At 65.3% G+C, this 57,671-nt stretch carries 47 protein-coding genes and 1 tRNA gene (2 of these 48 running past the window's edge); 13 read left to right on the top strand and 35 right to left on the bottom strand.

Annotated elements, in window-relative coordinates; translation table 11 throughout:
* The 3 genes from JOF46_RS19495 to mca all read right to left on the bottom strand — a co-directional run.
* Positions 1-259, bottom strand: partial view of a plasmid pRiA4b ORF-3 family protein gene (locus tag JOF46_RS19495; protein WP_209910346.1) — the 5' end (the start) only. It extends 1,496 nt beyond the left edge of the window; 259 of the gene's 1,755 nt are visible here — the first part of the coding sequence; it begins with the start codon at positions 257-259; its stop codon lies beyond the left edge, outside the window.
* 316 nt (positions 260-575) lie between these two features.
* The gene (locus JOF46_RS19500) at positions 576-848 is read right to left on the bottom strand and encodes a hypothetical protein (protein WP_209910349.1); all 273 of its coding nucleotides are present in this window, start codon (positions 846-848) and stop codon (positions 576-578) included.
* A 51-nt stretch (positions 849-899) separates the two neighbouring features.
* On the bottom strand, positions 900-1,817 hold the full coding sequence (gene mca / locus JOF46_RS19505; RefSeq protein WP_342592515.1) for a mycothiol conjugate amidase Mca: 918 nt from the start codon (positions 1,815-1,817) through the stop codon (positions 900-902).
* Positions 1,818-1,926: 109 nt separating this feature from the next.
* Here mca and JOF46_RS19510 point away from each other — a divergent pair, with 109 nt between their 5' ends.
* The 4 genes from JOF46_RS19510 to JOF46_RS19525 all read left to right on the top strand — a co-directional run bounded on the left by JOF46_RS19510 (position 1,927) and on the right by JOF46_RS19525 (position 5,147).
* The gene (locus JOF46_RS19510) at positions 1,927-2,328 is read left to right on the top strand and encodes a DUF4307 domain-containing protein (protein WP_209910352.1); all 402 of its coding nucleotides are present in this window, start codon (positions 1,927-1,929) and stop codon (positions 2,326-2,328) included.
* A gap of 274 nt (positions 2,329-2,602) precedes the next feature.
* Positions 2,603-3,097 (top strand): transcription elongation factor GreA, encoded by a 495-nt coding sequence (gene greA / locus JOF46_RS19515; RefSeq protein ID WP_209910355.1) that lies wholly within the window; start codon positions 2,603-2,605, stop codon positions 3,095-3,097.
* A gap of 474 nt (positions 3,098-3,571) precedes the next feature.
* Complete coding sequence (locus JOF46_RS19520) at positions 3,572-3,817, top strand: helix-turn-helix domain-containing protein (protein WP_209910358.1); 246 nt, start codon at positions 3,572-3,574, stop codon at positions 3,815-3,817.
* On the top strand, positions 3,810-5,147 hold the full coding sequence (locus JOF46_RS19525; RefSeq protein WP_209910360.1) for a type II toxin-antitoxin system HipA family toxin: 1,338 nt from the start codon (positions 3,810-3,812) through the stop codon (positions 5,145-5,147). Before JOF46_RS19520 ends, JOF46_RS19525 begins: the two co-directional genes overlap by 8 nt.
* A 329-nt stretch (positions 5,148-5,476) precedes the next feature.
* On the opposite strand, the gene ilvA is transcribed toward JOF46_RS19525, so the two are convergent.
* The 3 genes from ilvA to JOF46_RS19540 all read right to left on the bottom strand — a co-directional run bounded on the left by ilvA (position 5,477) and on the right by JOF46_RS19540 (position 9,164).
* Positions 5,477-6,727, bottom strand: coding sequence for a threonine ammonia-lyase (gene ilvA, locus JOF46_RS19530; RefSeq protein ID WP_209910363.1), 1,251 nt, complete (start codon positions 6,725-6,727; stop codon positions 5,477-5,479).
* 103 nt (positions 6,728-6,830) lie between these two features.
* On the bottom strand, positions 6,831-8,147 hold the full coding sequence (locus tag JOF46_RS19535; RefSeq protein ID WP_209910366.1) for an AI-2E family transporter: 1,317 nt from the start codon (positions 8,145-8,147) through the stop codon (positions 6,831-6,833).
* A gap of 204 nt (positions 8,148-8,351) precedes the next feature.
* The gene (locus tag JOF46_RS19540) at positions 8,352-9,164 is read right to left on the bottom strand and encodes a Bax inhibitor-1/YccA family protein (protein WP_209910368.1); all 813 of its coding nucleotides are present in this window, start codon (positions 9,162-9,164) and stop codon (positions 8,352-8,354) included.
* Between the two features lie 690 nt (positions 9,165-9,854).
* On the opposite strand from JOF46_RS19540, the gene JOF46_RS19545 reads away from it, so the two are divergent.
* The 4 genes from JOF46_RS19545 to JOF46_RS19560 are packed head-to-tail and all read left to right on the top strand — an operon-like array spanning position 9,855 to position 13,900.
* Positions 9,855-11,096, top strand: a complete 1,242-nt coding sequence (locus tag JOF46_RS19545) for a branched-chain amino acid ABC transporter permease (protein ID WP_209912077.1) — start codon at positions 9,855-9,857, stop codon at positions 11,094-11,096.
* Between the two features lie 16 nt (positions 11,097-11,112).
* Entirely contained in the window at positions 11,113-12,093 is a 981-nt protein-coding gene (locus JOF46_RS19550; RefSeq protein WP_209910371.1) for a branched-chain amino acid ABC transporter permease, read from the top strand.
* Entirely contained in the window at positions 12,090-13,118 is a 1,029-nt protein-coding gene (locus tag JOF46_RS19555; protein ID WP_209910373.1) for an ABC transporter ATP-binding protein, read from the top strand. The genes JOF46_RS19550 and JOF46_RS19555 overlap by 4 nt, the downstream gene beginning before the upstream one ends.
* On the top strand, positions 13,115-13,900 hold the full coding sequence (locus JOF46_RS19560; protein ID WP_209910376.1) for an ABC transporter ATP-binding protein: 786 nt from the start codon (positions 13,115-13,117) through the stop codon (positions 13,898-13,900). The genes JOF46_RS19555 and JOF46_RS19560 overlap by 4 nt, the downstream gene beginning before the upstream one ends.
* A 97-nt stretch (positions 13,901-13,997) precedes the next feature.
* Here JOF46_RS19560 and JOF46_RS19565 read toward each other — a convergent pair whose 3' ends face one another.
* From JOF46_RS19565 to JOF46_RS19675, 23 genes are all read right to left on the bottom strand, one after another.
* On the bottom strand, positions 13,998-15,272 hold the full coding sequence (locus JOF46_RS19565) for an ABC transporter substrate-binding protein (RefSeq protein WP_209910379.1): 1,275 nt from the start codon (positions 15,270-15,272) through the stop codon (positions 13,998-14,000).
* A 597-nt stretch (positions 15,273-15,869) separates the two neighbouring features.
* Positions 15,870-15,954, bottom strand: a tRNA-Leu gene (locus JOF46_RS19570).
* A gap of 162 nt (positions 15,955-16,116) precedes the next feature.
* Complete coding sequence (locus tag JOF46_RS19575; RefSeq protein ID WP_209910382.1) at positions 16,117-17,490, bottom strand: NAD(P)/FAD-dependent oxidoreductase; 1,374 nt, start codon at positions 17,488-17,490, stop codon at positions 16,117-16,119.
* A gap of 88 nt (positions 17,491-17,578) precedes the next feature.
* Entirely contained in the window at positions 17,579-19,072 is a 1,494-nt protein-coding gene (locus JOF46_RS19580; RefSeq protein WP_209910384.1) for a S8 family serine peptidase, read from the bottom strand.
* A 54-nt stretch (positions 19,073-19,126) separates the two neighbouring features.
* Positions 19,127-20,083, bottom strand: coding sequence for a Ppx/GppA phosphatase family protein (locus tag JOF46_RS19585; protein WP_209910386.1), 957 nt, complete (start codon positions 20,081-20,083; stop codon positions 19,127-19,129).
* Positions 20,080-20,811: a DUF501 domain-containing protein gene (locus JOF46_RS19590; protein ID WP_209912078.1), complete on the bottom strand. Its 732-nt coding sequence runs from the start codon at positions 20,809-20,811 to the stop codon at positions 20,080-20,082. Before JOF46_RS19590 ends, JOF46_RS19585 begins: the two co-directional genes overlap by 4 nt.
* A 49-nt stretch (positions 20,812-20,860) precedes the next feature.
* On the bottom strand, positions 20,861-21,733 hold the full coding sequence (locus tag JOF46_RS22625; RefSeq protein WP_281070114.1) for a septum formation initiator family protein: 873 nt from the start codon (positions 21,731-21,733) through the stop codon (positions 20,861-20,863).
* Positions 21,734-21,876: 143 nt separating this feature from the next.
* Positions 21,877-23,157, bottom strand: coding sequence for a phosphopyruvate hydratase (gene eno / locus JOF46_RS19600; protein WP_209910388.1), 1,281 nt, complete (start codon positions 23,155-23,157; stop codon positions 21,877-21,879).
* Between the two features lie 98 nt (positions 23,158-23,255).
* Entirely contained in the window at positions 23,256-23,972 is a 717-nt protein-coding gene (locus JOF46_RS19605) for a MazG nucleotide pyrophosphohydrolase domain-containing protein (protein ID WP_209910390.1), read from the bottom strand.
* 384 nt (positions 23,973-24,356) lie between these two features.
* Positions 24,357-25,553 carry an adenosine deaminase gene (locus JOF46_RS19610; RefSeq protein ID WP_209912080.1) on the bottom strand — a complete coding sequence of 399 codons (1,197 nt, stop codon included), beginning with the start codon at positions 25,551-25,553 and terminating at the stop codon, positions 24,357-24,359.
* Positions 25,554-25,658: 105 nt separating this feature from the next.
* Complete coding sequence (locus tag JOF46_RS19615) at positions 25,659-27,365, bottom strand: IS1634 family transposase (protein ID WP_209910391.1); 1,707 nt, start codon at positions 27,363-27,365, stop codon at positions 25,659-25,661.
* 197 nt (positions 27,366-27,562) lie between these two features.
* A complete protein-coding gene (locus tag JOF46_RS19620; protein ID WP_209910393.1) occupies positions 27,563-28,285 on the bottom strand; it encodes a DedA family protein in 723 nt (240 codons plus the stop codon).
* Positions 28,286-28,511: 226 nt separating this feature from the next.
* The gene (locus JOF46_RS19625; RefSeq protein WP_209910396.1) at positions 28,512-29,825 is read right to left on the bottom strand and encodes a thymidine phosphorylase; all 1,314 of its coding nucleotides are present in this window, start codon (positions 29,823-29,825) and stop codon (positions 28,512-28,514) included.
* Positions 29,826-29,888: 63 nt separating this feature from the next.
* A complete protein-coding gene (locus JOF46_RS19630; protein WP_209910398.1) occupies positions 29,889-30,305 on the bottom strand; it encodes a cytidine deaminase in 417 nt (138 codons plus the stop codon).
* A 15-nt stretch (positions 30,306-30,320) separates the two neighbouring features.
* Complete coding sequence (locus JOF46_RS19635; RefSeq protein WP_209910401.1) at positions 30,321-31,604, bottom strand: ABC transporter permease; 1,284 nt, start codon at positions 31,602-31,604, stop codon at positions 30,321-30,323.
* A complete protein-coding gene (locus JOF46_RS19640; protein ID WP_209910403.1) occupies positions 31,601-32,863 on the bottom strand; it encodes an ABC transporter permease in 1,263 nt (420 codons plus the stop codon). The genes JOF46_RS19635 and JOF46_RS19640 overlap by 4 nt, the downstream gene beginning before the upstream one ends.
* Positions 32,860-34,416 carry an ABC transporter ATP-binding protein gene (locus tag JOF46_RS19645; RefSeq protein WP_209910406.1) on the bottom strand — a complete coding sequence of 519 codons (1,557 nt, stop codon included), beginning with the start codon at positions 34,414-34,416 and terminating at the stop codon, positions 32,860-32,862. The genes JOF46_RS19640 and JOF46_RS19645 overlap by 4 nt, the downstream gene beginning before the upstream one ends.
* 202 nt (positions 34,417-34,618) lie before the next feature.
* A complete protein-coding gene (locus JOF46_RS19650; RefSeq protein WP_209910409.1) occupies positions 34,619-35,713 on the bottom strand; it encodes a BMP family lipoprotein in 1,095 nt (364 codons plus the stop codon).
* A gap of 273 nt (positions 35,714-35,986) precedes the next feature.
* Positions 35,987-37,192, bottom strand: coding sequence for an amidohydrolase (locus tag JOF46_RS19655; protein ID WP_209910411.1), 1,206 nt, complete (start codon positions 37,190-37,192; stop codon positions 35,987-35,989).
* Positions 37,193-37,318: 126 nt separating this feature from the next.
* Positions 37,319-38,923 (bottom strand): GMC family oxidoreductase, encoded by a 1,605-nt coding sequence (locus JOF46_RS19660; protein ID WP_209910414.1) that lies wholly within the window; start codon positions 38,921-38,923, stop codon positions 37,319-37,321.
* Between the two features lie 19 nt (positions 38,924-38,942).
* Positions 38,943-40,478: an aldehyde dehydrogenase family protein gene (locus tag JOF46_RS19665; RefSeq protein WP_209910417.1), complete on the bottom strand. Its 1,536-nt coding sequence runs from the start codon at positions 40,476-40,478 to the stop codon at positions 38,943-38,945.
* Entirely contained in the window at positions 40,475-42,670 is a 2,196-nt protein-coding gene (gene betT, locus JOF46_RS19670; RefSeq protein ID WP_209910420.1) for a choline BCCT transporter BetT, read from the bottom strand. The genes JOF46_RS19665 and betT overlap by 4 nt, the downstream gene beginning before the upstream one ends.
* A 249-nt stretch (positions 42,671-42,919) precedes the next feature.
* Entirely contained in the window at positions 42,920-44,017 is a 1,098-nt protein-coding gene (locus tag JOF46_RS19675; protein ID WP_245348207.1) for a mannose-1-phosphate guanylyltransferase, read from the bottom strand.
* 267 nt (positions 44,018-44,284) lie between these two features.
* On the opposite strand from JOF46_RS19675, the gene sdhC reads away from it, so the two are divergent.
* Genes sdhC through JOF46_RS19695 form a run of 4 tightly spaced genes read left to right on the top strand, consistent with a single transcriptional unit; the run spans position 44,285 to position 47,756 of the window.
* Positions 44,285-44,680: a succinate dehydrogenase, cytochrome b556 subunit gene (gene sdhC / locus JOF46_RS19680; RefSeq protein WP_083411388.1), complete on the top strand. Its 396-nt coding sequence runs from the start codon at positions 44,285-44,287 to the stop codon at positions 44,678-44,680.
* A 3-nt stretch (positions 44,681-44,683) separates the two neighbouring features.
* Positions 44,684-45,130 carry a succinate dehydrogenase hydrophobic membrane anchor subunit gene (locus JOF46_RS19685; RefSeq protein WP_209910426.1) on the top strand — a complete coding sequence of 149 codons (447 nt, stop codon included), beginning with the start codon at positions 44,684-44,686 and terminating at the stop codon, positions 45,128-45,130.
* A gap of 53 nt (positions 45,131-45,183) precedes the next feature.
* Positions 45,184-46,971 carry a succinate dehydrogenase flavoprotein subunit gene (gene sdhA / locus JOF46_RS19690; protein WP_209910428.1) on the top strand — a complete coding sequence of 596 codons (1,788 nt, stop codon included), beginning with the start codon at positions 45,184-45,186 and terminating at the stop codon, positions 46,969-46,971.
* Entirely contained in the window at positions 46,971-47,756 is a 786-nt protein-coding gene (locus tag JOF46_RS19695; protein ID WP_209910430.1) for a succinate dehydrogenase iron-sulfur subunit, read from the top strand. Before sdhA ends, JOF46_RS19695 begins: the two co-directional genes overlap by 1 nt.
* Positions 47,757-48,000: 244 nt before the next feature.
* Here the strand turns inward: JOF46_RS19695 and JOF46_RS19700 are convergent, their stop codons facing one another.
* From JOF46_RS19700 to JOF46_RS19720, 5 genes are all read right to left on the bottom strand, one after another.
* The gene (locus JOF46_RS19700; RefSeq protein ID WP_209910433.1) at positions 48,001-49,125 is read right to left on the bottom strand and encodes a YihY/virulence factor BrkB family protein; all 1,125 of its coding nucleotides are present in this window, start codon (positions 49,123-49,125) and stop codon (positions 48,001-48,003) included.
* A gap of 10 nt (positions 49,126-49,135) precedes the next feature.
* A complete protein-coding gene (locus JOF46_RS19705) occupies positions 49,136-49,672 on the bottom strand; it encodes a 2'-5' RNA ligase family protein (RefSeq protein ID WP_209910436.1) in 537 nt (178 codons plus the stop codon).
* 23 nt (positions 49,673-49,695) lie between these two features.
* The gene (gene trpS, locus JOF46_RS19710; protein WP_209910439.1) at positions 49,696-50,730 is read right to left on the bottom strand and encodes a tryptophan--tRNA ligase; all 1,035 of its coding nucleotides are present in this window, start codon (positions 50,728-50,730) and stop codon (positions 49,696-49,698) included.
* A gap of 16 nt (positions 50,731-50,746) precedes the next feature.
* Positions 50,747-51,592 (bottom strand): exodeoxyribonuclease III, encoded by an 846-nt coding sequence (locus JOF46_RS19715; protein ID WP_209910442.1) that lies wholly within the window; start codon positions 51,590-51,592, stop codon positions 50,747-50,749.
* A gap of 83 nt (positions 51,593-51,675) precedes the next feature.
* Complete coding sequence (locus JOF46_RS19720; protein WP_209910444.1) at positions 51,676-52,200, bottom strand: hypothetical protein; 525 nt, start codon at positions 52,198-52,200, stop codon at positions 51,676-51,678.
* Positions 52,201-52,485: 285 nt separating this feature from the next.
* Here JOF46_RS19720 and JOF46_RS19725 point away from each other — a divergent pair, with 285 nt between their 5' ends.
* Entirely contained in the window at positions 52,486-57,024 is a 4,539-nt protein-coding gene (locus JOF46_RS19725) for a DUF4082 domain-containing protein (protein ID WP_209910446.1), read from the top strand.
* Between the two features lie 54 nt (positions 57,025-57,078).
* Here JOF46_RS19725 and JOF46_RS19730 read toward each other — a convergent pair whose 3' ends face one another.
* Positions 57,079-57,671: the 3' portion of a TolB-like translocation protein gene (locus JOF46_RS19730; protein ID WP_209910449.1), read on the bottom strand. It continues 424 nt past the right edge of the window; only the last 593 of its 1,017 coding nucleotides appear in the window; the start codon falls outside the window, past its right edge — the gene reads right to left on this strand; it ends in the stop codon at positions 57,079-57,081.

Consider the following 57,671-nt stretch of genomic DNA (forward strand, 5'->3'; position numbering starts at 1 on the left):
GTTTCTGTTCCTGGAGGAAATGCAGGTACGCGTCAAAGGTGCTCTTGAAGATTTGTCCGCTCATCGCCGCGCCGTCGGCCTGGGCGGCCTCGGCCAGCACCACTGCAAACTTGTCCGGGGCAAACTCCGTTGTGGACGCCTGACCGGTCGAGTCCGCATACCTGTCTATGAGGTGGTGGAGTCGTTCGAGCGTCACCAGGGCAATGTCCCGGTCGACCCCGTAGGATGCGATGATCCAGTTCATGAAGGTGCCGGCCAAGACGTCGATCCCTGCCTTGGCCCGAACCCGTGGAATCGAAACGATCTCCCGCTTGACAGCGCGCTTGGGCTTGGACTGTTTCTTGCGGCTTTTGCTTTTCGCCATTCCGGCTCCACTCTTGATCCGCCTGCACCTGCGACACCCGGAACGCACCTGCAAGCAGCTGATAACGACTCCGAACAAGGTTACACGGCGTCATTCAGCATCCCCCGAGTGTCTCTGCCGGGCGCCGGCTGTCGGTGCGGCCCCCACGTATGGGTACGGCCCCGGCTGAGAAAAATCCGCCGGGGCCGTGCCTTGGATGATTCGGCGCGTTTTAGCGCGCGGGGGTGTCGCCCGGTTCGTCGGGCTGGATTTCCTTGCCCTTGTCCACCAGCTCCTGCTGGCGTGCTTCGGCTTCGCCCTGGTAACGGACCCGGCGGATGCGGCGGGTCATGTCACGGATCAGGAAAATGGTGACGATGACGACCGCTGCGGTGGCAACAAAGCCAACGAAGCCCGGGCCGATGTTCTGGGCGGCGTCCCCCACGGGCGCGCCGGGTACCGGGGACGGACTAACGGAGGCTGCATACAGCAGTAACGAATACACGCGCGGGGCTCTTTCTGAAAAAGTTGGCGACCGGATTCACCGGCACGCTACCTATCTTAGACCGGCAAACAGGTCGGTCTCTGGGAGTGTGGTGGGAACCGAGGATTTGATCAAGGTGAAATCCTCCCAAGGCCAGGCCTTGGCGTAGATCGCCTCGGGCACGGCAAAGAAGAAACCGGTCGGATCGATCTGGGTCCGGTGCGCCAGCAGCGCCTGGTCTCGCTGCTTGAAGAAGCCAGCGCAGTTCACCTGCGTGGTGGTCTTGTGCGGCGAGACCCACCCGAAGAACTGCTCTTCCGGGTGCTCCTCCCAGGCGGCAACGCGCTCGGCATAGGGCGAATCGATGCCGGCATCGACCATCGCGTAGTGCAGGGTCCGGAAACGCTCCGGGGCAAAGGCGCGGTCATAGTAAAGCTTCGAGGTTTCCCAGGGCTCGCCCAGCTCCGGGGAACTGTCGGCCTTCGCGGCTTCCGCGAAGGCATGCACCGCGACCTTGTGCGCCTGGATGTGGTCGGGGTGGGGGTAGCCGCCGTTTTCGTCGTACGCAATGATCACGTGCGGCTTGAACTCGCGGATCAGCTTGATCAGCGGGGCGGATGCGCGGTCCAGCGGCTGCAGCGCGAAGGAGCCGAAGTCGAGTTCCGGCAGCGGATCGCCCTCGGGCAGCCCCGAGTCGGTGAATCCGATCCAGCGGTGTTCGATGCCCAGCACCGCCGCGGCCTCTGCCATCTCGGTGCGCCGCACGCCGGTCAGGTCGCGGTGCGCGTGGGCGAGCTCGCCCACGGCGGCATTGAGGATGTCCCCGCGTTCCCCGCCGGTGCAGGTTGCCACCATCACCCTTGCCCCGGCGGCAACGTATGCCGCCATGGTGGCCGAACCCTTGGACGCCTCGTCGTCGGGGTGTGCATGGACCGCCAACAAACGCAGGCCCGATGAATCAGCGATATGCTCCACGTTTCGTACTTCCACCTAGGTGACTCCAACTTCCTCATGCTCGGTGAAGGGTTCCCCTTGCCAAGGCTTAGACTGGTAGGGATGATTTCCCGGCCGCGACGCCCATGAATCGAAAGAGGCGCCATTGTCCAGCTTAACGAATAGGTACGGTTCGCCCAAGCGCGGCCTGGCCAAAAGAACCCGCAAGACGCTGATCATCCTCGGCCTGGCCGTTGGCATCTTGGCTGCGTTCTACCTGACCACCGCCACCAATTCGAAGGTGGACTTCAAGGACAACTCCTTCATGGTCCACTCCCCCACCAGTGCCACCGCAATCGTGGACATCTCCAAGGATGCCGGCGACACGGTCCAGTGCGAGATCCGCGCGATGAACGAGTCCTACGCCATTGTTGGATGGAAGACGCTGGTTGTGGGCCCCACCGAGGGCAAGGGCATGACGACCACCAGGTTCGATGTAAAGCTCCGTACCGAGTCGCTGGCCACCACCGCAGGCGTCGAGGAATGCCGGCTGGTCAAGGCCTCCTGACCACCGCGGGCACACCGCATCCGGGGCGTCGCCGATTGTTTGGCCTGCACGACGCGCCACTACGCCAAAAGCTCAAACTCTTGGGTAAATAGCCGTTTGGCGGCTAATATCTTTCTAATACGTTAATGCCCCGCTACAGACCGTGACGGACAAAGTTCTTCACCTGCTGTGCGGGGTCTTTGCTTGCAAGATGTTCGTCGCATCATCGGGCGGGACCGTCTCGGCATGTTGTTCCCCCAGGGAGTAGCGGCCCTGATTACACAAGGAGTACCACGTGACCACGACCAATCACGAACCAGTTGTTTGGCTGACCCAAGAGGCCTATGACCGTCTTGCCGCCGAGCTCGAGCACCTCTCGGGCCCGGGCCGTGCAGAGATCGTAGACCGCATTGAGCAGGCACGTTCCGAGGGCGACCTCAAGGAAAACGGTGGCTACCACGCGGCCAAGGAAGAGCAGGGCAAGGCCGAGGCACGCATCACGTACCTCAAGGACCTGCTGCGTCGTGCCCACGTGGGCGAAGCTCCCGCCGATGACGGAATCGTCGAGCCGGGCATGCTGGTCGAGGCAATCATCGCCGGCGACAAGACCACCTTCCTCTTCGGCAGCCGCGAGGTAGCCGGGGATTCGGACCTGGAAGTCTACTCGGAGAAGTCCCCGATCGGCTCGGCCGTCCACGGCGCCAAGTCCGGTGACACACTCACCTACTCCGCACCGAACGGCAAGGAAATCACCGTCGAGATCGTTTCCTGCAAGCCGTACAGCGGCTAGCCTTCCGGCCCGGCGCCGGACGCCGGGCAGCGTGGCCGATGGCCGCCACCAACCCACCCCACCGGGTGGAGGTGGCGGCCATCTCTCGTTTTGCACCCACATGCGTTGGCACTGGACGCAAACGGCCACCGGGTCGGCGAACCACGGTGCGCCACAGTCAATGACGCAACGCACCCCAGATTCGGCCAGGTTGCCCCAAAGGCTTGTCATGCTGGCTTACTTGCGGGCATTGCAGCGCATGGGCGAGCTGACCACCAGGCAGTCCATGGAAGAGCACTTCGAGCCCTACGAAACTAGTCCACTCGCCCTCCCTGCAGCTCCAGCTTCACAAAAACATGAAGTCATCACTCTTCACAATATTGTGAATTCAGCACGCTTCAGGATATTGTTAAGTGTTACCGGTTCATGTTTTTGTGAAACGGGGGTCCGGGGCACTACCTGGCACGCGCTTAAACAGATCGGAGGAGAGGCAAGATGCCTTCCATTGATGTCAAAAATGCCAAAGTTCTCAGCCAAATAATTAAAGCCGCAAGAGAAGGGCAGGGTGTCCAGGCACAAGACTTAGCAGATCGACTGGGACTGACCCCTCAATACATCTCCAAGCTTGAATCCGGAACCTCGACTCTCTTTGCAACGAGGCTGTTTCGTGTTCTCAATCGACTAAATATCAAAATGACGCTCAGCTACGAACCCAAGAAATCCGATGACTCTCATGGCTGAAGCGACTCTGAGCGTTTACCTTCTGGATCAGCTGGTCGGACGAATTACGCGGCACAACGTATCTACGCGTATCAATTTTGATGTTGAACCCGATTATGAAGGTCCCGCAACGGCCCTATCAGAAGGTTTCGCCCTTATTCCGGGCGAGCGGCTTAACTCTGAGCATGTTTCAAACTTCTTCGGAGGGTTTCTTCCCGAAGGACCAAACCGGGATGCGCTTGCCAAGAAGGCCCGCATCGGGGCAAACGACCTTTTCTCGATGTTGGAGCGCTATGGCATGACAATGACTGGCGCGTTGTCAGTTCGGCTGGGCACCTCGGATGCCCTCGAGGGTTCGGGGTATCGTCTGCTGTCAGAGCGTGATCTCCACGCAAAAATCAGGCAGGCTGCGCAAGAGTTCGATCTAGGCAATGAGCCCGACAGCGGTCGGTCAACAATCCCCGGGTTCCAGCCCAAGTTAATGCTCGCCCTACTCGGAGGGAAGTGGTACCAACCACTCAAAGGTTCTCACAGTACACACATCGTCAAACCGTCTCCGGCAAGACGCCCGGAAACGATCTACGATGAGTTTTTCTCCCAGCAGCTTTCCCGGCACATGGGACTTTCCCGTTTCAAAAGTGAACTTATACCAATGGGAAACAAAGCTCATTTTCTGGCGATAGAGCGTTATGACCGCACCGTCACGGAGAGTGCGGACGTGGTGGCAATTCACCAAGAGGACGCTGCACAAGCGCTTGGCCTGGATTGGATCGATTCCTCTGCGAAGTTTCAGAACCCGCGGATGCCCGACCTAAACGCTCGACCCTCAGCGGCAAAGATCGCCGAGTTATTTGGAACCGTAGGCGACGGCTCCGACGCTGAGGTGTGGCTTCAGCACCTCATGTTTAACGTATTGGTTGGAAACCACGATGGTCATGCCAAGAACGTCTCGGTTATCCATGAAGGAGAGGATTCTCGAATAGCAGACCTCTACGACGCCGTTCCGATCTTGCACATCAATGACGATGCCAGCCGGGTAAATTCCGCCAAAATCAATGACGACCTGTCTCTTTCAATCGGTGGCGAATTCAGCCATCACTCGGTAACCATCGATCATTTCAAGTCTGAAGCGAAGTCATGGGGAGCAATTAGCCCACGGCTCACGAACAAAATCATCGCATCAACACTCGAGCAGTTCTCTTCGGCATTAGAAGAGACAGATGAAATTCCAGGGGCAAGCAAAAATTTCAAAGATCGGCTCGGATACAACCTCGACCGCATCGCAGCAGGAAAATCGATCGGCAAGCCGAAGCTGCCGCTGGAGGCTTGGAAGCGCAAGCCTCTGAGCTGAGGCAGCCACCGAGCCTTCGGTTCGCCGCACGCATGATGAGAAACAATTCGCAAGGAGCTCATCCTGGCCACAATGTCGGCATTCGCCACACCAATCATCATCGACACAGTAATAGACGCAATGTTCAACCTGTCTGGGTGGCGGCGAGAACAGTGCCTTGCGGTTTGGTCAATGCCCGGCAGTCATTGCGGTGCCCAGCACGCTGCTTTTCGCCTCGGCGGCACGTTCACGGGCGCGTGCATAGAATCTAGACCTTTGAAGCCTGCGCTCGCTGAAATCCATTTCACCCATCCCGAGGCCTGCTGAGCTCTTGTGCCGGCCGAGCTGCATCAGCCCATGATCATGGGCTGGAAGCCCTCGGCGCGCAGGTTGTTCAGCACCAGCTCCGAGTGCACATGTCCCTTGGTCTCCATGTCGATGGTGATCGCCACGTCGCCCATGGACAGCGAGCCGCCCACGCGGGTGTGGTCCAGGCGGGTGACATTGGCATCGGACTCGGCGATGACCCGGGAGATCGTTGCCAGCTCGCCGGGACGGTCATCGAGCATCATGCGCACGGTCAGGTAGCGCCCGGCCGCGGAGAGGCCGCGCTGGATGACCTTGAGCATCAGCAGCGGGTCGATGTTGCCGCCGGAAAGCACCACCGCGGTCTTGGACGGGGTCAGGCCGAGCTCCTCCAGCTTGCCCTCGAGCAGCGCTGCCACGCCCACGGCGCCGGCCGGCTCGACCACCAGCTTCGAGCGTTCCATGAGGAACACCAGGGCGCGGGCCAGCCCGTCCTCGGATACGGTGACCACGTCGTCGACGAGTTCGCGGATGATCTGGAAGGGCAGCTGGCCCGGGCGGCCCACGGCGATGCCGTCGGCGATGGTGCGCACGGTGTCCAGCGGGACCAGCGCATCGGCGGCCAGCGAGGGAGGGTAGGCAGCGGCGTTCTCGGCCTGCACCCCGATGATCTTGATTTCCCGACCCAGTTCCTTGGCACGTGTCTTGATGGCCACCGCGACCCCGGCCAGCAGTCCGCCGCCGCCCACGCCCATCAGCACGGTGTCGACGTCGGGGAGCTGCTCGAGGATCTCCAACCCGATGGTTCCCTGCCCGGCGATGATGTCGGGGTTGTCGAAGGGGTGCACGAAGACAGCACCGGTCGCGGTGGCGTAGCGCTCGGCCTCGGCCAGCGCCTCGTCCACGTTGTGCCCGTGCAGGATGACCTCGGCCCCGTGGTCGCGGGTCGCGGTGAGCTTGGGCAGTGCCACGCCCAGCGGCATGTAGATGCGGGCCTTGATCCCCAGTCGGCGGGCGGCCTGGGCCACGCCCTGGGCGTGGTTGCCCGCCGAGGCGGCCACGACGCCACGGGCGCGTTCCTCGGCGGTGAGCTTGGCCATGCGCACGTAGGCGCCGCGGACCTTGAAGGAACCGGCACGCTGCAGGTTCTCGCACTTCAGGTAGACCTCGGAGCCGATTTCCAGGGACAGCGCGCGCGAGTGCTCCATCGGCGTGCGGACAGCCACGCCCTCAAGCAGGTCGCGGGCCTCTTCGATGTCGGACAGGCTCACCGGGAGTTGGGTCTTCTGGATCATGGGAGCGGCTTTCTTCTGGGCGTGTTCACACGCGGGTGCAATCAGGAATGGAGGCCTTTCGGGGCCAGGACCTTGGACCGGGGGTAAGCGGTGGGTGTGCGGATCAGGAACCGGGGTCTGGTTCTTCTCCGTCAAGGTCGGCGGGAGCCGGTTCCGCGGAGCGGACCGGCTTGGTAATTCGTGAACCGTTCACGGCCGCCATGGCCGCGGTCTCGGGGCCAAAGAGCGGATCGTGCTCCCAGCCCCGGTCGGAAATGTACTTCACCACGGTGTTGGCCACGGCCAGCACCGGGACGGCGAACAGGGCGCCGGCAATGCCGGCGACGATGGAGCCACCGGCCACGGCCATGACCACGGCCAGCGGGTGCAGGCTCACGGCCTTGCCCATGACCAATGGCTGCAGGATGTGGGATTCGGCCTGTTGGATGAAGAGCACCACCAGCAGCATGATCAGCGCGTTGACCCAGCCGTTGGCCACCAGGGCCAGCAGCACGGCCACGGCCCCGGTGACCAGCGCACCGATGACGGGGATGAACGATCCGATGAAGACGAGCACACCCAGCGGAAGTGCCAGCGGCACCCCGAGGATCAGCGCGCCCACGCCGATGCCCACGGCGTCGATGAAGGCCACAAAGAGTTGGACGCGGACGTAGCTGACCATCGAGCCCCAGCCGCGATGGCCGGCACCGTGGGCGGCGGCCCGGGCACGGCGCGGCAGCAGGTTGATGAAGAAGCGCCCGATGCGCGGTCCGTCCAGCAGCAGGAAGATCAGCGAGAAGAGCACCAGCAGCATGCCCGTCACCACGTGCCCGAGGGTGGTGCCCCAGGACAGCGCACCGGAGAGAATGGACGAGGAGTTGTTCTTGAGCGTGTTCAGCGCGTCTTGGAAAAGCGTGTCGAGGTCCTGGTTGCTCAATCCCAGCGGGCCGGTGGAGAGCCAGTGCTGGATCTGGGCGATGCCGGTCAGGGCCTGGGCCCACAGGGAAGCGAAGCCGTTGGCCAGCCGCTGCCCAACGACGGAGAGGCCTCCGACGATCACTGCCAGGAAACCCACCATGGTCACCCCGACGGAAAGCCCCTTGGGGAATCGCAGGGTGCGGGTCAGGAACTTCACCACGGGGCTGAGCAGCCCGGCCAACAGGGCCGCGATCATCAGCGGGATCACCAGCAGGGAGACGTGGGAGAGCAGCCAGACGGCGATGCCCACGGCCAGCACGATGACAATCAGGCGCCAGGACCAGGAGGCGGCGATCCGCACTCCGTAGGGCAGGTCCTCGGCCTCGGCGTGTGCGGCATAGATGCTCGCCGGGTTCTCGTCGGCCTCGGGTGCGGCAGCCATCCGCTGCTTGGTGACCTGGGCGCTGTGCTGCACCGCTTCGGTGGCAGCGGCCAGGCGCCGCAGGGGGCGCGGCAGCTTCATGCCTTGGCTCCCGGAGAAAGGGGTCCGGGGGTCGCGAGCCCGCGCGCCGTCTTCCCGGTCGAACCCATGCTGCCTGTCAATGCCATGAACATACGTTATCCCTTGGAAGTTGCCGGTGCGGCATAGATGACGCACATATTGCAGAAAAACCGCGGGGCAGTACCCAAATCATGGGTACTGCCCCGCGGTCACACAGCAGATTGACTAGTCGTCGCCACGCAGGATGGCCAGAATGCGCAGAATCTCAACGTACAGCCAGACCAGCGTCACTGTCAGGCCGAATGCGGCAGCCCAGGCCATCTTGGCCGGCGCTCCCTGGCGCACACCCTCGGAGATGTTGGTGAAGTCCAGCACGAGTGCGTAGGTGGCCAACAGCACGGCGAGCACGCCGATGCCGACGCCAAGTATGCCGCTGCGCATGCCGAACATGCCATCGACGGCGCCGAACATCATCAGGCCGAAGTTCAGCAGCGAGAACACGCCGTAGCCGATCATCGCGATCATGAACATGCGGGTCATCTTCGGGGTCGCGCGGTACTTGCCCGAGCGGTAAAGCACCAGGGTCACGGCGAAGACAGAGAACGTGGCGAGCACGGCCTGCATGGCAATGCCCGGGTACATGTTCTCGAAGACGCCCGACAGGCCGCCGAGGAACAGGCCCTCGAAGCCCGCGTACAGCAGGATGAGCACCGGCGAGGGCTGGCGCTTGAAGGAATTAACCAGGCCCAGGCCCAGGCCGACGAGCGCGCCGACGAGCATCAGGGCCGGCAGCTGCCAGCCGATGGCCGCACCAATGAGCACCATGCCCAGGCTCAACATCGTCTTGTTGATGACGTCGGCGTAGGTCATGCGGCCGGTTTCCTGCGGTGACGCGGAAGGCTGCGAGTACAGGTCCTGCAGGGCCTGTGCGCTCATCGGCTGAGCATAGGTGGTGGACGCGGCACCCGTGGCGCCGACCGCACGGGTCTGCTCGCGGTAGTTCTTGGAATTGAAGACCGGGTTTCCGCCCAGGGCCATGGTGTTTCTCCTCGGTAGGGTTGTTAGTAGATAGCCTACGTTGGTTCAACGCTCGGCACAGACCAATAAATCCCCAAATCAAGACCTTTTTGGGCTTAAGAGCGCAGTTCATGGTTTTTAGGTCCCGCAACCTTGCCGATATCCGCGATTTCCCGTGCAGTGATCGGTCCGGTGCCCGCCGCTGCGCGTCCTCGCCCGCAGACCCATGGCGTCGATCCAACCAGCGGACCAGCACCCACGCACTCGAGCCACTCCCCGGCTCCGCCTGCAGAAACGGCGAGATGGAGCCGCTCGCCCCTGCGCGGGATCGGGCGCCGAAGGGGGGCCACCGCTGTGGGCGACACCGTCAAGACCCGGGCAACGGACCGACCCGGGCCTCGCCGCACCCATGGCCCCGGCTCCGGACCGCACCGGGGCCGTGCGGCCTCCAAGTTCCCGGCCTTAACCAGACCGTTACCGTTTCCCCCCAACCAATCGCCGCCAAACCGTATTGCTACACCCCTCCACGGCACTACGATGAGCACACGTGAGTGAGATGAGTCACTTCCGTGTCCGGTGCTTGTGGTTGCCGGGCCACGCCACGACGAGAGGGCTCGCACCGTGTTTCGTCAAGCAAACGCAGCAGTGATCCGCTGGGTGGGGGTCGCAGGGCTCATCGCCTTGTTCGCCGGATTGACCCTCGCCTCGGCGATGCCGGCACTGGCGATGCCCTCGGCAACAGCGGCCGGGCAGGTCCAGGTCCCCCTGCAGAAACAAGAGCTGACGATCCGTGGAACCCTCCGCGACGGATCGGTCCCGATCGAGGGCGTACGGATCACGGCCAGCTCAACCACGGGTTTCAGTGCGGAGGCGACGACCGACAAGAACGGTCGGTGGGTCATCGTCGTTCCCGAAAAGGGAACCTACGAGGTCTTGTTGGACGTCGCCACGCTGCCTGCGGACAAGCCCCTGAGCGAGGGGGAGGCGAACCCGCGCATCGTGGAATTCGCCACCTCGTCCAACATGGGTGTCATTTTCAAGGTCGGTGAGAACGCGGCCGCCGTCACCAGGAGTTTCGGTTCGATCCTGGCCGAGCGGACGGTGGCCGGACTGAGCTTTGGATTGCTCCTGGCCTTGACCGCGGTCGGACTGTCGCTGGTCTTCGGAACAACGGGCCTGACCAACTTTGCCCACGGGGAAATGGTGACCTTCGGCGCCGTGGCAACCTTCGCGCTCTCGGCCTGGGGATTCCCGCTCTGGGCCGCCCTGGTGGTTGCCGTCCTGCTGGGCGGGGCCCTGGGTTGGCTGCAGGATTGGGGACTGTGGAAACCCCTGCGGCACCGCGGTTCGGCACTGGTCCCCATGATGATCGTCTCGATCGGGCTCGCCCTGGCCATGCGCTACATCATCCTGTTCTTCTTCGGCGGCACCACCGAACAACTGCCCTCGGCGCAAAGCCCGATCCTGGACGTGCTGGGGGTTTCGATCTCGCGAAACACGCTCGTCTCGCTGGCGGTCTCGCTGGTGGTGATCATCGTGGTGGCATTGCTGCTGCTCAAGACCCGGTTCGGCAAGGCAACCCGCGCCGTGGCCGACAACCCCGCGCTCGCCGCGGCCTCCGGAATCGATGTGGACCGTGTGATCCGCATGGTGTGGGTGGTCGGCAGCATGCTTGCCGCACTCGGCGGAATCCTGTGGGCCTACTACCGGCCCGGTGTCGCCTTCAACATGGGCCAGCAGATCCTGCTGATGATCTTCGCCGGGGTGACCCTGGGCGGGCTCGGCACGGTGTTCGGGGCGCTCATCGGTTCGGTGCTGGTCGGTCTCATGGTGGAGATTTCGACGATCTGGCTGGAGGCCGACCTGAAATACGTCGGTGCACTGGCGGTCATGATCCTCGTGCTCCTGTTCAAGCCGCAGGGCCTGCTGGGCCGCCGCGAGCGCGTGGGCTAGGGGAAAGGAACCAATCATGGACTTCGCAGCGATCTTCACCAATGCCTTGACGGAAATCGTCAGCCCGATCACCGCCTCCTATGCGCTCGCCGCGCTGGGACTGGCCGTGCACTTCGGCTACGCGGGGCTGCTGAACTTCGGCCAGGCCGGATTCATGGCCGTGGGCGCCTACGGCTTCTCCATCTCAACGCTCACCTTTGGCGCGCCCCTGCCCGTGGCGTTGCTGACGGCGCTGGTTGCCTCGGTCCTGTTCGCGTTGCTCCTGGGCATTCCCACGTTGCGCCTGCGCGCGGACTACCTGGCCATCGTCACGATCGCCGCGGCCGAGATCGTCCGCTACATCGTCACCACCAATTCCCTGACCAACGTCACCGGATCGGCCAACGGCCTGGCCACCTTCGAGCGCGGCTTCTACGCGTTGAACCCCTTCCCTCCCGGCGACTACCCGGTGGGTCCGCTGAACTTCAATGACCGCAGCCTGTGGGTGACCATTGTTGCCTGGTGCATCGTGCTGCTCTGTGCCGCGATCGTGTGGGCGCTGATGCGCAGCCCGTGGGGCCGGGTGCTCAAGGGAATCCGCGAGGACGAGAACGCCGTGCTCTCGCTGGGCAAGAACGTCTTCGTCTACAAGATGGAGGCGCTGGTCATCGGCGGCCTGTTCGGCTCGCTGGCCGGGATCCTGTTCACCTTGCCCACCGGCGCGGTGCAGCCGGCCAACTACGGCTCGGAGCTGACGTTCTTCCTGTGGACGGCGTTGCTGCTCGGTGGCATGGCCACGGTCTTCGGCTCGGTGCTCGGAGCCATGATCTTCTGGGTGGTGCTCTCGCTGACCCAGGGCATCTTGCTGGGGCTCATCGAGGCCGGGTACATCACCTTCCTCTCCAGCGCCCAGGCCGGCCAGCTGCGCTACATCCTGGTGGGTGTGGCCCTGATGCTGCTGATGATTTTCCGCCCGCAAGGAATCATGGGCAACAAGAAGGAGCTCGCTTTCTCATGAGTGACGCACAACGAATTCCGCCAGGGTCCGCCACCGGCCAGGACCCGGACACCTCCCCGTTCAACGACACCGGTCCCATTGCCGTGGGGCCGGCCGCACCCGGTTGCAAGAAGCGCGACCCCATCATCGTCGCCGAGGGCGTGCGCCGCTCGTTCGGTGCACTCAAGGCGGTGGACGTGGACCATGTTGAAATTCCGCGGCACAAGATCACCGCGCTCATCGGCCCCAACGGTGCGGGCAAGACGACGTTCTTCAACCTGCTCACCGGTTTCGACACCCCCGATTCCGGGTCATGGACATTCGACGGGAACAACCTTGCCGGGATCCGCCCCCACCGGGTGGCTCGCCTGGGCATGGTGCGAACCTTCCAGCTCACCAAGGTCATGGGCAAGCTCACCGTCATCGAGAACATGCGCCTCGGCGGCGCCGACCAGCCCGGCGAAGCCCTGTGGCGGGCCATGTTTCCGTGGCTGTGGCGCGCGCGCGAGACCGAGCTCACCCGCACCGCCGATTCGCTGCTGGCCATGTTCAAGCTGGCCGAGAAACGCGAAGACTATGCCGCATCGCTTTCCGGAGGCCAGCGCAAGCTGCTGGAAATGGCCCGGGCGCTGATGGCCGAACCAAGGCTCATCATGCTCGACGAGCCCATGGCCGGGGTCAACCCGGCCCTGACCCAATCCCTGCTCGACCACATCAAGAACCTCAAGTCCACCGGGACCACGGTGCTTTTCGTGGAACACGACATGCACGTGGTCCGCCACATCGCCGACTGGGTCATTGTGATGGCCGAGGGACGCGTGGTGGCGGAGGGACCGCCCAAGGAAGTGATGCAGGACCAGGCCGTCATCGACGCGTACCTGGGGGCCCACCACGATGTCGATCTGGGTGCACCCGAAGGCATCGCCCTCCTGGAAGACGTCTTGAGCGAGGATGCCGAATCCGTTGTCGGCACGGAAGACGCCGGAGAACTCCTGACGGTGCATGAGGAGCCGGACACCCAGGATCCCTACGGGAGGCAGCCATGAGCACCGAAGCGGAAGTCGCCGTCGTCAGCGTCACCGACCTGGTCGCCGGTTACCTGCCCGGGGTCAACATCCTCAACGGCTGCAACCTCGAGGCACGCCAGGGTGAACTGATCGGCATCATCGGTCCCAACGGGGCCGGCAAGTCGACACTGCTCAAGGCGATGTTCGGGCTGGTGAAGGTCCATTCGGGGCGCGTGGTCGTCCATGGGGCAGACCTGACCGGGCTCAAGGCCAACAAGCTGGTCTCCCGCGGGCTGGGATTCGTGCCGCAGACCAACAACGTGTTCCCGGCGCTGAGCATCCAGGAAAACATGGAGATGGGCATTTTCCAGCGCCCCAAGGACTTTGCCAAGCGCTTCGAGTTCGTCACCTCGCTCTTTCCGGAGTTGGGCAAGCGCCGCAACCAGCGCGCCGGTTCCCTCTCCGGCGGCGAGCGGCAAATGGTGGCCATGGGCAGGGCGCTGATGATGGAACCTGCGGTGCTGCTGCTCGACGAGCCTTCGGCGGGCCTCTCCCCCGTGAGGCAGGACGAGACCTTCCTGCGGGTCCACGAGATCAACAGGGCCGGCGTGTGCGTCATCATGGTCGAGCAGAATGCCAGGCGGTGCCTGCAGATCTGTGACCGCGCCTACGTCCTTGACCAGGGCCGCGACGCACACACGGGCACCGGGCGCGAATTGCTCAACGACCCCAAGGTCATCCAGCTCTATCTGGGCAACCTGGCCGAGACCGTGGAACGCGAGGAGTCCGAAGGCGGCACGCCGCCGCCCGCATCTCTTTAGCAATGCCACGGCCCGCGCCGGGCACAAGAAGAGGCCGAACCGACGTCCTGTCGGTTCGGCCTTTCCTCTTGTGCCTGCCGAGGTATTCGGTTGCCGCCTAGACGGCCCCGGCCTCCTCACGCAGTGGCTTTGGCACGTTGTTGCCGTCGTACTGGTAGACGCCCATGATGCCCTCGGTGATGTCGCCATTCTCGTCCCAGGTCACCGGACCGGCAATGCCGTCGTAGTCGATGTCCTTGCCCTCGTCGAGCAATTTCTTGCACGAGGCGAAGTCCCCGCACTTCTCACCGTCGCGCGAGACCCCCTGCAGCTGGGCCGCAATGGCCGCGCCGTCATGGGACTTGGCCACGGTGGAGGCCAGCGCGATCAGCGTGGTGGCATCGTAGGATTCGGCCGCGTAGTTCCAGTCCTTGAGCGAATCATTGACCGCTTCCAGCCGCTTCTTGAAATCGGTCTTCGCGAAGGATCCCGGCTGGGTGCCCATGGCGCCTTCGAGGGTCCCCTTATCGAAGTCCTTCTTGTAGTCGAGGATGTTGCCGTCCACGAAGTACATGGTGGTGGGGTCAACGCCCTTCTGGATCAGCAGCGGGATGATGGAACGAGCCTGGTCGAAGCTCAGGATCGCAATGGCATCGGGCTTTGCCGCAACGACCTCGTCGACCTGGGACGAAAATTGCGAGTCCCCCTCGTTGAACATCGATTCGACGACGATTTCGCCGTTTGCCGCCTCGACCGCCATCCGGATGTTCTTGGCGAGCCCGGTGCCGTATGCGTCGTTGAGCACGATCATGCCCACCGTCGCGGCACCCTGGCCGACCATGACGTTGCCCAGGATCCTGCCCTGCATGACATCCGATGGAGCCGTGCGCCAATACAGGCCCTTGTCGTCCCACGTGCTGAAGTCCGGGGAGGTGTTGGCCGGGGACATCATGAGTGTGCCGGCACCGGTGATCTGGTTGATCACGGTCTTGGTGACGCCCGAAGAAGCGGCGCCAATGATTGCCGAGACGTTTTGACCGAGCATTTCGGTGCTCGATTGCGTGGCGATATTGGTCGTGGTGTCGCCCGAGTCGCGGTGCATGACCGTGACGTCCTCGCCGTTCACGCCGCCTGCTTCATTGATTTCCTTGATTGCCAGGTCGACCCCGGCGGTCATGGGTGGACCGAAGAAGGAAAGGTTTCCCGTGCTCGGAAGCAGCGTTCCAACCTTAAGCGGGCCTTCGGCCACCGGTGCGGAACCCGTTGCCGTTGGCGAGGCGCTGGGTTCGTTGCCGCCTCCTCCGGCGCATGCCGTGGCGGTCAGGGCAAGTGCGGCCCCGACGGCCAGGAAACGGCCCCCTCGAGTAAAACGCGATCGTGGTGGAGCGATCATGTTGATTCCCCTCAAAAGTATGCCCGCTAGGCTGTGGCCCGATGGGCGGCCAAGGCACCTCGGCTACTTAGGAACGTAACCCAAAAAACCCGAGAATATAAGGAGTAATTGATTACAGCCAGATAACGGCGGCCCTCGGTTTTCAACGAGAGATCGATCTGTCCACGGCGGACCCGTGAGGCATGGAGCTCCCCCGGCGTCGACCGTGCCGCGACCCCTGCAAAACGGCTTCCGCGGATCAAGGGTTGTGGTGGAACAAACCAGGCGAACACCTCCTGCCAGCGCTGTGGCATTCCGCGCTGATTTCACCCCCTGCCCACCGTGGGGAACAGGCATTCAATCTGTTCGCGAACGTCATTGCAGCACTCGGCCACCGTTCGGGTCGTGACATTGCATGTATCCGCGTCGGGATGTTCTGGAGGGCACCGAACTCGTTGATACTTCATCGTCCGCAGAAACTACGTGGGGAGCTGCCTAGCAACCCGCAGTCGTGAAGTTCCATTTCCAACCGTGGGCAAAATGTGCTCGAAGTGCGCACGCAAGCAACGAAAAGGCCCCTGCTTCCCTGTAAACAAAGGGAAGCAGAGGCCATTTATTTGGTACCCCCAGTGGGACTCGAACCCACAATCCTTTCGGCAGCTGATTTTAAGTCAGCCGTGTATACCAGTTCCACCATGGGGGCCTACCCGACCAAGCGTACAAGAACGTTCCCCGTCTGGGGAAACGAAGCACGTGCCTGGCATGGGAAGGGGCGATGTCACCGTCGTACGCGGATCCCGGGCCGTGGGCCTATCACTTTTGGCCCGGGATCCGTGGCACGGTGCCACCGCCCCGCTGGTTGCCGTTAGGCGCGCGGCTTCGGGGTTGCTGCCTCAACGAAGGTGGAGCGCGGGTTTTCGAGGTTGTTCAGCTGCAGGGTGTCGCGGGTGAAGAAGATCGCCACCATCCAGTCGCCCAGGACGCGGAACTTGCGCTCGAAGGTCGGCATGGCCATGCCGTGGTAGCCACGGTGTGCCATCCAGGCCGGCCAGCCCTTGAGCTTGACGCCCATGACCTTGGCGACGCCCTTGTTCGCACCGAAACCGGCAACCGCGCCGAGGTTCTTGTGCTTGTAGTTCTTGACCTGGCCCACGCCGTAGCGGGTGGAGTACAGGTTGTGTGCCAGCAACTTGGCCTGGCGAACTGCGTGCTGTGCGTTCGGCACACAGGTGCCATCCGGCAGGCCGCCGGTCACGTCGGGCACTGCGGACACGTCGCCGGCTGCCCAGGCGCCCTCGATGGCAACGCCGTCTTCGCCGGTGATGCGCAGGTCGGTACCGGTCCGGACGCGACCGCGGGGCTCGATGGGGAAGTCGGTGGAGCGAACCATCGGGTTGGCCATGACGCCGGCGGTCCAGATCAGCGTGTCGGACTCGAAGGTCTCGGCAGCGGACTTGTCCGGCATGTTGATCAGGGCCAGCTTGCCCTCGGTGGCGTCGGCCAGCGAGGTGTTCAGCAGGACCTCGATGCCGCGGCTGCGCAGGTGGTCGACAACCCACAGCGCCTGGTCCTCGGTGACCTCGGGCATGATGCGGCCCATGGCCTCGACAAGCACGAAGCGCAGCTCGTCCTTGCCGATGCGGCCGTTGAGGGCTGCGGCGTGGCGGGCCATGTCCTCGATCTCGGCGATGGTCTCGATGCCGGCGAAGCCGCCACCGACCACGACGAAGCTCAGGGCGCGCTTGCGCTCGGAGGCGTCGGTCATCAAGGAAGCCGATTCGATGCGCTCAAGGATCCTGTTGCGCAGGGCAACGGCTTCCTCGATGGACTTCAGGCCGATGCCCTCATCTGCAAGGCCCGGGATCGGGAAGGTGCGGGTGACCGCGCCGGCGGCCAGGACCACGTCGCGGTACTCGAGCTCGAACGGCTCGCCGACAACCGGCACGATGACGGCCTTGTTGTTCTTGTGGTCGATGGCCGAGACGCGGCCATTGATCAGTTCGGCGTGCTTGAGGTGCTGGCGGTGCGACACCACGACGTGGCGCGGCTCGATCTGGCCACCTGCCACCTCGGGGAGGAACGGCTGGTAGGTCATGTACGGCAGCGGGTCCACGACGGTGACGATGCCGCCGTGGTCCTTGACCTTCTTCTGCAGCTTCATTGCGACGTAAAGTCCAACGTAGCCGCCGCCAACTACAAGAATGCGCGGGCGATCGGAAAATTGTTCAGTGATAGGCATGTACCCATCATATCCCCAAAAACACCCTTTGTGAAAGTCTTCACTAATACATCGGGAGGTGGCAAACACCACTCTTCGGACCGCCCCGTCAGGAGTTTTCGCCGGACTCCGGAAGCTCGTCGAAGATGTCCTTGCGACCGGTGCGGTCACCCAGTTTCAGCGCCGAAACCGGTGCGCTCTTAGTCGATTCGGCGATGGCCACCCGGCGCTTGGTGCGCGTGTAGTGGAGGGTCCCGCCCAGCATGGTCAGCAGCAGCAACCCTCCGAAACCCAGCACCAGCAGCGGCGGCAGGAATCCGGAGCCGTCGCTCGGCGGCAACGGGGCGGGGGCGGCGATGGCCTTGATGTCGGACTTCTCCGTGGAGATGCCCGGGTCCTCGGTGGGACCTGCATTGACCTGCGCGCCGCGGCGGTGCACCCGGATCCATTCGGTGATGGTGTTCATCGGGTTCGCCTCGACCTGGGGGACCTCGGCGGTGAGCGCCGCATAGGCATCGAGGATGCCGTGGCCATAGAGGTTGTCGACGCCGGGCTTGCCCGCGTCGCGCGCGGTCGCCAGGATCCTGTTGATGACCTGCGGGGCCTTCATTTCCGGGTACTTGGAGCGGATCATCGCCGCCACCCCGGCAACCAGCGGCGCGGCGCCGGAGGTCCCCGACCAATCCGCGTAGCCGCCTCCGGGCAGCCCGCCGACCAGCGGATCGGCCGGGGCGGCCACGCCGATGCTGATGCCCTCGGTGGAGGAATCGACGCTGGCCTTGCCCTGGCGGTCGATTCCGGCCACGGTGAGCACCCCGGGGATCGTGGCCGGGGCCCCGACCTGTTTCATGCCGCCGGCACGGTTCCCGGCGGCGGCGACGATGACCACGTCCTTGTCCTCGGCATACTTGAACGCGGTGTCCCAGCTTGGCGGCCAGTCCGGCTGGGTGGAGCCCAGCGAGATGTTGATGACCTTCGCGCCGTGGTCCACGGCCCACTTCACGGCCGCGGGCACCTGGTCCTCGACGGAAATCCCGGCGGGGTTCTCCGTGCCCATCCACAGCGAGAGCGAAAGCAGGTTGGCCTCCGGGGCCACGCCCAGCATGCCGTCGGGCCCGGCAGCGGGCTTCGGGATTTCGATCGGCTCGGGTTTCGGGGGCGGATCTTCCTTGGCCTTCTTGGCGGATTCTACGGCCCGGTCGTAGGCGATCTGCTGTGCCGCGGCATCCGCCTTGGCCTCGGCAATCGCCGCGCCGTTGTTTCCGCGCCCGGCCAGCAGCGTGGCCACCAGGGTCCCGTGCTCCGGCAGCGTGCCCAGCGGCTTGGAGCCGTCCGGGATTCCGGCGCCGGAGATGTCCTTGCCTCCGGTGACCGCCCCGAGCAGGTCGGGGTGCGAGGTGTCGATGCCCGTGTCAATGACCGCGACGGTGACCCCGGCGCCCTTGGACACTTCCCAGGCCTTGGTGATGCCGGAGGACTTGAGCCACCATTCCCCGTCGCGGGCCGGATCGGCAAGTGCCGCGGGGGCCACGGCCAGTGCGGCCGTGAGGCCAAGCACCAGGGTCAGTGCCGTGGCGGCGATGCGGCGCAGTCGTTGGCTCAAGTGTTCTCCTAGCGTGGGGCGTGGGGGACGTATTGGGGTTTCGGGCTGCGGTGTTTAGTTCCCCGAGCCAAGTCCCAGGGCGATTCCGTCCAGAATATCGTGCTCCGAGGCCGTGGCGGTGGTGATCCTGCCCGCGCTTGCACCGGCGACCCGTTCCAGGATGCATCCGTAGATCAGCGCTCCGGCCGCAATCACATCCACCCGCCCGGGGTGCATGTAGCCAAGTGAGGCACGGGTTTCACGGTCCGAGGAAAGCATGAAAGCAATGGCGGATTCGAGCTTTTCGATGCCCGGTTCGGCTCCGTGGATGAGGTTCGAGTCATAGTGGTCCAGTCCCAGCGCGGCGGCGGTGAGCGTGGTGATGGTTCCGGCCACGCCCACGATGCGGTCCACCGTGGAGAAGTCGACGGTTTCCTGGACCTCGTCGAGCACCGCGTTGACCTGTGCGCGGGCGGCGGCAATGGTCTCGGGGGTTGGCATGTCGTGGCGCCAGAAGCGCTCGGTGAGCCTGACGCAGCCCATGTCCATGGACCGCGAGGCCACCGGCCCGTTCGCATCCCCCAGCACGAACTCGGTCGATCCCCCGCCCAGGTCGATCACCAGGATGCGGGTTCCCGGCGCGGCCGGTGCAACGGAGGTAGCCCCGGCAAAGGACAGCGCGGCCTCGGTGTCCCCGGGCACTACCTCCGGGTCCACGCCCAGGCGTGCGCGGACCCCGGCGACGAATTCGTCGCGGTTCGACGCATCGCGCGTGGCCGAGGTGGCCACGAAGCGGATGCGGGTGGCCCCGTGCTCGCGGATCATCGCGGCGTACTCGTCGATCGCGGCGAAGGTGCGTTCCAGGGCCTCGGGCGCGAATTCTCCGGTGGCATCCACGTCCTGGCCCAGGCGCACCACGCGCATCTGGCGCAGCACGTCCTCCAGCGCCGGGCCCGTCGGGGTCTGGCGGGTGTCGGCGATCAGCAGGCGGATGGAGTTGGTGCCGCAGTCGATCGCGGCGACGCGACTCACGCGGTGGGCTTTTCGGTCGAACCGGCGGCCGGGTCGTTGGCCGCGGCCTCGCGGGCGGCGCGCGCAGCCGCCCGCTGGGCCTGCTTGATGGCCGGGTCCACTGACTGGGTCTTCACGTGGCGCGAACGGTCCTGGCTGGGCGCCTGGCCCTCGGTGTCCCAGGCCCCTGCGCAATAGCACCTGTCCTTGGTCCACCACTCGGCGATGGCCTCCAGCGCGCGGTCGCCCAGCGGGTTCACGCCCGGGCCGGCGGCCAGCGAGTGCCCCGCCAGCACGTGCAGGCACTTCACGCGGGTGGGCATGCCACCGGCGGAGACTCCCGCGATTTCCGGGACGGCCCCGGTGCCCGAGCGCTCGCCAATGGCGTCGCGCACCGCCAGGTACTGGTCGTGGGCGCGTGCGTAGGCCGCGGCCAGTTCGGCGTCCTGGCCCAGCTCGGCGTTCATCTCGTTCATGACCCCGGCGGCCTCGAGGCGCGAGACCGCGGCGGTGATCACCGGGTGCGTCAGGTAGTAGGTGGTCGGGAACGGGATCCCGGAGGAGAGCCTCGGTGCGGTGGTGGCCACCAGCGGGTTCCCGCAGACGCAGCGGGCGCCGATCTCCACCACGTCGCGCACCGGGCGGTTCAGTTGGCGGGACAGGGTCTCCAGGTCCGCGGCGCTGGGCACCCGGGCTGCAGCATCGAGTGCTTCGTGGTTTTGGTTCGCGGCGTCCACGGTTGGGAGCATCTCCTCGCGTTGGTGTGTCATGAAAAAGGTGTGTGTGCGGCCGTGCGGCTCAGTCGGTGGCGGCGCGCTGCGCCGAGTCGAAGAGTGCATCGACCCAGGGCAGGTCGGTGCGGACTTCCTTGGGGCTCTGGTTTGGCTCGCCGGGTGCCGTTTCCTCGGGCCGGGTGCCGACGACCATGTAGTTGCGCTCCCCCGGCATGACCAAGTTTATCCGGTCGCGGGCCTGCTGCTTGATGTACAGCGGATCGTCCCAGCGGGCGATCTGGTCCTTGAGCGCCTCCTGCTCGGCCTGCTTGGCGGCAATCGAGGTGCGCAGCGCGGCAATCTCGTCGCGCTGGCGCGCATAGGTGCCGATGCTGGGCACCAGCAGCACCGCGAAGACCGACAGCGCAATGCTCAACGCCAGCAGGCGGCCGGAAAAGCTGCGCGCCGGAATGGGCTTCTTGGGGCCGGCAGGTCCCTTGCGGGGTTCGGGCGGGGCGGCCTGGCCGTCCTTGCGCACGGCACCGGAAAGCAGGTTCCTGTCCTCGATGCGCCGCTGAGAGGCGCTGGCCTTGGCCTTGGGTTTTGCCGCGGGCTTGGAAACGGGTTTGGAAGCGGGCTTGGGTCCGGTCCGCGGCTTCGGGGCCGTCTTGGACGCGGCGGGCTTCGCTGCGGCAGGCTTCGGGGAAGCCGGAGCGGGCTTGCCCGAGGCGGTCACCCGGCCCAGCGGAACGACCTTGGGGCGCGGGGCGGCAGCCGCCGGCTTGGGCGCCGACTCTGTCTGGCGGGGCTCTTCGCGGTGCGGGCGCGGGCGCTTTGGCGGTGCCTCGGAGGCAGCGGCCTCGGGGCCCGGGGCCTGCCGCGGATCGGTCTCGGCCCCGCGTGCCGGGCCCTTGGCCGAGGTCCCGGAGCGCGGCATGGGAGGACGTCGCGTGGCCATCGTGCTCCTTTGCCCTCTCGGTCCGGAGCCCTTTTCACATGGCCCCGGGTTCTTCGTCGTCTCAAGCTTTCGGGGGTTAACACAAAAACTCGTGGGGGAACCAAGAATAGTTCCCCCACGAGCCTACGTGTAATTACGGCTGGTTATGCACCGAAACGCGGGAATGCGCCGGCACCGGCGTAAACCGCCGCGTCGCCGAGTTCTTCCTCGATGCGCAGCAGCTGGTTGTACTTGGCAACGCGCTCCGAGCGGGCCGGGGCACCGGTCTTGATCTGCCCTGCATTGGTGGCAACGCAGATGTCGGCGATGGTGGTGTCCTCGGTCTCGCCCGAGCGGTGCGAGGTGATCGTGGAGTAGCCGGCACGCTGGGCCATCGAGATGGCGTCCAGGGTCTCGGTCAGGGTGCCGATCTGGTTGACCTTCACCAGCAGCGAGTTGGCGGTGTTGGTCTCGATGCCGCGGGCCAGGCGCTCCGGGTTGGTGACGAACAAATCGTCGCCCACCAGCTGGACCTTGTCGCCGATGGCGTCGGTGAGGGTCTTCCAGCCTTCCCAGTCGTCTTCGTCCAGCGGGTCCTCGATCGAGACCAGCGGGAAGTCGGCGACCAGCTGTGCGTAGTAGTCGCTCATTTCCTGGGCGGTGATCGACTTGCCTTCGAACTGGTAGGTGCCGTTCTCGAAGAATTCAGAGGAGGCAACGTCCAGGGCCAGGGCAATGTCGGTACCCGGGGTGTAACCGGAGCGGGTGATGGCCTCGGTGATCAGCTCGAGGGCCGCACGGTTGGAGGGCAGGTTCGGGGCGAAGCCGCCCTCGTCGCCCAGTCCGGTGGACAGTCCCTTTTCCTTGAGCACGGACTTGAGGTTGTGATACACCTCAACGCCCCAGCGCAGGCCCTCGGAGAAGGTCGATGCGCCGATCGGGGCAATCATGAATTCCTGGATGTCCACATCGGAGTCGGCGTGCGAGCCGCCGTTGAGGATGTTCATCAGCGGAACCGGCAGCACGTGGGCGTTCGGGCCGCCCAGGTACTTGTACAGCGGCAGGTTCGAGGACTCGGCTGCGGCGTTGGCCACGGCGAGCGAGACGCCCAGGATGGCGTTGGCGCCCAGCTTGGACTTGTTGGACGTGCCGTCCAGGTCGATCATCGCGGCATCGAGTGCGCGCTGGTCGGTGGCGTCCATTCCCTCGACGGCTGCACCGATGTCATCGATGACGGCGTTGACGGCGCCAAGGACACCCTTGCCCTGGTAACGCTTGGGATCTTCGTCGCGGCGCTCTGCTGCCTCGAAGGCACCGGTGGAGGCACCGGAAGGAACCGCTGCGCGGCCCATCGAGCCGTCGGAGAGCAGGACCTCAACCTCAACGGTTGGGTTGCCGCGCGAATCGAGGATCTCGCGGGCGTGGATGGCTTCAATCAATGCCATGGGAAGGTACTCCTTCAAGGTGTGGATGTTGGTCGAACGTGTTCTGCATGATGCAGGCGCCGTTGCCTGCCCCTAGCCTAGCTTGGGCGAGAGCCAGTTCACGAAGTTGTTGCGTTGGTTTCGCCCTCCGCCAGTGCAATGCGTTGCTGCACGACATTGCGCAGGGCTCGTTCGGCGTCGAGGCCGCGGGATCGGGCCGCGTCGCACAGGGCGAGCAGTTGCTCGCCCAGTTCCTGTTCGTTCCCCGGAACGCCGAGGTGCGGCGATTCGGGTGGAACGACGGAATCCTGGTTCGTTTCCCCGTCCGCACCGGACGCGGCACCGCTGTCGGTGATCGCCGCGTGCCGGTCGGTGCGGGAGAGGAAGGTTTGGGCATAGAGCAGGGCTGGCAGGTTCTTGGGCATGCCCGCGGTCGGTGACTCGTTCAGCGGTTTTTCGGCGCGCTTGGCGCGGTCCCAGGACTCGATGATCTCGGCGATCGAGTCGGGGAAGCTGTCCTTGAGGCTGCCGTCGGGGTGGAAGATGTGGGTGTTGCGTCGCACCATTTTCGCGCCGAGGACCGCGGCGATGGAATCGAAGTCGAAGGCCCGGCGCTCGGCGCCGATGGAGGCGTGAAGCACCACCTGCAGCAGGATGTCGCCGAGTTCGGCTTCCAGCTCGGTATCCGGGGCGTGGGTCTCGATGGCCTCGGTGAGCTCGTAGGATTCCTCGAGCAGGTACTGGACCAGGGATTCGTGGGTCAGCGCAGCGGTCCAGGCGCAATGGGCGCGCAGCTGGGAAATGATCTCGACGAGGCGGTCGACCTGCTCGCTCACTGGTGGTTCTCTCCCCGTTGGTGCGAAGGGGTTGTGCGCGTGCCACTGCCGAAAGCAGCTGGCCGGATGCAAAACCCGTGGGCGTCGTTGCCCGCGTCCAACACTATCGGACACCGCTCGCGCCGGACCGGCGGGCCGGCTCCGATGTCGGTCACATCCTGCAGTGGATGCCTGGTCTTTACACCCTTGATGTCGAATCCCCACCATCGACTTCCTGGCGCGCGCCGGCCCCTCGGCGGCCGGTTCGGTTCGATCGTTCCCCGGGCGGGAGCCGGGCCTTAAACACCGAGGCCGGTGCACCGGCGCCCCAAGACGGGCATCGATGCACCGGCGGCCGGTGCCGGGGAGGCGGAAGATCCGCTCCCCCGTGGGTCGGACGGCTGGTTAGTCGTCGTCCTCGTCGTCGAAGTCCTCGAACTCGTCGTCGTCTTCGCCGTTCTGCTCGTCGGACATCTGCTCGTAGGCCTCGTTGATGAAGTCCACCAGGGCTTCGCGTTCCTCCAGCGGGAGGAAGGCGGCCTCGGCGGCGTTCAGCGTGAGGTCCAGCAGGTCCTCGAGATCGTAGTCGAAGGCCTCGACCAGCAGCTCGAACTCGTCCGAGATGGTGGTGCCGCTCATCAGCCGGTTGTCCGGGGAGATGGTGACGTTGAAGCCGGTCTGCACCAAAAGGTCCACCGGGTGCGACTCGATGCCGTCGCCGAAGGCGGCGGTGGCTCCGGTCTGCAGGTTGGAGGACGGGCAGATCTCCAGGGCGATGCCGCGGTCGCGGACCCAGTTGGCGACCGGGCCCAGGTTGACCAGGCCGGTGTCGTCGCCGACTTCCTCGCCGTCGTCGTCGAGCCCGCCGAACTGGATCTCGATGTCCTCGGCGATGCGCACGCCGTGGCCCAGGCGCTGGGCCCGGCCGGTGATCAGCGCGTCGCGGATGGAGTCAAGGCCGGCGGCCTCCCCTGCGTGCACGGTGGTGGGGAAGAAGTTCTCGGCCAGCAGGTCGAAGGCCTCCTTCATGCGCGAGGGCGGGAAACCGTCCTCGGCCCCGGCGATGTCGAAGCCCACGACACCGCGGGAGCGGTGGCGCAGGGCCAGCTCGGCGATCTCCACGCCTCGGTCGGCATGGCGCATGGCGGTGACCAGCTGCCCGACCTGGATCGGGGTGCCGGCCTCGGTCAGCCGCTCGCTGGCTTCCTCGAGTCCAGCCTGCACGGCCTCGACGGCGTCGTCCAGGGAAAGGCCCTCGCGTTGGTGCTGCTCGGGTGCCCAGCGCACCTCGGCGTAGACCACGCCGTCGTCGACCAGGTCCTCGACGAATTCGGCCGCCACGCGCCGCAGCGCGTCCTTGGTCTGCATCACGGCAATGGTGTGTTCAAAGGTTTCCAGGTAGCGCTCGAGCGAACCGGAGTCGGCCGAGGCCCGGAACCAGGCGCCGAGTTCCTCGGCGTTGGTGCTGGGAAGCTCGTGGCCCGCGGCGGCGGCCAGCTCGATGATGGTTTGCGGGCGCAATCCCCCGTCGAGGTGGTCATGCAGCGAGACCTTGGGAAGGGACTTGAAGTCGAAGGAAGGGTCATAGGCAATGTGGATCATCTCGTCAGTCACCCGCCAAGCCTAGCGGGAGTTTCCTAGCTAATCACTCCGATACTCATGCCATGCCTAGTCAGTATCGGTTTTTAATGACCGGAAATGTATGACCTAACTTTTCTTCGGGGCCCATCGGTTGAGGTCGAAGATCCCGGCGAGGGTGGCGTGGGTGTCGATCTCTTCGGTGAGCATGCGTCGGGCCTTGGGCCGGCCTCCGGTGGAGGGATAGATCATCACGGTTTCGCCGATGCTACCCAGCCGTTCGAGCAGCTCGCGCACGGAGTGGTGTTCGCCGGCTTGTTCGGCTTCGCGGCGCATCAGGTGGGCGATCTGCAGTGCCAGGACGCAGGTGAAGGTGTGGATGCGGATGTTGTGTTCGGTCCAGTGGTTCATCGGTGAGAAGGAAACCACGTGGGGGTCCTTGAGTTGCCGGAACCCGAATTCGGCGTCCGACTGGGACCGGTAGGCCTCCACCACCTCGGCAATGGGCCAGTTCTCGTGGGTGGTGACCAGGTTCCGTTTGCCGAAGACCTCGTCTTCGAGTTCGGTCCGTGCTTTCTCGTTGATGCCCACGCTCAGCCGGTGGGTGGCCGGTGTGGTTCCGGTGACCTCGCAGGCCAGGACGCGCTGGAGCCAGGGGTCGCGGGTAATGGAGGCGATGTGGGCGGTGAGTTCGGCGGTGGTGCGGCGGGTCTTGCCGCGTTCCAGGGTGTCGGCGAGGTCCGAGAGCTTTGCCTGGGCCTTGGCCAGGGTCTGGGCAAAGCCTGCGACCTGCTTTTGGTGCAGTGTCGGTGAGTGGGTGAGGATCACCCGGCGCTCGGTCCCGTAAACAATGCGCCGCGTTTCGATGGCGCTGAGTCCGCCGAACCTGGTCTTGTCCACGATGGCCCGCTCTTTCGCCGGGATCGTGAGCAGGTCGGTGACCTGTGAGGGTGGGATGGAGCCGACGAAGGCGAGGTCGGTGTCGGTCACGCGGGCGAAGTTGGAGGCGGAGTTCTGTCCGGCGTCGAACACCACGGTCACCTCCGGGTTCCCGGGGATCCCGGCGGTGTCGGCGAGCTTGCGGTGCCGTTTGCCCAGGGCGTCGATCATGAGCGGGAATTGGGTGACGTCGGGCTTGTTTCCCGGGTAGGCGTGGGCCAGCAGCGGGATGCCGCCGTCGCGGGTGATCACCAGTCCCAGGCCGACCAGGCGCAGGTCGTTGCGTTTCTGCTTGGCCTTGCCACGCTGGGCTATCGGGGCGTTCTCGTTGGCGGAATCGATGTAGGTGGCGAAGTTGGTCATGTCCAGTGCCAGGGCGGAAATATCGAGGTTGAATTCGGTGATCATCGCCAACGCGATGGCCTCCTCAATCCGTGCGAGTTGCTCCAGGGTGACCTTGTGCATGGCGTCCCAGAAGCGTCGGTGGTCCAGCACGGAGGCGGGGATCTTGGTGAAGCGGTCCGCCGCGGTGGTTTTCCACCAATCACCGAAGCCGGCCTTTGAGGTGGGGGCCACCACCCTGTTCAGCGCCGCCAGGGACAGGTAGGTACCCACCGAGGCGCCGGCGTCAGCGCGTCGTGGGCCAACAACGTCGTCGATGATCCCGGTGATGTTCAGGCGTTGCAGGATGCCCCAGACAGCGGCGCAATCCCCGAAGCCCAGGTGCCGGGTCTTCTCCGGCACGGTGGCGGATTCCTTGGCGTCCAGGAGCTTTTCGATGTCCTTGGCGCTGCCCAGGTAGCGTTCGGAAACCATCTTCGGTTTCCCGTCGACCCGGGCCATTTCGCGCAGATACCAGTACACGTTGCCGTTGATCGTTTTCTTGTAGAGCGCCATGCCATAAACCATACTTTAGGTCATACATATTCCGGTGAAACGAAGGCCCCGACACGCCGCTGATTCCGCGGTTTATTTTTTGTCGGGGCCTTCGAAAACGAAATAGCTAGGAAACTCCCGCTAGCGGGGCCCGGCTGCTTCCAACAGTGGATCGAGGTGGTGTTGGGCCAATTGTTCACGCAACGCCCACCGGCTGTTCAGTTGCCGTCCGAGGCCATTGCCTCGGGCTCGGGGTCCTGCCCGGGAACCCGTACCGGGCGCTGTGCTTCCACGCCCCGGCGGTCCCCGGCGGCGTCCGGGTTTTCGTGTTGTGCGCCGCGGCGGCCCAGGCGGACCAGGATGGCATGCGAGAGCTTGTCGATCAGGTAGCCCATGACGATGGCCAGGGCCACCGACAGGCCGATGCCCAGCAGCTGGTTGTCGTGGAACCAGGCCCCTGCCACCACGCCGATGGCCACCGAATAGCTGGCCCAGGTCAGGCAGCCGGCAACGTCCAGCAGGGTGAAGCGCCGGTGCGAGAAGCCCGTGGCACCGGAGCTCAGGTTCACCACGACCCGGCCGATGGGAACGTAGCGGGCCGTGAAGATCAGCATGGCCCCGCGCACGTTCAGCTCGCGCCGGGCAAAGGCAAAGAGCTTCTGGGTGCGCGGACGGCGCATCCAGCCAAAGCGCTCGGTGCCGATGCGCCGTCCCAGCAGGTAGGCCATCTGGTCCCCGGTGATCGCACCCGCCGCGCCGGCCAGGATCAGCAGGTAGACGTTGGGGATCCCGGTGCTGGCCGCCACGACACCCAGTGCCACCAGCAACGTCTCGGACGGAAGGATGGGCAGGAAGCCGTCGATGAAGCAAAAGAGGCAAACGACCGGCAGAATCCACCACGCGTTTGCCGCGTGCACGATGGCTTCGTTGATCAGATCCACTAAGAAACCGGCTTTCGATTATTTGGTGCGGGCCACGTTAAATACCCCCAAGGAAAAACGTGTCTTGAATCCAAGCCCCGCGTGGTTCCCATTCTCCCGCATGTTGCACGCCGCGCGCATCATTCCGCAGGCTGAATCGCGCCGCGTTGCACCTGGTCCTTTCGGACCAGGTGCAACGCGGGGCTACGGATGGTGCCGCGGCGGCATCCTCGAAGAGACCGTGGGGTCAGGAAGCGGTGATCCGCTCGTGGATCAGCACCATGTCCGGGCGGCTTCCGGCCGGGGCGATGGTTGCTGCCTGCTCGAGGATTTCCCGGGCCCTCTCGAAGCGTTCGGGGGTGTTGGTGAGCATGGTGGCCAGCGGGGCCCCGCGGCGCACCAGGTCCCCGGGCTTGGCGTGCAGGCGCACGCCGGCACCGGCCTGCACCGGGTCCTGCCGGCGGGCGCGTCCGGCGCCCAAGCGCCAGGCGGCGACCCCCACGTCCATGGCATCCAGGGAAGTGAGCACCCCGTCGGCCTGCGCGTAGATGGTCTCGGATTCCCTGGCCACCGGCAAGGGGGCGTCGTTGTCGCCGCCCTGGGCGGCGATCATGGCCCGCCACTTGTCCATGGCCCGCCCGTCCTTCAGGGCGGCTGCAACATCCACGTCCGTGACGCCCGCACCGGCGAGCATCTCGGTGGCCAGCGCGATCGTCAGTTCCACCACGTCGGCCGGTCCCCCGCCGGCGAGCACCTCGATGGATTCCTCCACCTCGATGGCGTTGCCGGCGGTCAGCCCCAGCGGGGTGTCCATGTTGGTCAGCAGCGCCACGGTGTGCACCCCGGCGTCGGTGCCCAGGTTCACCATGGTGCTCGCCAGTTCCCGGGCGTCTTCCAGGGTCTTCATGAAGGCCCCGGAGCCGACCTTCACATCCAGCACCAGCGCGCCGGTGCCTTCGGCGATCTTCTTGCTCATGATCGAGGAGGCGATCAGCGGGATGGCCTCGACGGTGCCTGTGACATCGCGCAGCGCGTAGAGCTTCTTGTCAGCCGGGGCCAGGGAGGCCCCGGCGGCACAGATGACGGCGCCGACCTCGGAGAGCTGGCGCATCATTTGCGCGTTGGTCAAGTCCGCACGCCAGCCGGCGATGGCCTCGAGCTTGTCCAGGGTGCCGCCGGTGTGCCCCAGCCCGCGGCCCGAGAGCTGCGGGACGGCCACGCCGAAGACCGCGACCAGCGGGGCCAGCGGCAAGGTGATCTTGTCCCCCACCCCGCCGGTGGAATGCTTGTCGGTGGTGGCCAGGGCCAGCCCGGCCGGAGTGCGCAGCGTGGAGAAGTCCATGCGTTCGCCCGAGTCGATCATGGCGGTGGTCCAGCGGGAGATCTCCGCCCGGTCCATGCCGTTGAGCAGGATCGCCATGTTCAGCGCCGCCATCTGTTCCTCGGCGATCACCCCGCGGGTGTAGGCGTCGATGGTCCAGTCGATCTGCTCGCCCGACAGCGTGCCGCGGTCGCGCTTGATGCGGATGATGTCAACGGCATCAAAGTTCTCGGTGCTCATGAATGCTCCCTTGTCTGAAAACCTTGCCCCGCCCACCTTCAAGGGGCGGGCGGGGCAAGTGGCTTAGAGGTTGTGCGGCCCGAACGCGTCGGGCAGCACCTGTTCCATGGTTTGGATGCCGTGCGGTGTCATCAACACCATTTCGGAGCCGCGGTGCTCGGAGAGCAGCTGCCGGCAGCGCCCGCAGGGCATCAGCGCGGTCCCGGAGGAATCCACGCAATAGAAGGCGTGCAGTTTCCCGCCGCCGGTGGCAAAGAGCTCGCCGACCATGTTGCATTCGGCGCACAGCGTCACCCCGTAGGCGGCGTTCTCCACGTTGCAGCCCGAGACGATCCGGCCGTCCTCGGTCAGCGCCGCGGCGCCGACCTTGAACTTCGAGTACGGCGCGTAGGCCTGTTCCATGGCCGCGACCGCGGTGAGCCGCAGGGTTTCCCACTCGGGCTCGCCAACCACCGGCAGGGAGCCGGAGGATTCTTTCATGGCTGTTTCCCTTCCCTAGCCCTTGACGTACGGTTCGCCGTCGGCGGCAGGTGCCCGGGACTTGCCGACCAACCCGGCCACGGCAAAGACCGTGACGACGTAGGGCAGCATCGCCATGAACTGGCTGGGCACCGGGGTGCCGATGATGGTGAGGATCGACTGCAGGTTGTCGGCGAAGCCGAAGAGCAGTGCGGCGAAGAAGGCGCCGATCGGGTTCCAGCGCCCGAAGATCACCGCGGCCAGGGCGATGAAGCCGCGGCCGCCGGAGATTTCCTTGGTGAAGGAGTCGATGGCGACCAGGGTGAAGAAGGAGCCTCCGATGCCGGCGACGGCCCCGCCCAGAACCACGTTGACGAAGCGGGTGGTGTTGACCTTGATGCCCAGGGTGTCGGCGGCCTTGGGGTGCTCGCCCACGGCGCGCACGCGCAGGCCCCAGCGGGTCTTGAACAGCCCGATCCACACCGCGGCAACCGCGATGTACATCAGGTAGCCCACGATGGACTGGCGGAAGAGGATCGGGCCGATGATCGGGATGGCCGAGAGCCCCGGGATGTCGATGACCGGCAGGCGGCCCGGGGAGTTGTAGAGCTCCGGGTCCTCCTGCATCACGGTGGTGAACAGGAACCCGGTGATGCCCGAGACCAGCACGTTGAGCACCACGCCGACGATGATCTGGTTGACCACGTACTTGATGGAGAAGATCGCCAGCACCACCGAGACCAGGGCACCTGCAACGGCGGCGGCCAGCAGGCCCAGCATCGGGGACCCGGTGACCGAGGCGATGATCGCGGCGCTGAAGGCGCCGCCGAGCAGCTGGCCCTCGATGGCGATGTTGACCACGCCGGCACGCTCGCACAGCACGCCGGAAAGGGAACCGAAGACCAGCGGGACGGCCAGGGTGACCGAGCCGGCAATCAGGCCGGCCAGGGAGATCTGCGGGGTGCGGGCCCCGGAGACGACCCAGACCAGGAACGCGAAGATGAACAGCGCGGCAAAGACCATGGGCACCCAGCCCGGGGTCGGGCGGTGCTCGCGGGCCAGGAAGATCGAGTACCCGGCCAGTACGCACATCCCCAGGCCCAGCACGATTCCGGTGGCTATCCCCGGGACCACCAGGTCGGGCAGGGTGAAGACGTCGCCGCCGGTGGAGATGCCGAAGGTGGCGGTCTGGTCGGATCCGGCGAAGCCGAAGAACACCAGCGAGAGCAGCCCGATCACCGAGAGCATGATCGGGGTCTTCCAGCTCACCGGGGCGAGCGGGCGGAGCTTGGCGGGCAGGGTTGGGGCCGGCGCGCTCATGCGCCACCTCCTTGGCTGGCAGGTGCAGCGGGCGCGGGTGCCGCGTGCTTGGGGGTCTTCGGGGGCTTGTTCTTCGACTTGCGGTTCAGACCGAACATGGCACGCACCAAGGGAGGCGCGGCAATGAAGAGCACGATCAGCGACTGGACGACCAGCACGATGTCGATGGGGGTCCCGGTGGAGATCTGCATGGTCACCGCACCGGCGCGGAATGCGCCAAAGAGCAGGCCGGCAAAGAAGGTTCCCCACGGGGTGGAGCGGCCCAGCAGGGCCACGGTGATCGCGTCGAAGCCCAGCGATGCGGCGATGCCCGCGGTGAGCACCTGTTCGGTGCCCGCCACCTGCGCCACGCCCGCGGCTCCGGCCAGCGCACCGGCGATGGCCATGACCAGGATCGTGGAGCGGGCGACGTTGACGCCCGCGGTGCGTGCGGCTGCCGGGTTGGCGCCCACGGCGCGGAACTCGAAGCCGATGGTGGAGCGGTTCAGGATCCAGGCCACCAGGATGGTCAGCAGGATCGCCATCACGAAGCCCAGGTTCAGGCGGGAGCCCGGCAATGCCGGGAAGACCGCGCTGGGATCCAGGATCGGGGAGATCGGGTTGGTCTCCCCCGGGCGCTGGAACGCCTTGGTGTTCAGCAGGAAGTCAAGGAGATACAGGGCCACGTAGTTGAACATGATCGTGAGGATCACTTCGTGGGCGCCGGTGCGGGCCTTGAGCAGGCCCACCAGCCCACCCCAGACGGCTCCGCCGATGATGCCCATGAGGATGACCAGCAGCAGGTGGATGCCGAAGGGCAGGTGCCAGGCGAAGCCCGCGTAGGCGGCCATGATGGAGGCGATGATGATCTGGCCCTGGGCACCGATGTTGAACAGCCCGGCGCGGAAGGCCAGGGCGACGCCCAGGCCGGCGCAGATCAGCGGGGTGGAGACCGTCAGGGTCTCCAGGAAGGGTGCGAAGCCCTGCCTGGAGTTGTAGATCGAGCCCTGGAAGAGCGAGACGTAGGAGTCGGTCCCGGCGGCCCACAGCGCGGAGAAGAAGTCCGAGGGGCGGGAGAAGAGGTAGCCGGCGGTCGTGGCGACCTTGGCGTCGGTGGCGGCGATTAGCAGCCCGCCGAGCACCAGCGCGACGAACACGGCCAGCACCGAGACGAGCCCGGGGCCCTGGGTGATCTTCACCCAGACGCCGTGCTGCTGCTCGTTGATGGTGTTGGCGTGGGTCGGCGGCGGTGTGCCGGGGGAAAGTTCGCTCTGGCTCATGCGAAGTCTCCTTCCATGTCGTCGGGGTTCTGCTGGTGGGAGCTTTCGGCTTCCTCCGGCGAGACGCCGGCCATCATCAGGCCCAGCACGTCGCGCGGGGTGTCGGCACCCACGATGCCGATCAGCCGGCCCTTGTAGAGCACCGCGATGCGGTCCGCCAGCTGCATGACCTCGTCGAGTTCGGTGGACACGATCATCACCGGGGTGCCGCCGTCGCGTTCATCCATGATGCGCCGGTGCAGGAACTCGATGGAGCCCACGTCCACGCCGCGGGTGGGCTGGGAGGCGATGAACAGGCGCAGCGGGCGGGAGAGCTCGCGGGCCATCACGACCTTTTGCTGGTTGCCGCCCGAGAGCGAGGAGGCGAGGTTCTCGGCCGAGGGGGTGCGCACGTCGAATTCGGCGACCCGGGACTCGGCGTTCTTCTTGACCTCGGCCGGGCGCATGGAGATGCCCTTGGCGAAAGGTGCCTTGTCGTAGAGGTCGAGGACGAGGTTTTCGGCAATGGTGAATTCCGGGACGAGCCCGTCGACGGTGCGGTCCTCGGGCACGAACCCGATCCCGGAGCCGAGCACCTGCTTGACGCTGCGGCCCAGCAGTTCCTTGCCCTCGAGGGTGATGGAGCCGGTGACCCGGTCCTGGATGCCCAGGATCGCCTCGGTGAGCTCGGTCTGCCCGTTGCCCTGGACCCCGGCGATGGCCAGGATCTCGCCGCGGTGGATCTCGAAGCTCAAGTCGTCCACCACGCGTTGGCCGGTGGAGGAGATGACCGAAAGGTTCTTGACCTTGAAGGTCGCCTCCCCGGGGTTCGCCGGTTCCTTGTCCATGGTGAGCTTGACCTCGCGGCCGACCATCATGGAGGCCAGCTCGGTGGTGTCCGCCTCGGGCGGGGCGTCCCCCACGACGCGGCCGCGGCGGATCACGGTGATGACGTCGGAGACGGCCTTGACCTCGCGCAGCTTGTGGGAGATGAAGACGATGGAGGTGCCGTTGGACTTGAGCTGGCGCATGATGTCCAGCAGTTCGTCGGTTTCCTGCGGGGTGAGCACCGCGGTGGGCTCGTCGAGGATCAGCACCTCGGCGTTGCGCACCAGGGCCTTGATGATTTCCACGCGCTGCTGCACGCCCACCGGAAGGTCCTCGACAATGGCGTCGGGGTCGACGTCGAACCCGTACTTGTCGGAAATTTCCCGGATCTTCTTCCGGGTGACCTCGAGGTCGAGGATGCCGCCGGCCTTGGTGGCCTCGGCACCCAGGGCGACGTTTTCGGCCACGGTGAAGACCGGGACCAGCATGAAGTGCTGGTGCACCATGCCGATGCCCGCGGCCATGGCGTCGCCGGGACCGCGGAAGACCACCGGCTTGCCGTCGACGAGGATGCGTCCGGCCGTGGGTTCGTAGAGGCCGTAGAGCACGTTCATCAGCGTTGACTTGCCGGCTCCGTTTTCGCCGAGCAGGCAGTGGATCTGGCCTGCTTCGACGACGAGGTCGATGTCCTCATTGGCGTAGAACGATCCAAACGCCTTTGAGATTCCTTGGAGTTCGAGTTTCACGACACCACCATTCTTGGTTGTCAGATACCGGTTCGCCGCCCTGGCGGGCTTTGAACCGTTGTGCCCGATCCGGCTGGTTCCCAGACTATGCAGGCCAACGGCGCACCGCCAGCCCCGCGCCCCGGTTCCGTGGAAGGAATCGGGGCGCCGGGCCGGCAGCGCGCCGTGTGGTGCCTGGTCCGCGGACCCGCCTGTGCGGGTGCTAGGACTTGGGGCTGGCCTGGGATTGGACCTTGATCGAACCGTCGATGATCCCGGCCTTCAGGGCATCGAGCTCGGCCTTGGTCTCGGCGGAGACCTGCGAGTCGAAGTCGTGGAACGGTGCCAGGGCGACACCGGTGTTTTCCAGCGTTCCGACGTAGGCGGTGGCGTCGAACTTGCCGTCCTTGTCCTCGGTGACAACCTTGTCAACGGCGGTGTCCATGGTCTTGATGACCGAGGTCAGCATGATGTCCTTGTAGTCCGGGGCGGTGAGGAAGCCGTCGGAGTCGACCCACACCAGCGAGGCGGACTTGCCTGCGGCGTTGGCTGCCTTGACGGCTGCTCCGGCACCCTTGCCGACCGGTCCGGCCACGGGCATGATGACGTCGGCGCCCTGGTCCAGGAAGTTCTTGGTGACCTGCTTGCCCTTGTCCTGCTTCTCGAAGTCGCCGGTGAAGGTGCCGTCCTGCTTGGCCTTGTCCCAGCCCAGCAGCTTGACGTCCTTGTTCTTGTCGGTGTTGTACTTGTCCACGCCGTCGGCGAAGCCGTCCATGAAGATGGTCACGGTCGGGATCTTGATGCCGCCGAAGGTGGCGACGGTGCCGGTCTTCGACTGGGCTGCCGCGGCGTAGCCGGCCAGGTAGGCTGCCTGGGCCGTGTCGTAGATGATCGGCTTGACGTTGGCGATCGGCTTGTCGTACGCGAAGTCGACGATCGCGAAGTGCTTGTCCGGGTTCGCGGCGGCGGCGGCCTTGGTGGCGTCGCCGAGCAGGAAGCCCACGGTGACGGTGAGGTTGCAGTCCGCTGCCATCATGCCGTTGAGGTTGGTGGCGAAGTCGGAGTTGGCCTTGGACTCGGCGCTCTTGGGGGTGAATCCCAGTTCCTTGCCGGCGTTGGTCAGGCCGCGGTAGGAGGATTCGTTGAAGGACTGGTCATCGAATCCGCCGGAGTCGGAAACGATGCACGCCAGGTAGTCGGAGGCGCCGGCCGAGCCGCTCGGGGCGGCCTCGGGGGCCGCGCCGCAGCCGGAAAGAACGAGTGCAGAAATGCCGAGCATGGCTGCGGCCATGCCGGTCTTGCGCGAGATGGTGCGCATGAGGGTTTCCTCCATTGAGTTACGAGCTACAAGTACCGTGGCCTCGAAACCCCCAGGAAATCCTGTCGATTCCGCGCCCGCGATTAAGGGGTGCACTGCCGCTAGCCACCTGTGGTGCCAGCGTGAAACCGGGGAACCCAACGCCCGCCGCGCTCCGCTTGCGCGGCGCCGGGGGCATTCGGAAGGGTCGGCTTCACATCCACATAGCCTAACTTGTAAAACGCTTGACGCGGGAAGGAAAATGTTACAACCGGATAACTCTGCGCGTGTCGGCTAGTCGTCCTCGCCGGCCCTGAGCTGGGCGATGGCCCGGATGGCGGCGGCGGCCATGACCGTCACGCCGACCTCGATGGCCGATTCGTCGGGGATGTAGTCCCCGCGGTGCAGGTCGTAGTCCTCCCCGCCGGGGGTGCGGGTGCCCAGGCGCATCATGGCCCCGGGGACCTTGTTGGTCATCCAGGCGAAGTCCTCCCCGCCCATGGATTGCGGGGTCAGCACGATCGCGCCCGAGCCGATCTCGGCGCGGGCCGAGTCCTCGATGAGGTCGGTTTCCTCCTCGGTGTTGATCACCGGGGGCACCCCGCGGATGTGCTCGAGCTTGACCTCGACCCCGTAGGGGCTGGCGACTTGGCGAACCACCTCGTCGAGCAGTTCCCCGGCGCCTTCCCAGGCCTCGCCGTCCAGGCAGCGCATGGTGCCTGCCAGGTAGCCGGTGGCCGGGATCGCGTTCGGTGCGCTGCCGGCGTGGATCTGTCCCCAGACCACCGAGACCGCCGAACGCACGTCGATGCGCCGTCCCAGCACCGCCGGGACGTTGGTGGCGATCTGGCTCATGGCGAAGACCAGGTCCTCGGTCAGGTGCGGGCGGGAGGTGTGCCCGCCGCGGCCCAGCAGCTCGATCTTGATGGTGTCCGAGGCCGAGGTGATGGCCCCGATGCGGGTGCCGATCTTCCCGGCGTCGATGCGCGGTTCGCAGTGCAGGGCCAGGATGCGCGGGACCTCGTCCAGCACGCCGGCGGCAATCACGGCCAGGGCTCCGCCTGGCATCTTTTCCTCGGCGGGCTGGAAGATCACCCGGATGCGTGCGCCCAGCGGGGATTCGTCGTCGATGGCCTTGAGCACCTTGGCGACCCCGAGCATCACGGTGGTGTGGATGTCGTGTCCGCAGGAGTGCGCGACCCCGTCCACGACCGAGGCGTATGCCAGGCCCGTCTCTTCCAGGATCGGCAGCGCGTCGATGTCGGCGCGCAGCCCCAGGGCGATCGGGCCCTGCCCGATGTCGACGTAGGCTCCGGTCTCTTCCAGGGCGACGGGGTCCAGGCCGGCGTCGCGCAGCCGCGCGAGGATGCGTTCGGTGGTCTGGTATTCCACGAACGAGAGCTCCGGGTTGGCATGGACCTCCCGGCGGAATTCCACCAGCTCGCCCACCAGGGGCTTGACCCATGGCTTGACGGAGGGCAATTTCAGGTCTTGATTCATACTCGTGCGCACCTGACCGACAATACGCGTTGGGACCTGCGCTTGTGCAGTCCGCTTCCAAATGTTGCCTGCAACACGTTCGCGCTGGCTCCTATTCTTGACAAAGGCCAAGGGGCCCGGTGCCGGCTAGGCGTTTTCCTTGATCAGCTCGGCGCAACGTTCGCCGATCATCATCACCGTGATGTTCGGGTTCACCGTCACCAGTGCCGGCATCACCGACGCGTCGGCCACGCGCAGCCCCGAAACGCCCTTGACCCGCAGCTGCGGATCCAACGGGGACATTTCGTCCTCGGCCGCGCCCATGCGCACCGACCCGGCCGGGTGGTACACGGTGTTGTGGGTGCGGGTGATGTAGTCGGCGATCTGCTCATCGCTCTGCACATCCTGGCCCGGGTACAGCTCGTCCCCGGCCCACTGCGCCATGGCCGGCTGCGAGACGATGTCGCGGGCCTTGCGAATCCCGGCGATCATGACGCGCATGTCGTGGCCCTGCTCATCGGTGAAGTAGCGCGGGTCGACCTTGGGCTTGTCGCGGAAGTCGCGGCTGCGCAACCGCACCGTGCCGCGGGACCTGGCCCGGGTCACGTTGGGGGTCAGGCAGAAGGCGTTGTCCGCGGTGGGGTAGCCCTGGCGCAGCGTGTGCATGTCGAAGGGCACCGAGCCGTAGTGCATCATCAGATCCGGGCGGTCCAGGCCCGCCACGGTGTTGGAGAAGATCCCGATCTCCCACCACTGGGTGGATTCGGTGACCATGGGCTTCTTGGCTTCCCACTGGATCACGCCTTCGGGGTGGTCCTGCAGGTTCGAGCCCACGCCCGGGGAATCTGCAAGCACCTCGATGCCGTGCTCGGCCAGGTGTTGCGCCGGGCCGATGCCAGAGAGCATCAACAGCTTGGGCGTATCGATCGCCCCGGCCGAGACGATGACCTCGCGGCGTGCGGCAAGGTGGCTGGTGCGGCCGAAACCGCCATCCACCACGAACACGCCCGTGCACTTCTTGTTTTCGTCAAAGGACAGCTTGCTGGCCCGCAGCCCGGTGAGCAGCGTGAAATTCTTCCGCTCGGAGATCGGGTGGATGTAGGAGACCGAGGAGGAGGACCGGGTGCCGTCGTCAAGGCGGTTGATCTGGAAGAAGTTCGCGCCGTTGACGACAGTGGCGTTGTTGTTGAACTTCACCCTGGGGATCCCTGCCTGTTCGCAGGCATCGAGCACCGCGACGCCGCACGGGTCGACCTGCGGCACGTTCATCAGCTTCACCGGGCCGGCGTCCCCGTGGTGCGGGGCATCGGCCCCGGCGTTCTCGTTGGTTTCCAGCTGCTTGTAGAGGCGGAAGCCCATCTCGGAGTTCCAGCCGGTCGCGCCGTGCTCGGATTCCCAGGCGTCCAGGTCCTCGGCCGGGGCCCAGAACGCGATGCAGGAGTTGTGGCTCGAGCACCCGCCCATGACCTTGGCCCGTGAGTGGCGCATGAACGAGTTGCCGTTCTCCTGCTCCTCGATCGGGTAGTCCCAGTCGTAGCCGGACTCGAGCAGTTCCATCCAGCGGTCCAGCTGCAGCACCTCGGGAATGCCCCGGTCATCCGGGCCGGCCTCGATAAGGGCGACGGTGACGGCCGGGTCCTCGGACAGCCGGGCCGCGACAGCGGCGCCGGCGGAGCCGCCACCGACGATGATGTAGTCGAATTCGGTGACTTGGGTTGATGCGTTGTCAATGCCCACGTTTAGCTTCTCCAATTCCAATCAGTGCCTTTCCCTATGCCTTGACGGCAAACCAACCGGTGACCGACGGGTCGAGGTTCTGGTAGATGTGCTTTGCTTCCTGGTACTCGGCCAGGCCCGTGGGGCCCAGCTCGCGGCCCACGCCGGAGGCGCCGAAGCCGCCCCATTCGGCCTGCGGCAGGTACGGGTGGAAGTCGTTGATCCACACGGTGCCGTGGCGCAGCCGCCCGGCCACGCGCTGGGCCCGCCCGGCGTCCTGGGTCCACACGGCCCCGGCCAACCCGTAGTCGGTGTCGTTGCCGATGGCCACGGCCTGGTCCTCCGTGGTGAAGGTTTCCACGGTGATGGTCGGTCCGAAAGCCTCGTCCTGGGCCACGGACATATCTCCGGTGACCCGGTCCAGCACGGTGGGCAGGTAGAAGTGCCCGGCCTCCAGGTTGGTCCCGTCCGCGTTGGTGGCTGCCCGGCCGCCGCAGCGCAGGCGCGCGCCCTCGGCGATGCCGGCCTGCACGTAGGCATCGACCTTGGCCAGGTGCTCGGCGGAGATCAGCGCGCCGGTCTCGGCCGACTCGTCAAAGGGACCGCCCAGGCGGATGTCCTTGGCGCGGCGCACCAGCTCGTCGACGAAGGCCTCGGCGATGGATTCCTCCACCACCAGCCGGGCCCCGGCGGAGCAGACCTGCCCGGAGTGCACGAAGGCGCCGTTGAGGGCGTTGTCCACCGCGGCGTCGAAGTCGGCGTCGGCGAAGATGACGTTGGGGTTCTTCCCGCCCAGTTCCAGGGCGACCTTCTTCACTGTGCCGGCAGCCGAGGCGGCGATGACCCGCCCGGTGGCCAGTCCCCCGGTGAAGGAGACCATGTCCACGTCGCGGTGCGTGGACAGGGCAGGGCCGACCTCGGACCCCGCCCCGGTGACCAGGTTGGCCACCCCGGCCGGCAGTCCCAGTTCCGCAAGCACGTCCATCATCAGGATGGAGGTGGAGGGTGTGAGCTCGGCGGGCTTGAGGATGAAGGAGCAGCCGGCGGCCAGGGCCGGGGCGATCTTCCAGGCTGCCTGCAGCAGCGGGTAGTTCCATGGGGTGATCATGGAGACCACGCCCACCGGTTCGTAGACGATCCGCGAGACCACGTTGGCGTCCCCGGCGTCCACCACGCGTCCGGCTTCCTGCCCGGCGAGCTTGCCGAAGTAGGTGAAGCTGTCGGCGATGGCCTCGATGTCCAGTCGCGCCTCGTACATGCGCTTACCGGTGTCCAGTGCCTCGGCGCGCGCAAACTCCTCCTGGCGCTCCAGCAGCCGGGCGGCGACCCGCAACAGGAACTCGCCGCGTTCGGAGGCCGGAACCGAGGTCCACGCGCCGGAGTCGAAGGAGGCGCGGGCCGCGGCGATGGCGCGCTCGGAGTCGGCGCCGGTTCCCTCGGAGACCGTGGCCACGTGCTCGCCGGTGCCGGGGCAGGTGATCTCCCGGGTGCCGCCAGCCGCGGCCGGGGCCCAGGCCCCGTTGATGTAGATGCTGGTGCCGGGGCCGAACCCGTTGGCGCCCGGTGCTGGATCCTTGATGGCCTGGCTCATGCGTTTTCCTCTTCCTTCTCCGCGCCCGCAACGGGCCCGGTCCTGGTCACGGGAATCATCCCGGTGTCGAAGTCGCTGTCCCAGTCGGTCTTGGGCAGCGTGGTCTCGGCGATCTGGCTCAGACCGTCGGTGTTTGCCTGCGCACGCAGGAACGACATGTGCACCTCGTACTGGTCAAGCACGTCGGAAATGATCTGCTCGCGGGTGCAGCCCATGAGGTCGTATCCGTGGGAGCCCTCCTGGGAGAAGACCTCCATGCGGTAGTACTTCTCCCCCGTGGAGGAGTCCCGCGCATAGGAGGGCACGTTGAGCGCGACCGGATACACCTGGTACTTGAACGGGCGTTCGGTCCCGTGCGGGACCACCAGGTCCACGGACTTGATGCCCAGCTGGCCCACCGGGGCGATCTCCAGTTCCCCGACGACCCCGGAGCGTGCGAACTCGTTGTTCACTTCCTCCAGTGCCGGGGTCACGATCTCCTGAATGAAGCGCTGGGCCGCACGCTGGCCGGGGTAGGCCATGGTGCGGGCCAGGCGTTGGCGCCAGCCACGCCGGTGGTCGATCCCGGTCGATCCGGTGCGGCTGGTCAGCACGGTGTGCAGGGTGTTCTTGTAGCTTCCGGCCAGAGTGCGCTCCACGCGCAGGGCCTTGTAGAGCCCCAGCATGATGAACACCAGCACCACCGAGAACGGCAGGCCCATGATCACCGTGGCGTTTTGCAGGGTGGGCACCCCGCCGACCAGCAGCATCGCCAGGGTCAGCAGGCCGGTGGCCACCGACCAGAAGACGCGCACCCACTTGGGGCCGTCGGACTCGGCGTCTTTGAGGTGCGAGGTGAAGTTGGCCATCACCAGAGCGCCGGAGTCGGCGCTGGTGACGTAGAAGAGCAGCCCGGTAAAGGTGGCGATGGCCGCGACCAGCGGGACGGCCGGGTATTGCTCGAGCAGCGAGTAGAAGGCCCGCTCGGGCTGGTTCATGGCGACGTCGCCGAACTCCGTGTTGCCTCCCATGACCAGGGCCAGGGCGCTGTTGCCGAAGATGGAGATCCACAGCAGGATGAACGTGAACGGGACCACGATCACGCCTGTGACGAACTGGCGGATGGTGCGCCCGCGCGAGATGCGGGCCAGGAACAGTCCGACGAACGGGGCCCAGGCGATCCACCAGGCCCAGAAGAACAGGGTCCAGCCGTTGAGCCAGTCATCGGGGCGGTCATACGCCATGGTGTCCAGGGCCATGCCCGGGAAGCGCGAGAGTGTGTCGCCGATGTTCAGGATGATCCCGTCGAGCAGGAAGCGGGTCTTGCCGGCGAAGAGCACGAAGAGCATCAAGGCGATGCAGAGGATGACGTTGAGTTCCGAAAGCCGGCGGATGCCCTTTTCCACGCCGGTGAGCACCGAGATGGTGGCCATGACCACGGCGATGACGATCAGTGCGATCTGCACCGAGGTGCCCTCGGGGATGCCGAACATGAAGTTCAGCCCGAAGTTCAGTTGGGCCACGCCGATGCCCAGCGAGGTGGCGATGCCGAAGATGGTGCCCAGCACCGCGGCGATGTCCACGCCGTGGCCCAGCGGGCCGTGGATGCGCTTGCCCAGGATCGGGTAGAGCGCCGAGCGGATCGACAGCGGCAGGTTGTGGCGGTAGGCGAAGTAGCCCAGGGCCAGGCCGATCAGGGCGTAGAGCCCCCAGCCGAGGATGCCGTAGTGGAAAAGTGTCCAGGCCAGCGCCTGGCGGGCGGCTTCGACGGTGGAACCGTCCCCGGTGGGCGGGGCCAGGAACTGGGCGACGGGTTCGGAGACCGAGAAGAACATCAAATCGATGCCGATCCCGGCGGCGAACAGCATGGCCGTCCAGGTGAAGAGGTTGAACGTGGGGCGGGAGTGGTCCGGGCCCAGCCGGGTCTTGCCGACCTTGGAGACCGCGATGGAGATGACGAATACCAGGACCATCACCACGACCAGCGAGTACCACCAGCCGAAGGTCGCCCCGACCCAGCCGACCACTGCGGTGATCACGGCGTGGGCGCCGGCCTGGTCGATCATGGCCCAGAGGGTGAAGGCCAGGATCGTGGCGGCGGAGCCGAAGAACACGACCTTGTTGATGCGGTTGGGCCCCGCGTCGGGCGGGATTGCACTTTCCGTGTTGTTTATGGGTATAGCCGGGTCATCTGAATACTTGACGGCACTCATGTTTCGAGAGCCTAGCAATGACTTGTGCGCGTGCAGCCGCCCGGGCGCGTCTATCACACGCCCCGGGGTGAGATTCCCCACACGTTCGGCGGCTGGTTCGGCGGCGGTTTGGTTCCGGCATTCCGCGGCTTTCCGGGCACAAAAAATGCCCCGCCGGAAGCAGCCGGGAACCGCTTGTCTTGTGCGTTCGGTTCCGGGCGTGTCCCCGGGGGCGGGGCATCGATGTCCCGGTGGCTGCCGGGGCAAGAACTACAGGACGTCCATGACGCCTTCCTCCTTGAGCTTTTCCACGGTGGCCTTCACAGACTGCGCGTGCTCCTTGGTGGTGACCAGCAGCGCGTCGGGGGTGTCGACGACAACCACGTCGTGGATTCCTATCAGGGCGATAACGCGCTTGGAGTCGGTGACCACCACACCGGTGGCGTTGTCCGAGTACACGCGGGGGTTGCCGCCCACCACGGTGACGCCGGTCTTTTCGCTGGCGGGGTTCAGCCGGCCGATGGCCGCGAAGTCCCCCACGTCGTCCCAGTTGAAGACGCCGGGGATCACTGCCACGTCGCCGGCCGCCGCGGCCGGCTCGGCCACGGCGTAGTCGATGGCGGTCTTGGGCAGGGTCGGCCAGATGCGGTTGATGGTTTCCACCCGGTCCCCGGTTTCCCAGGCCTGGGCGATTTCCATCAGGCCCGCGTAGAGCACCGGTTCGCTGCGCTGCAGGTGCTTGAGCATCAGGGCCACCGGGGCGACGAACATGCCGGCGTTCCAGAGGTAGCCGCCGTCGGCCAGGTAGCGGCGGGCCGTGTCCTCGTTCGGCTTCTCGACGAACTCGACGACGTCGCGGGCCGTGGGTGCGCCGGAGACCTGGAGCTTTTCCCCGGCCCGGATATAGCCGAAGCCCGTGGATGGCGTGGTGGGGCGGATGCCGATGGTGACGATCTTGCCGGTGGCAGCCGTGTATATGGCCTCGCGGACCGATTCCTGGAAGACCTCGACCGGGACAATGACCTGGTCGGCGGCGAAGGAACCCATGATGGTCTCGGGATTGCGCAAGTAGAGGATGGCGGCGGCCAGGCCGATGGCGGCCGCCGAATCCTTGGGGTCCGGTTCCAGAACCAGGTTCAGGTCGCTGATTTCCGGCAGTTGGGCCAGCACCGCAGTGCGGTGGGCGCGCCCGGTGACCACCATGATGTTGTCACCGGCCAGCGGGATGAGCCGTTCGTAGGTGGCGCGAATCAGGGTCGATCCGGAGCCGGTCAGGTCGTGGAGGAATTTCGGGGCCGCGGCGCGCGAGAGCGGCCAGAGCCGGGTGCCGACACCACCTGCGGGGATGACCCCGTGGAATCGTGCCATGAGTTCAGCGTTCATCCGACTAAGGCTAGTTGATGAAGCTGGTGATTGCCGCGTTCCGAACAAATGGAATAGGTCACTGGAATCTATTGTATTTCGGAAATAGTACCGGCATTCGGGCATTCTAACCTTTCCCCCGGTGACCCTACTCACAGGTCAAGGCGAAACAATGGGCACCCTCGTCCAACGTGGTCTAAGATCGGGCAAAGGAACGCTCGCACTAAGGCGTCAATTTATTGTGTGGAAGATACACATGCGCCCTTGTGAGTCATGGAGGTTAATTCAGTGTCGAAGGCTTCGTCAGGCACCCTCTACCGCGGCCATGAAGGCATGTGGTCTTGGGTAGGGCATCGCGTAACAGGTGTCGTTATTTTCTTATTCCTTTTGGTCCACGTGCTCGACACGTCGCTGGTCCGGGTTTCCCCCGGCGCCTATGACGCGGTCATGTCCACCTACAAGAACCCGCTGATGGCACTGGGCGAAACCGCTCTGGTCGCCGCCATCGTCTTCCACGCGTTCAATGGCCTGCGCCTGATCCTGGTGGACTTCTGGAAGTCGGGAACCAAGTACCACCGCCAGATGCTCTGGGGCGTTTTGGCACTGTGGGTAATCACCATGGTGGCATTCTCGATTCGCCACCTGTCTATCGCCTTTGGAGGTCACTAACCCATGTCGGCAGATATTGCTGCACCCCGCAGCCAACGGCTCGACCCGAAGTATGTCCGCGCGCGCAAGTCCCGCGGCAGCTTCGAAATGATCGCATGGCTCTTCATGCGCCTGTCCGGCGTCGCGCTGATCGTGCTGATCTTCGGGCACCTCTTCGCCAACCTGATGCTCGGCGAAGGAATCTCCGGCATCAACTTCGGCTTCGTCGCCGGCAAGTGGGCCGACCCGGTCTGGATGTTCTGGGATCTTGCAATGCTCTGGCTTGCCATGCTCCACGGCACCAACGGCGTACGCACCATCATCAATGACTACGCCGAGAAGCCGGCCACCCGCGTGTGGCTCAAGGGCATCCTCTACGTCGCGACAATCGTCATTGTCATCCTGGGCACCCTGGTGATCTTCACCTTCGATCCGTGCATCCCCGGCAGCACCCTTTCGGTCTGCCAGTAATCTTCGGTTCCCGTTCGCCGAAGTAGAGAATTCAAGAAAAGAGAGCATCAGGTATGCAGGTACACAAGTACGACGTCGTGATCGTCGGAGCTGGCGGCGCAGGCATGCGCGCGGCCATCGAATCCGGCCAGCGCGCACGTACGGCCGTTCTCACCAAGCTTTACCCGACCCGTTCGCACACCGGTGCGGCGCAGGGTGGCATGTGTGCAGCACTGGCCAACGTAGAAGAAGACAACTGGGAATGGCACACCTTCGACACCATCAAGGGCGGCGACTACCTGGTTGACCAGGACGCAGCGGAGATCATGGCGAAGGAAGCCATTGACGCCGTGCTCGACCTGGAAAAGATGGGCCTGCCCTTCAACCGCACCCCCGAGGGCAAGATCGACCAGCGTCGCTTCGGCGGCCACACCCGCGACCACGGCAAGGCCGCCGTGCGCCGCGCCTGCTACGCAGCGGACCGCACCGGCCACATGATCCTGCAGACGCTGTACCAAAACTGCGTCAAGCACAACGTTGAGTTCTACAACGAGTACTACGTCCTTGACCTGCTGATGGTTGAAGAGGATGCCTTCCGCGAGGACGGCACCGCCTACAAGCAGAAGCGCGTTGCGGGCGTGGTCTCCTACGACCTGGCCACCGGCGAACTGCACGTCTTCCAGGCCAAGTCCGTGATCTTCGCATCCGGCGGCGCCGGCAAGGTCTTCAAGACAACCTCCAACGCCCACACCCTCACCGGTGACGGCATGGGCATTGCCTTCCGCAACGGCATCCCGCTGGAGGACATGGAGTTCTTCCAGTTCCACCCGACCGGCCTGGCCGGCCTGGGCATCCTACTCACCGAGGGTGCACGTGGCGAAGGCGCCATCTTGCGCAACTCGGACGGCGAACGCTTCATGGAGCGCTACGCCCCGACCATCAAGGACCTCGCCCCGCGTGACATCGTTGCCCGCGCCATGGCCAACGAGGTTCGCGAAGGACGCGGTTGCGGCCCGGACAAGGACTACGTCCTGCTGGACCTGACCCACTTGGAGCCGGCCCACATCGAGGCCAAGCTCCCGGACATCACCGAATTCGCCCGCACCTACCTGGGTGTCGAGCCGTTCACCGATCCGGTCCCGGTCTACCCGACGGCGCACTACGCCATGGGCGGCATCCCGACCAACGTCCAGACCGAGGTCCTGCAGGACAACGACACGATCATCCCGGGCCTGTTCGCAGCCGGCGAGGTCGCCTGTGTCTCCGTCCACGGTTCCAACCGCCTGGGCACCAACTCGCTGCTGGACATCAACGTGTTCGGCAAGCGCGCCGGCATCTCGGCAGCCAAGTACGCACTGGGCGCCGAATTCGTGGACCTTCCGGAAGACCCGGAGAAGTTCACCACCACGCAGATCGAATCCATGCTCTCCTCCACCGGAACCGAGCGCGTGGCACCGATCCGCAAGCAGCTGCAGGACACCATGGACGCCAACGTCCAGGTGTTCCGCGACGAGAAGTCCCTCACCGAGGCCCTGAAGGTCATCGAGGAACTGCGCGAGCGCTACAAGAGCGTTTCGGTCCAGGACAAGGGCAAGCGCTTCAACCTTGACCTGCTCGAAGCCATTGAACTTGGCTTCCTGTTGGACATGGCAGAGGTCATGACGACCGCCGCCATGCACCGCAAGGAATCCCGCGGCGGCCACTACCGCGAGGACTACCCGGATCGCGACGACGAGAACTTCATGAAGCACTCGATGTCCTACAAGGACGATTCGGCCACCACCGAGGGCATTTCCGGCATCCGCATGGAAACCAAGCCCGTTGTCTTTACCCGTTACCAGCCGATGGAGCGTAAGTACTAATGAGCACGGAAGAACTTCCGGAACCAGCATCGAAGATCGAGCTGAAGCCCGGTGTTGGCGGCGGCGGAGAAATCCCGCAGTTCAACATCACCTTGCGTGTTCGCCGGTACCTGCCGGAGACCACCGCAGACGCGTACTGGGAAGACTTTGAGCTGACCATGTACGGCACCGACCGCGTGCTGGATGCCCTGCACAAGGTCAAGTGGGACATCGACGGATCGCTCTCGTTCCGCCGCTCCTGCGCCCACGGCATTTGCGGCTCCGATGCCATGCGCATCAACGGCCGCAACCGCCTGGCCTGCAAGACCCTGCTCAAGGACCTGGACCACTCCAAGCCGATCACCGTTGAAGCCATCAAGGGCCTGCCCCTTGAAAAGGACCTCATCGTCGACATGGAGCCGTTCTTCCAGTCCTACCGCGAGATCATGCCGTTCCTGATCAACAAGGGCCACGAGCCTTCGGCGGAGCGTTACCAGTCCGCCGAGGAGCACGCCAAGTTCGAGGACACCACCAAGTGCATCCTTTGCGCCGCGTGCACCTCGTCCTGCCCGGTGTTCTGGACCGATGGCCAGTACTTCGGCCCGGCGGCAATCGTCAACGCACACCGCTTCATCTTCGATTCGCGCGACGATGCAGGGGACATGCGCCTCGAGGTCTTGAACGACAAGGAAGGCGTGTGGCGCTGCCGCACCACCTTCAACTGCACCGAAGCATGCCCGCGTGGCATCCAGGTGACCAAGGCCATCGCCGAGGTCAAGCAGGCCATCCTGGCCCGCTCCATCTAGTTTCACGCTAGAGCCAGTTGTGGTCCGGTTTCCCCTCGCGGGAAGCCGGACCGCAGTGCTTTAAGGGCATTTTGGCGGCTTCGCGGCATCCGGTGCCCCGCTTCCCCGGAAGGCTTGGGAAGGTGCCAAGGAACGAAGAGACACGAGAAGGGCATGCTTCGAGGCTTCGGGGAAGTCGTCCGGGAGATCCGCGCGGAGCGCAGGGAACGCGAACGCCTCCACCCAAGCGTTTGATGACCGCGCGTTAGGCGGTTCTGGCCAGCCTCCGCTGGATGTCTGCCGAGCGCACCGCAACGATGGACGCCGACAGCAGGTACACGTTGCTGAGCAGGTTGAACCAGACAAACAACCCCAGGATCACCGCGAAGGGCGCCAGCAGCGCGTTGTTGGTCAGCGAGGCCAGCAGCATCGCCGAGAGGAAGCGCAGGATTGTGGCCCCGCCTCCTGCCAGCAGCACGCCGGCCCGCAATCCCCCGTCAATGACCTTGGCCCGCGAGGCCACACGCAGCAGCACCCAGGCCGTGGCGCAGTCCAGGGCGAACATGGCCACGACAAACCCCACCCGGGTCAACGCACTGGTCCACCAGCCATTGAGGTTCAGCACCCCGGTCACGGTCTCGATCATGGAGGAAGAGGCAATGGCCAGGGCGCTGGAGGCGACCAGGGCAATGGCCAGCACCACCAGCAGCAGGGCGTCGCGCAGCTTGGAGAGCACCGGGTTGGACCGGTCCCGCTTCAGGCCCAGGATCGTGCGAATGCCCTCGCGCAGCCCGGCCAGCCACCCCAGGGAGGTGAAGACCAGGGCGACCAGGGAGATGGCCAGGGTCAGCCCGTAGCTGTGGAAGCCCAGGAGCTGGTCGGGCGTGGCCAGTCCCCCGTGCCCGGTGTCGATGAGCCCCGGGGTGGTGGCGGCGACCATGTCGATCACCCCGTCGCGCAGCACCGGGTTGTCGGAGGCAAACAGGCTCAGCAGGGTGAAGCCGGCCACGAGCATCGCGGCAATGGAAAAGAACATCCGGTAGGCGCCGCCGGCGGCCAGCAGCGGGCCGCGGCGCCGCACATACAGGTTCCACACCCGCATGGGGTAAAGGCAGTAGAACATGGCGGTGAGCAGGATGCAGAAGGACTTGAACCGCAGCCAGGGCGTGCCGGTGGCACGCGCCACGTAGAGTTCCTGGGCCTTCAGCCGGATGAAGGCACGCAGTGCCCGCGGCTCCAGCGGCGAGGGCGGGGCAGTGACGGGTGCGCCGACAAAGCGGCGGGCCACCACTCCGGGCGCGCGGGTTCCGCGTTCCTCGGCCACGGGGTCGTAGCCGGCGGGGCCGGCGTCGACTGGCTCGACGTCGTCGGTGGCGTCCCAGGCCGGCACGCGACCTATCTCAGTGCGACGGCCCGCCAAGTCCCAGCTCCTCGCGCAGCGACCAGGCCCCGGTGTCGTCAAGGCCGAAAAGGCCAATGCTCTGAACCATGAATTCCATGGACTCGCCCTTGAGTTCTTCCTGGGCCAGGTCCATGGCGGCGTCGTCGACCTCGTGGGCAATGGTCAGGTGCGGGTGGTAGCCATAGGTCAGTTCGTGCAGCAGCGGACCGGCGACCAGCGCATCATGAATTTGCCCGCAGGCCTCGGCTCCCTCGAGAACGTTGAGGAACACCACCGGGGAGATGGGCCGGAAGGTGCCGGTGCCGCGCAGGCTCACCTTGAATGCCTGGCATTGCGCCGCCACCCTGCGCACGTGTTCCACGGCGGTCTTCCAGTTGGTGGTGGAGCCGGAGACCAGGGTGATGTGCGGGGCCACGGCCGCTGCCGTCTCCCCGCCGTAGCGCCGGCGCCAGTCGCGCAGCGAGGCCTCAAGCGGGGAAGGGATCTCAATGACGACCCCAAGCGCCGTCGCTTGCGCGACGGCACTTCCGGTCATCTCCCCCGCCTCGGCAGCCATTGCTAGCGAATCCCGCCCACGGGGGCCATGAAGCCAACGCGCTCGTAGACATCGGCCAGGGTCTTCGAAGCGACCTCGCGGGCCTTGAGGGCCCCCTTGGCAAGGATCGCATCCAATTCCGCCGGGTCCTCGAGCAGCTCAAGGGTCCGGGTGCGGACCGGGGTCAGGGCCTCGACCACGGCGTCGGCCACTGCCACCTTCAGGTGGCCATACATCTTGCCTTCGAACTCGTTGACCAGGGTCTCCACCGGGGTTCCTGACACCGCCGAGAGGATCTCCAGCAGGTTCGTCACCCCCGGCTTGTTGGCGCGGTCGTGGGCGATGACGGTGTCGGCGTCGGTGACGGCGGACTTGATCCGCTTGGCCACCAGCTTGGGCTCGTCAAGGACGTTGATCAGGCCGTTGGGGCTGGAGGCGGACTTCGACATCTTGGAGGTCGGGTTCTGCAGGTCGTAGATGCGGGCCCCTTCCTTCTTGATGAAGGCCTCCGGAACCACAAAGGTCTCGCCGAAGCGGTGGTTGAAGCGGGTGGCCAGGTCGCGGGCCAGCTCCACGTGCTGACGCTGGTCATCGCCCACCGGGACGCCCTGCGGCTGGTAGAGCAGGATGTCGGCGGCCATGAGCACCGGGTAGGTGAACAGGCCGACCGAGGAAACGTCCGCGCCGCCCTTGGAGCTCTTGTCCTTGAACTGGGTCATCCGGCTGGCCTCGCCGAAGCCGGTGATGCAGTTGAGCACCCAGGCCAGCTGCGCGTGCTCGGGGACCTGGGACTGGACGAAGAGCGTTGACTTGTCCAGGTCGATGCCGCCGGCAATGTACTGGGCAGCGGTGACGCGGGTGCGGTTGCGCAGCTCGGCCGGATCCTGCGGCACCGTGATGGCGTGCATGTCCGGGATGAAGAAGAACGCCTCGTAGTCGTCCTGGGCCTTGACCCAGTTGACCAGTGCGCCGAGGTAGTTGCCCAGGTGCAGGGAGTCCGCCGAGGGCTGCATCCCCGAAAGGACGCGCGGGCGGGTGGTGGCGAGTGTTTCGCTCATGGAATGAAGGAGTCCTTTAGAACTGGTAGTCGACGACCAGCGGTGCGTGGTCGGAGAAGCGCAAATCGTAGGCCGAGGCGCGGTCCACGTGGGACTTGACGGCCTTCGCCGTGAGGTCCGGGGTGGCCATGTGGTAGTCGATGCGCCACCCGGCGTCGTTGTCGAATGCCTGCCCGCGGAAGGACCACCAGGTGTAGGGGCCCTGTGCGTCTGGGCCGGCCAGTTCCCGGGCCACGTCCTTGTAGCCGATCTCGGCGCCAAAGAAGCCGTCGAAGTAGGCGATCTCCTCGTCCATGACACCGGCGCGTTTGTTGTGGTTCGGCTTCCAGTTCTTGATGTCCTTCTCGGTGTGCACGACATTCAAATCGCCCACCACCAGCACATGGTCCTTCTCGCTCTTCAGCTCGGCCAGGCGCACATTCATGCGCTCGAGGAAACGGTATTTGTCTTCCTGCTTCTGGGTGCCCAGCTCGCCGGAATGCACGTAGGCGGAGACCACGCACAGCGTGCTACCGTCCTGCATGGTGTAGTCCGCTTCCACCCAGCGCCCGGACTCGGCGAAGTATTCCTCGCCGATGTGCCCGCGCACAGCGGTCGGCTCGGCGCGCGAAAGCACCGCGACCCCGGCGCGACCCTTGTCTTTGGCCTCGGCGTGCAGAATGTGCCAGCCCTCGCCGACCAGCTCGCGCACGATCGCATCCGGCGCGCGCACCTCCTGCAGGCAGAGGATGTCAGTGTCGCGGGCGTCGATCCAGTCGGCCATGTTGCGCTTGTAGGCGGCACGGATGCCGTTGACGTTCACCGAGGCGACGCGCAGCGCGTTCTCGGACTTGGCCAGGATCTCTTCTGAGGTAGGTATCACGCCATCCACCTTATCGATATTTGTTCAAGGGTTGTCGCCGGCACCGCCGGGGGTGTCGCCCTGCCGCGGGCGCCGCCGAAAAGCTAGTCGATGACCTCGCCGGTCATCGGCTCGCCGCGGCCGGAGGGCTTCATCATGTCGCGGGCGTTGGATGCCGTGATCTCGATGGTTTCCAGGGCGCGGTCGACCATGCCCTTGGCGTCCTCGCCGGCCTGGACGCGGTACTCGTTCACGACGCCGACCTGCACCTGGATGATCTTGAAGGAGTGGTCGAGCTTCAAGTCGCGGTTCCGGGTCGCCTCGTCCATGACCACCGGGCCGGCGGAGGGGCTCGGCTGGTGGCGTGCCGCTGCGGCCGCGGTGGCGGCCTTGAGCTGGCTGGTCATCTTGGCCGCGCCGCGCTTGAGACCGAAGACCAGGAATGCCGAGAGCAGCAACCAACCCAGCGAGATCACCACGACGATCCAGCCAATGACATCGTTCTGGTTGGCCGCAAAGACGACTGCCACCAGGAAGATCGTGACCATGACGGCCAACGAGAGGGTCGAGGCATTGATGGTGATTTTTTTGCCCTGTGCCGGGGCCGAGCTGCTACCAAGGGGTTCCATGCTTTTATTCTCTCAAACACGCGGGGGCAGGATCGAATCCGAGTATGAATTACGCTTGTTAGCTTAATCGGCCGACTCCTACACTCAAGCCAGATACGTGAGACTGGGGACGTGGTGCGGGAAAACCGCATGCGCATAATTCTTGGGGTAAAGAAGATGGCATCGTCAATTGGATTTTTTGGGCCCATCCGTCGCATCTTTGCGGCTCCGAACCATTCAAAAGGCAGTCCACCGCCCCAAGTCCGAAAAACCAGACGATACCTCGCCCTGGCCAGTGCGTTGGCCATGGTCGCAGTCACTCTCACGGCTCCCAGCACGGTGGCGGCAGATCCCTGCGCGCCCGGGGCCAACAAGATTGTCTGCGAGAACTCGAAGCCGGGAACCGACCCGGATGTGTGGGACATCCAGGGTGCGGGTGATGCCAGCATCCAGGGCTTTGCCACCGACATCAGCGTCAATGTCGGCTCCAGGGTCGATTTCAAGATCGACACCAACGCCAGCGCCTACACCATCGACATCTACCGCACCGGTTGGTACCAGGGCCTGGGCGCGCGCAAGATCGCCTCGGTGACCCCGAGCGCCTCGCTGCCGCAGAACCAGCCGGCCTGCCGCAACGACGTGGCCACCGAATTGGTGGACTGCGGGAACTGGGCGGTCTCCGCTGGTTGGAACGTCCCGGCAGATGCTGTCTCCGGGGTCTATGTGGCCAAGCTGCACCGGGCCGATCGTGACGATTCGAGCCACATCACCTTCATTGTCCGAGACGACTCGAGCCATTCGGACATCCTGTTCCAGACCTCGGACCCGACCTGGCATGCGTACAACACCTACGGCGGCTCCGACTTCTATCAGGGCGCAGACAACGGGCGCGCCTACAAGCTCAGCTACAACCGCCCCTTCAACACGCGCGGCGGGATCGAGGCCCGCGACTTCTACTTCGGCAACGAATACCCGATGGTCAGGTTCCTGGAACGCAATGGCTACGACGTGAGCTATTTCAGCGGGGTCGACACCGACCGCCGCGGCAACCTGCTGACCAACCACAAGGTCGCGCTCTCGGTGGGGCACGACGAATACTGGTCAGTGAACCAGTGGAACAACTTCGAAAAGGCACGCGACGCGGGCGTGAACCTGCAATTCCTTTCGGGCAACGAAGCCTACTGGCGCACCCGTTACGAAGCCTCGGCCACCGACGGCACCGCCTACCGCACCATGGTCAGCTACAAGGAGACCTGGTCCAACGCGAAGATCGACCCGAACACCCAATGGACCGGCACCACCCGCGACCCGCGCTTTGCCCCGGTGAGCGCCGGTGCCGCGATGCCGGAGAACGCGCTGACCGGTTCCCTGTATTTCGTGAACAACGGGGACCTGCCCGTGACCGTCAACGCGCAGGAGGGCAAGACCCGGCTGTGGCGCAACACCCCGCTGACGACGCTGACCTCGGGAACCAAACGTGCCCTGGCACCGCACACCATCGGCTATGAGTCCAATGAGGCGCCGGACAACGGTTACAGGCCCGCCGGGCAGGTGTTCCTGTCAACGACCACGGGCCCCGTTCCGGAGTACCTGCAGGACTTCGGCAACTCAGTGGCACCGGGCACCACCACGCACCACCTGAGCCTGTACAAGGCAGCCAGCGGCGCGCTGGTGTTTTCCGCCGGATCGATCCAGTGGACCTGGGGACTGGATGCGGAACATGACGGAGACGGCGCGCCCGCCGACCCGATCATGCAGCAGGCACAGGTCAACCTGCTCGCCGACATGGGCGCCCAGCCCGCAACCTTGATGGCGGGCCTGGTGGCCGCCACGAAGTCCACCGACACCACCGCACCAAGCATCAGCGTCACCACTCCCCCTCCGGCGAGCGCAAAGAACGGGACGAAGTACACCGTGACCGGCACTGCGGTTGACAGCGGCGGCGGCGTGGTCGCGGGCGTGGAATACTCCACCGACGCGGGGGCGCACTGGCGCCCTGCCCAGGGCACCACCAGCTGGTCGTTTAGCTATGTGCAGCATGGCATCGATGGGGAGGCCCTGTGGGTGCGCGGCATCGATGACAGCGGCAACTACCCGGCAACAGCCACCGTCATTCCGCTGACCGTTGGCGGCCCCTACAGCGTCTTCGGGGAAACGGCGCCGGCCACGGCCGACTCCGGGGATGCCTCCGCGGTTGAACTCGGGTTGCGTTTCACCCCGACCACCGACGGCTATGTTGCAGGTGTCCGCTTCTACAAGAGCAGCGCCAACACCGGCACGCACACCGGCTCGGTGTGGTCCCTGGACGGCCAGCGCCTGGCCACCGTGACCTTCTCCGGTGAAACGGCCAGCGGTTGGCAGGAAGCCAGGTTCTCCTCACCCATCGCCGTCACAGCTGGAACCGAATACGTGGTTTCCTACTCGACGAACACCGGGCACTATTCGGCCAAGAGCTACCTCTTGGCATATTCCGGGATCAGCGTTGATCCCTTGCATGTGGCCGGCGGCTTTGGAGCCAATCCCGCCGGGGTCTACGACACCAATGGATCCATGCCCACCAGCAGCTTCGAACAAGGCAACTACTACGTGGATGCCATCTTCGAATCGGAGGATTCTTCCCCGCTGCGCGCCTACAACCAAAGCCCGCTGGACACCGCCAAGAGCGTACCGGCCGGCACGCCGATCGCCGTGACGTTCTCGCGCGCCGTGCAGCCGGGCACCGTGAACATTTCGCTCAAGACCGCCGCGGGCGCTTCCGTGGCCGGGACCACCGGCTACGACTCGACCGCACGCCGGGCAACCTTTGCCCCGACCAACGCCTTGGCCGCGGGAAGCAGCTATACGGCCACGGTGTCCGCACAGGATGCCCAAGGCAGTGCCGTCAGCAGCGGAACCAGCTGGAGCTTCACCACCGTGAAGGCCGATACCGCGGCCGGGGACTGCCCGTGCGGGCTCTACCAGGACTCCGTGGTTCCCACGACCGGCCTGGTTGACGACCGCACCCCGCTGACCCTGGGCATGCGTTTCACGCCCACCGAGAGCGGCAAGGTCACCGGCGTCGAGTTCTACAAGGACGCGGGGAATGTCGGGGCCCACACGGGCAAGTTGTTCTCCTCCGGCGGCACCCTGTTGGCTAGCGTCAATTTCACCAACAACAGCGCCTCCGGATGGCAATATGCCGCGTTCTCCACGCCGGTGTCCGTGGTTGCCAATGCCGAATACATGGTTGCCTACACCACAGATGGAACGTATTCGGTGACTCCCAACGGGCTGCTTGACGCCAGGAGCTTCGGTCCGCTGCGCACCGACGCCAATGCCGGAGTCTTCACCTATTCGTCGGGTTTCCCCAACAACGGAACCAGCACCGATTACCTCCTTGATGTGGCATTCGTTCCCGACGGAGCACAAGCCATCGCGGTGGTCTCGCGGTCTCCGCAGCCGGGGGCACTCGAGGTTCCGGTCACGGCAAAGGTCGTCACCGTCCTGAACCAGGCGGTTGCACCGGGGTACCAGTACACCCTGAGCAATCCTTCCGGATCCGTGGCCGGCACGGTGGCCACCTCGAGTGACGGAAAGACCCTGACGTTCACCCCGGCCCAGGCCTTGGCCAACGGCCAGGCCTACACCGTCTCGTTGAAGAATGTCTCCAGCACCGGCGGCGCGCTGCTGGCCGACCAGAGCTGGTCCTTCTACACGGCCAGCTCCGACGGTTCGGTCTCTACGTTCCTGGGTACCCAGGTGCCCGCCAACCTTGACCCGCAAGATCCGGGATCCGTGGAGCTGGGCCTGCGCCTGCAGACGTCCCAGGACATCGATGTCTCGGCCATTCGCTTCTACAAGGGAACGCTGAACACCGGCGTCCACACCGGTTCGGTGTGGAGAGATACCGGAACCCGGCTCGCGACCGCAACGTTCACCAACGAGACGTCCACCGGCTGGCAAACCGTGGTGCTCAGCAATCCGGTGCGCATCGCGGCAAACCAGACGTTCGTCATTTCCTACCTGGCGCCCAACGGCGGCTATGCCTTCACCTCCGGTGACTTTGCGCAGCCGCGCACGGTGGGCCCGCTGAGCACCGTGGGAAGCAACGGACTCTACGTCTACGGGGCAGGAGGGACCGTCCCGAGCAACAACTGGGGCAACACCAACTACTTCGTGGACCTCGTCTACAGCACGGTGAGCGCACCAGCACCTTCACCAACGCCCACCGTGACGCCGACCCCGACGGTCACGCCCTCGCCAACGCCAACCGTGACGCCGACACCTACTCCCACTCCCACTCCCACTCCGACGCCGACGCCGACGCCAACCGTGACGCCGACGCCGACTCCAACCCCGACTCCCACTCCGACACCGTCTCCGTCGCCGACAGCGACCCAGGTGAACCTGTTTGGTTCCACGCTTCCGTTGCTTTCGGACTCGTTGGATACCCGGTCGGTTGAGGTCGGGCTGCGGTTCAGCACCACGGTCCCGATCACGGCCCACGGGGTGAGGTTCTTCAAGGAGCTCACCAACACCGGCACGCACACCGGGAGCATCTGGAACAACAGCGGGCAGCGGCTCGGCACGGTGACGTTCACGGGTGAAAGCACCCGCGGTTGGCAAAGCGCCACCTTTGCCACCCCGTTGGCCCTGCCGGCGGGGACCTACACGGTCTCCTACCTGGCACCCCGGGGGCATGTCTCAACCACGGCGCTGTTCTTCTCCAAGAAGTTCACCGACGGGACCGTCTCGGCCAACACCAGCAACGGCAGGTACCGCTACGGTTCGGGAGGCGTCATACCCACCTCCACCACGACGATGCGCAACAACTACTTCGTGGACCTGATCTACTCGCGGCCGTAGGCCCCTTGGCCCTTACGGGGGCATCCGATCAGTGGTCGCCCTTCTTCCAGTTCCTCAGCGCTGGATGGAGGGCGACCACGCATGTTCAATGAACATCTTCGGTGAGGCACCGGGAACCAGATCCAGGGAAAAGATGTCGGCATCCCCGGGCGTCTCTTCCCGCGGCTGGCCAAAGAGCAGCGTGTTGTTGTCCAGCCATTCGAGCTGGTCGTCAAAGCCCGCTTCGAGCGGGTAGAGCGTCTCGGTCTTCTTCTCGATGTCCAGCACCGCGATATCCCATTGCGCCGGGTCGGAATCCGCCCGGCGCTTCTTGTAGGCAATGAGCTTGCCATCCGGGGAGATCGACGGGCATTCGGCGTTTTCGCCGATTGCGGTCAAGGTCTTGTCCCGCAGCGAGCCCTGCACCAGCCAGGTCTGCTTGCCCGAGGCCGCTGTGGCATAGAAGGTCTGGGCATCCTTGGCGAAGGTCACGCCCCAGACGTTTCGGTCCTCGGCGGTGAGCTTTGTCCCGCCAATGAGGATGTCGAAGTCCTGCAGGTTTCCGTAGTTGGTGCCGCCGGGAACGGCAATGACCGTCTCGGTGGAGAAGCCGACGAAGTCATAGGATTCGCCGGTGATGAAGGCGGTGACCCCGACCATGCCGGTCG

It is taken from the genome of Paeniglutamicibacter psychrophenolicus, from assembly GCF_017876575.1.
GTDB classification, from domain to species: domain Bacteria; phylum Actinomycetota; class Actinomycetes; order Actinomycetales; family Micrococcaceae; genus Paeniglutamicibacter; species Paeniglutamicibacter psychrophenolicus.

What these genes read in the sequence shown, in the direction of transcription:
- JOF46_RS19535 (WP_209910366.1), bottom strand. Translation starts at nt 8,147, where the DNA reads ATGAAGCTGCCGCGCCCCCTGCGGCGCCTGGCCGCTGCCACCGAAGCG.
- JOF46_RS19725 (WP_209910446.1), top strand. Translation starts at nt 52,486, where the DNA reads ATGGTCGCAGTCACTCTCACGGCTCCCAGCACGGTGGCGGCAGATCCC.
- JOF46_RS19520 (WP_209910358.1), top strand. Translation starts at nt 3,572, where the DNA reads ATGCCTTCCATTGATGTCAAAAATGCCAAAGTTCTCAGCCAAATAATT.
- JOF46_RS19545 (WP_209912077.1), top strand. Translation starts at nt 9,855, where the DNA reads ATGCCGGCACTGGCGATGCCCTCGGCAACAGCGGCCGGGCAGGTCCAG.
- JOF46_RS19555 (WP_209910373.1), top strand. Translation starts at nt 12,090, where the DNA reads ATGAGTGACGCACAACGAATTCCGCCAGGGTCCGCCACCGGCCAGGAC.
- JOF46_RS19575 (WP_209910382.1), bottom strand. Translation starts at nt 17,490, where the DNA reads ATGCCTATCACTGAACAATTTTCCGATCGCCCGCGCATTCTTGTAGTT.
- betT (WP_209910420.1), bottom strand. Translation starts at nt 42,670, where the DNA reads ATGAGTGCCGTCAAGTATTCAGATGACCCGGCTATACCCATAAACAAC.
- JOF46_RS19665 (WP_209910417.1), bottom strand. Translation starts at nt 40,478, where the DNA reads ATGAGCCAGGCCATCAAGGATCCAGCACCGGGCGCCAACGGGTTCGGC.
- JOF46_RS19655 (WP_209910411.1), bottom strand. Translation starts at nt 37,192, where the DNA reads ATGAATCAAGACCTGAAATTGCCCTCCGTCAAGCCATGGGTCAAGCCC.
- sdhA (WP_209910428.1), top strand. Translation starts at nt 45,184, where the DNA reads ATGCAGGTACACAAGTACGACGTCGTGATCGTCGGAGCTGGCGGCGCA.
- JOF46_RS19720 (WP_209910444.1), bottom strand. Translation starts at nt 52,200, where the DNA reads ATGGAACCCCTTGGTAGCAGCTCGGCCCCGGCACAGGGCAAAAAAATC.
- JOF46_RS19565 (WP_209910379.1), bottom strand. Translation starts at nt 15,272, where the DNA reads ATGATCGCTCCACCACGATCGCGTTTTACTCGAGGGGGCCGTTTCCTG.
- JOF46_RS19550 (WP_209910371.1), top strand. Translation starts at nt 11,113, where the DNA reads ATGGACTTCGCAGCGATCTTCACCAATGCCTTGACGGAAATCGTCAGC.
- JOF46_RS19610 (WP_209912080.1), bottom strand. Translation starts at nt 25,553, where the DNA reads ATGATCCACATTGCCTATGACCCTTCCTTCGACTTCAAGTCCCTTCCC.
- JOF46_RS19560 (WP_209910376.1), top strand. Translation starts at nt 13,115, where the DNA reads ATGAGCACCGAAGCGGAAGTCGCCGTCGTCAGCGTCACCGACCTGGTC.
- ilvA (WP_209910363.1), bottom strand. Translation starts at nt 6,727, where the DNA reads ATGATCCAGAAGACCCAACTCCCGGTGAGCCTGTCCGACATCGAAGAG.
- JOF46_RS19650 (WP_209910409.1), bottom strand. Translation starts at nt 35,713, where the DNA reads ATGCGCACCATCTCGCGCAAGACCGGCATGGCCGCAGCCATGCTCGGC.
- JOF46_RS19630 (WP_209910398.1), bottom strand. Translation starts at nt 30,305, where the DNA reads ATGAAAGAATCCTCCGGCTCCCTGCCGGTGGTTGGCGAGCCCGAGTGG.
- trpS (WP_209910439.1), bottom strand. Translation starts at nt 50,730, where the DNA reads ATGAGCGAAACACTCGCCACCACCCGCCCGCGCGTCCTTTCGGGGATG.
- JOF46_RS22625 (WP_281070114.1), bottom strand. Translation starts at nt 21,733, where the DNA reads ATGGCCACGCGACGTCCTCCCATGCCGCGCTCCGGGACCTCGGCCAAG.
- JOF46_RS19640 (WP_209910403.1), bottom strand. Translation starts at nt 32,863, where the DNA reads ATGAGCCAGAGCGAACTTTCCCCCGGCACACCGCCGCCGACCCACGCC.
- JOF46_RS19685 (WP_209910426.1), top strand. Translation starts at nt 44,684, where the DNA reads ATGTCGGCAGATATTGCTGCACCCCGCAGCCAACGGCTCGACCCGAAG.
- sdhC (WP_083411388.1), top strand. Translation starts at nt 44,285, where the DNA reads ATGGAGGTTAATTCAGTGTCGAAGGCTTCGTCAGGCACCCTCTACCGC.
- JOF46_RS19615 (WP_209910391.1), bottom strand. Translation starts at nt 27,365, where the DNA reads ATGGCGCTCTACAAGAAAACGATCAACGGCAACGTGTACTGGTATCTG.
- JOF46_RS19695 (WP_209910430.1), top strand. Translation starts at nt 46,971, where the DNA reads ATGAGCACGGAAGAACTTCCGGAACCAGCATCGAAGATCGAGCTGAAG.
- JOF46_RS19675 (WP_245348207.1), bottom strand. Translation starts at nt 44,017, where the DNA reads ATGGCACGATTCCACGGGGTCATCCCCGCAGGTGGTGTCGGCACCCGG.
- JOF46_RS19540 (WP_209910368.1), bottom strand. Translation starts at nt 9,164, where the DNA reads ATGGCCCTGGGCGGAAACCCGGTCTTCAATTCCAAGAACTACCGCGAG.
- JOF46_RS19590 (WP_209912078.1), bottom strand. Translation starts at nt 20,811, where the DNA reads ATGCTCCCAACCGTGGACGCCGCGAACCAAAACCACGAAGCACTCGAT.
- JOF46_RS19625 (WP_209910396.1), bottom strand. Translation starts at nt 29,825, where the DNA reads ATGAGCACCGAGAACTTTGATGCCGTTGACATCATCCGCATCAAGCGC.
- JOF46_RS19705 (WP_209910436.1), bottom strand. Translation starts at nt 49,672, where the DNA reads ATGACCGGAAGTGCCGTCGCGCAAGCGACGGCGCTTGGGGTCGTCATT.
- eno (WP_209910388.1), bottom strand. Translation starts at nt 23,157, where the DNA reads ATGGCATTGATTGAAGCCATCCACGCCCGCGAGATCCTCGATTCGCGC.
- JOF46_RS19525 (WP_209910360.1), top strand. Translation starts at nt 3,810, where the DNA reads ATGGCTGAAGCGACTCTGAGCGTTTACCTTCTGGATCAGCTGGTCGGA.
- JOF46_RS19635 (WP_209910401.1), bottom strand. Translation starts at nt 31,604, where the DNA reads ATGAGCGCGCCGGCCCCAACCCTGCCCGCCAAGCTCCGCCCGCTCGCC.